This window comes from Conexibacter sp. W3-3-2 (assembly GCF_009707605.1).
GTDB lineage: Bacteria > Actinomycetota > Thermoleophilia > Solirubrobacterales > Solirubrobacteraceae > Paraconexibacter > Paraconexibacter algicola.
In genome coordinates this window covers 1-56468 of record NZ_WLYW01000002.1, presented here as the reverse complement: position 1 = coordinate 56468, position 56468 = coordinate 1, and the positions used below count along the sequence as shown (strand labels likewise).

The window sequence follows — 56468 nt, the reverse complement described above, 5'->3', positions numbered from 1 at the left end:
AACAGCACCTCCAAGAGGACTTCCACGGCTGCATCCCGACCGCCAGCGACTACTGGCGCACGGCCCGCCGACAGACGTGGTGGTTCACCAACACCGCACGCGAAACGCTCGAGGCGCACAGCGATCGCACCCACCGCCGCTACGGCGGCCCCCGCACCGTGCACCAGCGCATCCACCGCCTCCTGGAGTACGGGGCCGTGACGCTGCCCCACGGCCTGCACCGAGCCCTGACCCACCACAGCTTCGGCGTGTGGCTGGTCGAGCAGGCCGTGGGGGAGACGCTGCCCAACGGCACGCCGACCCGCGCGGTGGCCGCAGACCACATCACCACCGACCTGGACCGACCTGACGTTCCGGACGCCGGCGAGTGGCTGGAACACCTGCCCCTGCTCGCCTGGATGAACGGCTCACGTCGGCACCGGCCGCCGTCCAACCGCCACCTGACCCCAACCCGCAAGGAGATCGCACGATGACCACCCCGATCACCACCCTCGCCGACCTGCTGCCGATCGCCGAGGCGGTCCGCCGCACCAGCGACCTCATCACCGCCCACGCCAAGGAGCTGCTCGGCGTGCAGGCCACGGACGCGCTCGCCGCCAGCGGACTCACCCAGGTCCTCATCGGCTGTCGCACCAGCCGATACGACGACGAAGGCCCCGAGTCCACGTCGGTGCTCGGCTACACCACCACCGACGGCCGCCACCACTACGACCGCGAGGACCCGGAGGCCTCCATCGGGCTGCCGCCCGGGCCCATCGCCGAGCTCATCGGGCAGTACCTCGCCGTCTTCGAGACGTTCGTCGACGAGGACACCGACGGGGACGACACGCAGGTGCTGATCCTGCCCGGCACCGTCCTGAGCGGCTGGTGGGACTGGCGCGACAGCGCCGCCGCGCCCGAGGAGATCCTCACGGACGGGCTCATCCCGGACATCCGCAGCGAGCCCGTGCACGCCGGCGAGCGCGCCCCCGCTACCGCCGCCCGGCGCACGGAGGGCCCGGTCACGCTCCAGCTCCTGGGCAGCGAGCAGTCCCGCACGCTCGTGACCACGGTGAACTGCGCGGTCAGCGCCACCAACCACGCCGCCGTCACGCAGCAGGTCCGCGACGCCCGCGTGCGAGCGATGGAGGAGTGGGACCTGCAGCCCGTCCCGGCCCTGACGCCCCAGGTGCTCGCCCCGCTGACCCAGCTGAGCGGGCGCGCGTGAGCGACGAGGCCCTCAACCAGCGCCACCGCGACCAGACGGTCCCGCGCCTCCAGCGGCGGGCGCGGCAGCTGACGCTGCGCGCCCTCTGCGACCCCGACCCGCAGCGCGCGCAGCGGCTGCTCGAGCAGGCCCGCGCGCTGCGCCAGGAGCACCACCTGCGCAACGACACCTACGCCGACCAGCCCCTGACCTTCCGTCACGGCCGGCGGCTGCTGCAGCTGCGCGACGGCGAGCTCTACGCGATCAGCGCCAGCGGACGCCTCGCGCCGCGGCCCGGGGACCATCCGGCGCTCTCGCACCTGCGCACGATGCTCCTGACCGCGCAGCGATGAAGCTGCTGACCACCGCGGCGCTGCCGACCCTGCGCGAACACCGCGCCCGCCACCCGCGCCTGGGCGACCACCTCGGACGGCTCATCACCCCGCGGCACTTCTCGCGCCTGCACGACACGCTGGCCGACGACTTCCCGATGGCCTGCGACAACGACGGATACCACGGCGTCGACCTGCCCCGGTACTTCCGCATGATCCACGCCATCGCCGGCCCGCCGCCGATGAGCACGCGCATCAACAGCGCCTGGCCCGGCCTCAGCACCGATCCGCTGCTGCTGGCCGCGCCCCCATCACCGGTCCTCGACGAACGCCTGCTGTGGATCACCGTCCCCGACGTCGTGCGCTGCGCCTGCGGCGCACCGACCCACTGCCGCAACCGCCCCACCCGCGACTGCGCACCCATCGGGGACGCCCACGCCACCCTGGAGCAGTTCGCGCTCATGCACGTGTTCCTGGCCTGGCTGCCGCTGGCCTTCGTCGCCCAGGACGGCAGCGAGCACGGCCTCATCCCCTGGGACGCGCCCGGCCTGCGCTGCCTGTTCATCGGCGGCTCCGACCGCTGGCGCTACTCGCCCGCCGCCGCCGACTTGGTCGCCCAGGCCAAACGCCGCGGCCTGCTCGTGCACTGGGGCCGCGCAAGCACCCAGCGCCAGCTGCGCTACGTCGCCTCGTTGGGCGTGGACTCCTTCGATTCAAGCCGCTTCAGCCGCTGGCGCGAGCTCCTGCTCCAGGACGGCCTGCGCATGGCCAGCGCCGGCCAGCAGCTGCGCCTCACCGCCTGACCCCGACCGCCACGACAGGAGGGCCGCACCATCGCCGCCCCGAAGCTCACCGTTGCGTCGGGCCTGCCCGACGCAACCCGTCACCTCATCGCCGCCCTGTGGCTGCACGAGCTCGACCAGGACCACACCGCCGCCCAACCACCCGACCCCACGGCCACCTACACGGCGGCCACCAGCAGCCCAGACCCCGCCCGGGGCCTGCAGCACGCCGCCCGCGCCTGCCTGGACACCTGGCCGGACCTCGAGGGACTGCTCGGCGGCCTGCACTTCGAGCAGGCCACCCCGCACACCGTCCGCGAGCTCACCCGGGCGGTCACCACCGCGACCCGGCTCCTGCGCACGGACCTCACCCGGATCCCCGACGCCTACCAAGCCCTGCGCCACCGCCACGACACCGCGCGCGCCGGCGCGTTCTTCACCCCGATCGACCTCGCCGAGCTGCTCGCCGAGATCAACGCCCCACAGCCCGGCGACTGGGTCGCCGACCTCGCCGGCTGCGGCGCCGGCACGCTGCTGCTCGCCGCCCTGCGCCGCACCCGCCGCGTCCACGGCCCCGACCTCGCCGCCTCGCTGACGCTGCTGGGCATCGACCTGGCCCCCACGGCCTGCGCGCTGGCGCGCGCCCAGCTGCTGCTGCACGGCGCCCACCCCGACCAGTTCCACATCGCCTGCGGCGACGGCCTGCACGACCGGCTCATCGGCCGCGACCGCGACAGCGGCCAGCTGCGCGAGATCGTCCCCGACCGCCACCTCGCCAACCCGCCGTTCGGCACCAAGGTCGCGACCCGCCCCGCGCGCGCCCCACAGGGCCTGGAGATCCCCCAACGGGTCCTCTACCGCCCGATCGCCGCGCGCACCCCGCACCCGGCCTGACCGCCCCACACCCACCACACCGACCGCGTCGCACCCCGGCACAGCCGCGGCCGCGACCCGGCCAGCAAGGAGAACCTCGCATGACCACCGACACCACCGACGAGACCCCCCGGGTCCTCTTCGCGGGCGCCAGCGGCTCCCGCGCCCTGAACCCCGGCACCAGCACGCTGCCCGCCCGCGTCAGCTGGAGCATCAGCCCGATCCTCACCGCCGAGTCACGCTACGCGCCGATCGGCCTGCACCAGATCTACCTGGACCTCAGCGACTGCCACGGCACCACCACCGTCCTGCAGGGCGCCCGCGCACTCACCGAGCGTGTGCGGCTGGGACACCTGGCCTTGGACCTCGTCCACACGGCCGAGCTCGACTCCACCGACCTCGCGCTGTGGAACCTGCCGATCTGCCAGCAGTTCGAGCAGCTGCGCCAGACCCGCGCGTCGATCGCCGACGTCACCCGCAACATCCGCGGCATCCGCGTCACCTTCAGCCACCCGCTCACCACCAAGGACGGGGACCGGTTCGTCTGGCACCTGGACGGCAGCGGCCAGCAGCTGCAGGCCAAGGTCGCGCTCGCCGCCGAGCAGCTCAACGCCTTCGCGACCGCCCTGCAGCAGGCCCACCGGGCCGTCACGGGGCACCTCGCCCAGCGCGTCACCGAGCTCGAGCAGGACCAGGCCGCCCGCACGACCGCCATCCAGGACGAGGTCCCGTTCTGATGGGCCGCGTCACCACGCTCATCGAGCAGCAGCAGCGGCTCTTCGGCGCCACGCCCCAGCAGATCGTCCGCGACGCGATCGCCGCCTACCCGACCACCGCTGGGCGCTATGCCCTGTTCAGCGGCGGCGAGGACTCCGTGACCCTCGCGCACTGGCTGTGGACCCACGACCTGCACGGCACCTACCTGCCGCCCGAGGACCCCGCCCACGACCCAGACCGCATCATCGACGGGCTGCTGCACGTCGACACCGGCACCGGCATCCGCAGCACCCGCCAGTTCGTCGTCGACTTCGCCGCCCGCTACCGCATGCCGCTGCACGTCCTGGTCGCGCCCGCCGGCGAGTACGAGCGCCTGCTGCTGCGCCTGGGCGGCTTCCCCGGCCCCGCCAAGCACGGCGAGGCCCAGACCCGCCTGAAGGCCCGCCAGTTCGACGCCTTCGTGCGCGACCGCAAACGCGACCAGCCCCCCGGCACCCGCGTGATGCTCTTCACCGGCAAACGCCGCGCCGAATCCGCCCGCCGCGCCCGCACCACCCAGGAGCTCGACGACAGCACCCCGGGCCGCGTCTTCGTCGCCCCGCTGATCGACTGGACCCGCGCCGACATGCGCGACTGGCGCACCGCCCACGACGTCCCGATCAGCGACAGCTCCGCGCTGCTGCACTCCTCCGGCGAGTGCCTGTGCGGGGCGATGAGCAAGCCCGACGAGCTCACCGACCTCGCCTGGGCCGCCCCCGACCGCCACCGCTGGATCCGCCGTCTGCAGACCTGGGCGGAGTGGCTGGGCCTGGACCGCGACCGCTGGGGCCAGCGGCTGCCCGGCGAACAGCCCGCCGACGCCGGCCCGCTGTGCGACGGCTGCCAGCAGCAAGCGCTCTTCCCGGACGGCCAGGCCGCCACCGGCTGCCCGACCCCACGGATGACCGCGCCGATCACCGTCATCGAGCACCAGGCCCGCCGGCCCAACACCCTCACCGCCCGCCTGCACGACCCCGGCAGCGACCCCGGACCGCTGGCGCTCATCGCCGGCGGGCTGCAGTGGGTGTCGATGACCGACACCCTCACGCTCGACGGCGAACCCGTCAGCGACCTGGGCGACCACAGCACCGAGGTGCTCCTCACCGACGGCCGGATCATGGCCGTCGACTCGGGCTTTGCCTACCTGCGCTCCCACCCCGGCCCCGCCACGACCCCGCTGCAACGGATGCTGGCCGAGCACGGGGGAGAGGAGCACACCAGCTGGGAGATCACCGTCCACGACCCCGACCGCCAGCGCCGCGACCGCCGCGGCCACCACATCGACCCCGACTACCGCCTCTGCGCCTACGCGCTGCAGCACGGCACCAGCCCCCAGACCGCGCGCGGCGTCACCCGCCTGACCAGCACCGACGGCTTCTGGCGCCTGAACCGCGCCTGGCAGGTCCGCGGGCACCTCATGCTCGACGACACCATCGCCGGCATCCGCACCGACGTCGAGCACCACGACGGCACCCCGGCCGGCCGCGCCTGGTGGATCCCCGGCCTGGGCCCCGCCCACGCCATCCTCATCCTCCACGCCACCGCCGCCGCCGCCTTCGAGCGCGACCTCGCCCAGCACGGGCACACCGTCACGCACACCCAGGTCGCCGGACGCGACCACGACCCGCTCGCCTACCTCGAGCACCTGCGCGGCATGCGCACCCCGCACCCCGCGACCACCACCCCCTGACCGAAAGGACCACCCGGTGTCCCTGCTCCCCAACGGACCGCCCGCCTACACCGACCTCGCCGACTTCCTCGCCGAAGGCGGCGCCGTCGTCGGCGGCGCGATGGCGATCGCCGCCGCCGCCGGCCTGGCCGCGGCCGCCATCGCCCGCGACCTCGGCCACACCGACATCGACCAATGGGCCTGGGCCAACAAGTCCGCCGCCTACGGTGCCGTGTTCGGCCTGACCGTCGTGGGCACCCGCCTGCTCGGCGTAGACTGACCCACAGCATGCGCAAGCTCACAGGCACCATCGCCGCCGCCCTCCTGGCCCTCGCCGCGAGCCTGACCCTGCACCTGCTCAACGCCGGTGACACCGTCACCTACCTGGCCCTGGCCCTCGTCGCCGCCCTCGGACTGCCGCTGATCACCGCGCTCACCAGCGACATCAGCACCAGCCCCCGCCGCGACACCCCCGCAGCCACCCGCCACTAACCCCACCGGGCCGGCGCGTCCGGCTCCGGCCAGCGCCCACCAGGCGACCCCGCCAGCCCGGGGACGCGCACCATCACCGGTCGCGCACACCGCCGACCGCCGCGCCCCCGCGCCCGCCACACACACGCGGGCGCGTCGCGCGCCCGCGTCCGCGCCCGCGTCCGGGTTCGCCGACCCGGCGGACCCGGCGCCGGTGCCCCCATCTGCCCAGCTCGACACACCACAGGAGCACGCCCATGCCCGACCACGACGTCACCGTCATCACCCTGCAGCTCGCGGCCGCGCCCGACGGCCCGGCCGACGGCCCCGCCAGCGTCCTTGGCCGCCTGCACCACCATCACCAGCAGATCGGGTCGATCACGCGCGCCGCCGAACTGCTCGTGCGCCGCGGCGCCGCCGTCAGCATCCACCAGCAGACCCTCAACGCCGTCGTCCCCGACGCGGCGACCATCGACCAGGCCATGCAGCTGGCCCAGACCGTCAAGGCGCTGGCCCCCGACACCCCGGTCGAGGTCACCCAGTGGTCGGCCGGCAACGCCGTGCACTCCGTGCAGATCACCGACGTCCCCCCCGCCGCTGCTGAGCCCCGCCACCATCCGGCGCCTGCTGCTGGACCTCGACGACCCCACCGGCACCTGGGCACGCGAGGCCCGCACCGACGACCTCGACCTGCTGGCCCGCCACGCCGCCGAGCAGCCCCAGCTCACCGCCGCCCTGCAGCAGGCCCTCAAGACCGCCCTGCAGCAGCTGCGCCCCTGAGCACCCCCAGGTCGCGGCCGGCCGGTCCGTCACCGCCCGCCGCCACAACACCACCACCTCACCCGACCGCCAGAAAGGCCGCATGACCCTCATCGACCCCATCCCCGCCCAGCGCACCATCGGCGTGCAGCTGGCCGCCAGCAGCAGCGACTTCCCGACCCAGACCCACGGCCTGCTGTGCGAGATCAAGGAGGACGGCTTCCGCGTGCGCGCCGTCCTGGACGACCACCACCGCGTCCAGATCCTGCTCGGCCGCGAGCTCACCGACCGCACCGGCCAGCTGCCCTACCTCGAGCAGACCCTCAAGGCCCTGCTGCCCCCCAACACCGTCCTGGACGGCGAGCTCACCGACCCCGCCTGCGGCTTCGCCGGCGTCAGCGCCGTCATGGGCAGCCGCCTGACGCACATGCCCGACCCCGGCGGCGAGCTGCACCTCGTCGTCTTCGACGTCCTGGCGTGGGCCGCAACCCCGCTGCACGACCACCCCCAGAGCGTCCGCAGCCACCACGTCGACACGCTCCCGCAGGCCCCGACCCTGCGCCGCGTGCGGCGCCTGCCGCCGACCCGCGCCGCCTACGAGCAGGCGATCGCCGCGGGGGAGGAGGGCGTGGTCCTCAAGCACCCCGACCACCCCTACCGCGCCACGCGCAACGCGTGGGTCAAGGTCAAGCCCACCAGCACCCACGACGCCGTCGTCCTGGACATCCTGCACGGCAGCGGCCGCAACACCGGCCGCCCCCAGACCCTCGTGGTCGACCTCCTGGACCCCAGCGGCGCCCCGAGCGGCCGCACGATCCGTGCCAGCGGCCTGAGCGACCAGGAGAAGGACCTCGCCCACAGCTGGATCGGCCAGGTCGTGGAGATCCAGAGCAACGGCACCACCAGCACCGGTCTGCCGCGCCATCCGCGCTTCCTGCGCCTGCGCAGCGACCGCTCCGCCCGGCCGTCCTCGCCGCGCACCAGCACCCCGACCGCACCTGCGGCCACCGGCGCCTGGGTGCGCAACTACGCCGCCTGCGGCACCGCCAAGCTCGCCCGCATCCTCGCCGAGCTCGAGGCGGGGGAGGGGGACGCCGTGGACCGCATCCACAGCAAGGGCGGCGACCTGCAGCTCAACCTCCAGCGCGCCCGCGAGGCCGCCCGCGCCAAGGGCCTGCTCTAGCCCCACACCCACCAGCTGCCCGGGTCCCGACCAGCGGACCCGGGCACACCCCGCGACCCGAAAGGCGACAGCCGCCATGACCCAGACGCACACCATCCGCACGGTGCTGGACCTCAGCACCGGCCACCTCACCGAGCAGACCCGCACCCTGCTGAGGCGCGCGCAGAGCCGCCAGGGGTTCGGCCTGCGAACCGTCCCGCACCAGCACGGCGCGATCGCGTTCCTCAGCGAGGACCTCGCCCAGGATCTCGAGCACGTCCCCGTCGACCTCGCGCGCACCGTCACGCTCGCCCACCAGCACAGCGCCCTGCTGATCAACTTCGACGCCGACGCGCCCACCCACCCGGACCTCCCCGTCCACGACTGACCAAGCGCGCACCAACCCGCCCGCCCGACGCGGCCGGCCGGCCGGCCGCGCCCCGCGCGACAGACCTTCAGCGGCACACCGCCGCACAGCCCCGCCAACCCGCCAAAGGGAGGCTTCACCATGCCCGACCTGCTCATCGCCATCACCGACCCGGCCCTGCAGTCGTTCGCGTGCGACAACCTCACCGCCGACGGCTACCGGGTCACGACCCCGGACCCCGACAGCGACCGCGACACCTTCCAGCAGCACCTCGCCGAGCACGCCGAGACCTTCGCCGGCGTCGTCGCCGACGGCGACCTGCTCGTCGGCCCCGCCCTCGCCCAGCTCGCCCCGCGCGTCCCGATCCTGGGGCTGGCCCCCAGCACCGACGAGCTCGCCATCGTGCGCCTGTTCCAGCAGGGCGCCCAGGACGTGCTGCGCACCCCCTTCGCCTACCAGGAGCTCTACTGGCGCGTGCGCCGCCTCACCGGCCCCAAGACCCGCGTCTCGCGCATCGAGGCCGAAGGCCTGACCGTCGGCCTGGACGAGCGCCGCGCCTACATCAACGACCGCAGCCTCGAGCTCACCGCGATCGAGTTCAAGCTGCTGGCGGTCCTGGCCACCGCCCCGACCCGCTGCTTCCCCAAGGACGAGCTCCTGCGCACCGTCTGGAGCGCCCGCAGCCTCGGCTACAGCCGCACGCTGGACTCCCACGCCTGCCGCCTGCGCCGCAAGCTCACCGACGCCGACCCGTCCCGCATCTGGATGCAGAACGTCTGGGGCGTCGGCTACCGCCTGATGCTCCCGGTCCAGGAGCCCGAGGCCACCAGCGTGCGCGAGGCGATCGCATGACCAGCCCCGCGCTGCGCCCCACGCTGCTGATCTGCTGCCTGGGCGGCTTCCTCGCGCTCGGGCTCCTGGACCTCGCCAACGGCCAGACCCGCACCGGCATGGCCGCCGTGGCGCTCTTCCTGGCCAACCTGCTGCTCCTCACCTGACCCGCCCCCCGGGGCCCGCGGCCGCCACGCGGCGGCCGCGCATCGCAGCACCCAGCATCGACCCCGACCGGGAGACCACTCCATGCCGACCGCCACCGTGCGCAGCGACCGCAACCGGCCGCTGCGCACCGAAGCCGACCTCGTCCGCGAGCTGCAGGAGGGCACCTACACCCTCCAGGAGCTCTACGCCCTGTGCGAACGCCACTGCGACGTGGCCCGCGACGACGGACACGCCCCACCGACCCCCAGCACCCCAGCGACACCCGCTGGAAGCGCCGCGTCCGCGGCGTCCTGCAGCACCTCAAGGCCACCGGCCGCGCCGACCGCCTGGCCCCCGGCGCCTGGGCCCTGCGCGGCAGCCGCCACCGGCCCGAACAGCTGCTGCTGATCTGCCAGCACTCCGGCACCCGCGTCGAGCTGCACCTCGCCGACGCCCACGACCTGCTGGACACCCTCACCGACGTCGACCTCATCTGCGCCGACCCCCCGTACGCGCTGGCCCGCGACACCACCGCCGCCACCAGCGCCTACAACCGCGACGCCAGCCGCGTCGTCGGCGGCTACGTCGAGATCCCGCCCGAGGACTACCTCGCCTTCACCGAGCACTGGATCCAGGCCGCCGCCCGCGCCCTGCGCCCCGGCGGCCAGCTGGCCACGATCACCGGCCCGTCGATCACGCACCGCGTCCACACGGCCGCCGAAGACGCCGGCCTGACGTTCGTCAGCAAGATCGCCGTCTACCGGCCCTTCGCGGTCTACAGCACCAGGCGCCCCGCGTTCGCCCACTACGACCTGCTCATCCTCTGCCGCGGCCCGCAGCAGCAGCCCGCGCGCGTCTGGAACCCGCCGCCGCAGTCCCCCCGCGGCCGCACCGGCCACCTCTACGCGCAGGACTGGTGGCCCGACATCGCGCTCGAGCACCGCCCCGGACAGCTGCGCTACGACAACAGCCTCCCGCTCGGTCTCGTGCGCCGCATCGTGCGGTGCCTCACCCGCGACCCGCAGCCCGACCAGCCCCGCGACACCGTCACCGACCCGTTCCTGGGCGGCGGCACCAGCGCCATCGCCGCGTTCCTGGAAGGCCGCCACTTCATCGGCGCCGACCGCAACCCCAACGCCCTGCGCTTCACCGCCGCGCGCCTGCGCACCGAGCACCTGCTCCCCGCGCTGCGCCAGCCCCGCCTGTTCACCCCCTGACCCACCGCAAAGGGAGCACACCGCATGAGCACCACCGACGCCCACGCCCACGTCCTCGTTCCCGCCCCCGACCCGCACCACCCCGCCACCGCGCACATCCTGCCCGCCAGCGGCCTCATCACCCTCACCGACCCCCACGACAGCCCGATGCTGCTCGTCGACTACGAGGGCGACCGGTACGCCACCACCCCCGGCCGCTGGGCCGACCGCATCGCGCGCGCCCACGGCCGCCAGCGCGAGCGCTACCCCACCGTCGCGCGACAGCTCATCCCCGCCCACCTGCTCCTGCAGGTCGGCCGCTACGACCCGCTGGAGGGCACCGTCACGCTCACCGTCGACCCGCACGACCCCGCCCTGACCCAGTGGCTCGGCCACTCGCCGACCCCCGAGGACCTCCAGGCCACCGGCGCGCGCTTCCAGCAGCGCGCGGAGCTGCGCGCCGCCCTCGCCAACCCCCAGATCCCCCGGCAGGCCGTCCGCGAGATGGCCCGCCGCTGGGGCCACCCGGATCTCGCATGAGCGCCGCGCCACCTGCCGGGCGCTGCCCCGCCTGCCAGCAGCCCATCCGGACGGTCACCGACACCCGCGGCCCGCGCGTCCTGGACGCCACCAGCAGCCGGCACGGCACACGCTGCCCCGCCAACGGCCTGTACCCCGACAGCATCCCCGCCGGACAGGCGCTGCTGCTCGACACGCCACGCGGCCCGCTGCCCGTCCGCGTCCACCACACCCACACCCCCCAACGCCCCCAGATCAGCACCCGCTGCCTGATCACCGGCACCGCCCACACCCTCCCCGGCGGCGGCCGGCACACCGGCGAGCTCCTGGCCCCAGCGCGCCTCACCGCGCGCACCGGCCTGCCCGCCGACCTGGACCCGCTCAGCCGCCACCCCGCCGCGGCCGCGACCACCGTCCTGCTCGCCGCGGGGATCCCGACCCCCGACCGCGCCCTCGGGCAGCTCCTGGCCCGCCAGCGGCTGATGCACCCCGACCTCGTGCGCCCGGACGCCCCGTGGACCTGGCAGCAGCAGATCACCGAGCCCTGGGCCCAGCGCGCCGACCAGCACCCCACCGCCACCGACCCGTTCGAGCTCTTCTGGGCGATCTACCAGGCCCGCCTGCACCAGCTCGCCGACCGCTACACCGGGCCGCGCCGCACCGCCGCCCACAGCCGCACCCCCGACCGGTGGCTCACCGCCCTGGGACTCCGCGACCCGGCGCTGCGCCGCGCCCTGCGCAGCGCCTACGTCCACGCCCACCAGCAGCTCCCGCGCGCCCTGGAGGCCTGGCACCGCCTCGGCATCACCGACCCCGGCCCCGACCCCGAACCCACCCAGCTGGCCCTCGCCTGACCACGGCCCGCTCCGTCAGCGCCCCCACGCACCTTCACCACCACACGGCCACGGTCGCGCCCGCCGACAGCGCGGGCCGGCCCGGGCCCACACCGAAAGGCACCGACCCGATGAACACCACCAGCACCGCGACCGCGCGACTGGACCTCGAGCGCGACCGCCTGGTCGACGACCTGCGCGCCACCCATCACGACTCCATCGCCGACGAGGTCCTGCAGCTCACCGCGCCCGGACCGACCGCCGCGGCAGCCCTGCACGCCCTCCATGCCCGCATCGCCCACCAGCTCAGCGCCCACCACAAGCACCGGCTCGGCCGCCTGGCCCGCTCCTGCGCCCACACTCCCGAGGCCCCGGAGCCCCGGGAGATCGCGCCGCTGGAGTTCTTCGCGGGCAGCGACGCCCAGCGGCGCGCCCTGCACACCCAGCGCGACGCCTACGAGGCGCTCGCGCGTCGCCTGGCCGGCCGCGGCCGCCGCCTGATCGTCGCCTGCGGGGTGGACCCCGAGATGGACCAGCTGCTGCGCGACGGCCTGCTCACCGACCCGCCGCGCGCCGTGCTGCTGCGCGGCGCCGCCCACGGCTGCCACGCCAACGCCGCCTTCCTGGTGCAGGCCGGCCGCGCCCACACGCTCGCGACCGGCTGGGCGCTCAGCGACGACGGCCTCTGGCGCCAGCACAGCTGGGCGCTGGACCGCGACGGGCTGATCATCGAGACCACCGAGCCGCGCCAGCAGTACTTCGGCGTTGAGCTCACCGGCCCGGCGCTGCAGCAGTTCGTCGAGCGCGAGACCGACCTGCGCGACGCCCCCGACTTCCCCGACGTCCCGACCCACGAGACCTACCTGGTGCGCAGCAGCACCGGGACGCGGCTGTGGTGGGCCACCAGCCCCACCGACGCCCGCGAGCAGCACGAGCACGCCGAGCCGGCCGCCGACGTCCTGGACGTCCGCGGCCCCGAGGACCGCGCCACGCGCACCGTCGCGCTCAGCGACGAGACGCTCAACGACGCGCTGGCGTTCCTGGCGACCCGCCACGAGACCTCGCTGCGCGCCCTCGCCGACGCCCTGAGCCCCAGCGCGCGATGAGCGCCCGCACCGCCCACCACCCGCCGCTGGGGCCGCGCACCGCCACCCGCAGGGCGGCGCGCCCGCCGGTCGTCGACGCGAGCCCGCCGCCGTTGCTGCTGGCCACCCCGACCGGCCAGCTGCAGATCCCCGGCATCACCGCGCCCGGCGCCGCCTACCAGGCCGCCAACCACACCGCCCGCAACCCCGGCAGCCAGCCGCTGGTGTCGCTGGAGCTCAGCACCCGCGCGGAGACCAACGCCGCTCTGCAGGCCGGGCACGCGCTCGGTCCCTGCACCCGGCCGTTCGGGGTCCGGTGGCTGCGCCTGAGCGTCATGGGCGCCCCCGTCGGCTACACGGTGCTGGCCTCCACGGTCAGCGCCAGCGTCGACAAGGCCACCGGCCTGCACCGCCGCAACGTCGTCGAGCTCGCGCGCCTCTACAGCACCGACCCGGCATGGACCCGGGTCCTGCTGCGCGCCACGCGCGAGATCGCCCCCGAGATCTGGGCCAACCCCGGATACGGCGGCAACGCCCAGTGGCCGATCCAGGCGCTCATCGCCTACAGCCTGCCGACCCCAGGAGCCGGCGGGCAGATCTACCGCACCGACGGCTTCCAGAAGCTGCGCGACTGCGCGCCCTGGAGCGGCACCGGCACCTGGTCGACCTCCAAGCCGCAGATCAGCGGCCCGTACGCCGCGCACGGCCTCACCAAGGGCCTGTGGGTCCACCGCTACCCGACGCCCTGACCCGCACCCCCCGCCATCGCCCGCCCCCGCCACACGCCGCGGGGGAGGGGCACCCACCCACGCACAACGGAGCACACCGATGATCACCACCACCACCGGCTACGAGGCCCAGGCCGACAACACCATCTACGACCACCGCACCGACGAGGACAGCGCGCCGCTGCCCGCCGGGATGGCCCCGGCGCTCGCGGCCGCGCTCAACGGCGCCCACGCCGCACACCACTCGCTCGCCGCCCTCTCCCCGGACCCGTCGATCGACGCCGCCCGGCAGCTCTGCCGCGACCTCTACCACGCGCTCTGCGCCCGGGCCGCTCTCCCGCCCGACCCGACCAGCCGCGACATCCTCCAGGCCGCCCTGGCCGCCCTCCCCGCAACGGTCAAGCTCGGCCACGTCCACTACGACGACGGTCTCACCGACGAGCAGATCCGGCAGCTGCTCAGGAGCGACCCCGACGTCTGGGACAGCGTCGCCGAGTTCGAGCTCGACACCCGCGAGCACGGCCTGCACACCCTGCTCGAGTCGCTGATCCCCGACGAGCGCCACCGCGACACGCTCCAGGACGACGACGGCGCCCACGAGGACCTGCGCGAGGCGATCTTCGACCGCGACACCTTCGACGTCCTGGGCGAGCTGGCCGCCCAGACCGGCCGGCGGATGTTCCGCTTCGCCCTCCCGCGCGCGCCCGAGCACATCGAGTCGCACCTCAGCGCCACCCCCGCGCAGCTGCGCCGCAGCGCCAACCGGCTCGCCAAGGCCGCCGGCATCAACGCGACCACCAACCACGAGCGCCTGCACGAGCTGCTGACCGAGGCCAGCTACGGCGGCGAGCTCGTCGTGCTCTGCCACGCCGACACCAAGGAGATCGTCGACGCGATCGCCGCCCAGCAGACCGTCACCTTCACCGACCCCTACCTGCTCATCTACGACCGCTACAACGGCAGCGGCCACGACGTCCCGATCACCGGCACCGTGACCGTCGCCCTGACCACCGACACGGTCGAGCTCGACGCCGGGCGCATGTCCTGGTCCGACGACATCGCCGGCGTCGTCCACAGCGCCTACGCCACCCCCTACACGATCACCGACACCCCGTGATCAACATCACCCCGCCGGCAGGCCCCAGCGACCTGCAGCGCTACCTCGTCCAGATCCAGGACGGCGCCCACGCCCACATCCTGGACCGCGCAACCCAGCAGCACAGCCGCCAGCTCGGGATCGCCGACGCCCTGCACGCCATGAACCTCCTCGAGCTCGCCTGGCGCGCCCACGCGGCCAGCGAGGACCTGCACGCCCACACCGACCGCTGCGAGGCCCTCGCCGACCACGCCCGCCGCGAGCACCACCACCAGCGCCACCGCGTGGGCCTTCCCACCTGACCGCCACCACGCGCACCGACAGGCCGCCGTGACCGCCCTGCTGCTGGAGCAGCGCGCCGTGGCGATCAACCCGCGACAGGGCCTCATCGCCGGCCGCCGCCTCCGCACCGCCGCACGCGAGCTGCCCGCCGACGCCCTGCTTGCCTGCTACCAGCAGCGCCTGGAACGAGACCCCTGGGCCCTCTACGAGGTCCGCAGGATCTGGTACCCCGCCCGCGGCGACCGCGCCCGCCCCCTCGTCGCCCGCAGCGTCACCGCCCGCCAGACCGGGCCCCAGAAGGAGCTGAGCGCGGCGCTGGCCACGCACGGCAACGTCGAGCACCAGGACGAGATACCGCGCGTCTGGCTGCAACGCCGCGCCCCGGGCGGCGGGCCCGGCCGCGAGCACTTCCTCACCGTGGCGCTCGCCGGCGCCACCGACAAGGAGCCCGCCCACGTCCAGCAGCTCTGGACCACGAGCACCCCGACCGACTCGCAACTGCCCTTGCCCCCCCACCCTGACCGAAGGAGACCGATGACCGACCCGACCGACCGCACGAACACCTACGACCGCTTCGAGGACTTCGCCGTGCCCCTGGCCGAGCGCGGGCTCGACACCAGCGTCCTGAACCCGGCCGCCCGCGACTGGGTCGTGGCCCAGTGGCCGCACGGCGCCTACAACCCCGCGCAGGACTGCGACAGCCACGGGCGCACCTGGGAGCAAGGGGGAGGCCCGACGATGGACCGCATCGCCTACACGCTCCTGGGCCTCGGCGCCTGCGCCCCCGACGCCGACCTCCCGCCCGCCGCCACACACCTGCTGCTGGCCATCCTCTCCACGCCCGACACCCCCGACTCACCGGTCGCCGAACGCCTGCAGCGCCTGGCGCTCTTGGCCCAGACCGCGCAGGGTCTGGCCGAGAGCACCGAGGACCTCGAGCAGGCCGGCTACATCCCGGTGCTCGCGCGCCTGAGCGACGACCACGGCTACCAGGACCTCCTCCTCGGATGGGCCGCGACCCATCCCGACGACCAGGCGGCCCACACCGCCGCGCACCGCGCCGCGCGACCCGCCCGCAACGCCGGCTGCCAGCTCTCCCTCACCCGCCTGCGCGACGGCGCCTGCTGGGAACTCGACATCCCCCCGCACGAACTCCCGAACGACTGACGCCCGTCGCACCCGTCGTCAGGCCCCTGCGGGCACGCCACCGGGCCCCCGACCCCGCCCACCGCGGCGGGCTCGGGGGCCCCGGGGCGCCCCGGGCCGGACGCGCCCCCGGACCCCTTTTTTGCCCCGGTTGAGGCGGCATCTCGGCTGCACGTGCGGCTGTGTGTCATCGGTGGGCGCCAGCATCGGTCGCATGCCCCACAGCGCCATCCCTGACGACCCGTTCGAGCTCGTCCGTGGCCTCATGCACGGCGACCGCGCAACGCTCAAGCTCGGCTACACCGCCGCCAGCGCCGCCCTCGCCGCGACCTCCCTGCACCACCTCAGCGCCGAGGCCCAAGCACACGTCACCGCCCACGCCCACGGCTACGCCGCCGGGCTGCGCGACGAGCCCGCACCCGACCCCACCAACACCCACAGCGTCGCCGGCCACGCCCACGGTCTCGCCGCCCGCGAGCGCGCCCCGCTCCCCAACCCCAGCCGATGAACGCGCCGTCCCGCAAACGCGCAGCCACCGCACACCCCGTGCCTACCGTGGCGCCCATGGCCCACCGGCACACCCCGCAGCCCCCCGACCACCCGCGCCCGGCGCCCCGCGCCCACGCCACGACCGCCGCTCGCGGCCTCTGGACGCTCGCCACGCTCGCCCTCGGCGTGCTGCTCATCGCCAGCCCCCAGACGCTCACCGGCCCCGTCTCCAAGCTCTGGAACGGCCGCGACGGCGACGGAGGCATCTCCGGCATGCTCGCCCAGCGCAGCCTCCTGGAGCTCGGCCTCACCGCCGTCGGTGTCATCGTCGTCCTCGTCTGCCTGCAGACCCTGCTGCAGCGCCCCCGTCCCCCGCGGTGAACGATCCTCGCCGCCAAGAGATCGCGCGCCTGCGCGCCGCCGGCCTGACCCGCAGCGACGTCGCCCGGCTGCTCGCCGACCGCGACGGCAGCGCCCCGCTGTCCGTCCAACGGATCAGCCAGCTGCACCACGACCCCAGCGGCCGTCGGGACCGCATCGCGCGCGCCCGCAAGCAAGGCGTCTGCGTCGCCTGCGCAGGCCCCACAGACGGCTCCCGCGGACAGGCCCGCTCAAGCCTGCTGTGCGTGTACTGCGAGCGCGGATCGCGGCGCAAGTTCACCCTCGGCGAAACCCTCGCCGCCGCCGCTGCATGGCGCCACGCCCACGGCGACTGGCCACGCCCCGGGGACTTCACCCGACGCGGCACCGACCGCGACCACCGCCTCCACGGCGGCCACTGGCCCCGCCCACAACTCGTCCGCGCACTCCACGGAACCTGGGCCGACTACATCGCCGCCGCCTCCCGCCCCGGCATCGTCCTGCCAACCACCCTCCAGCTCACCGCAGACGACCTCCTCGAGGCCGGCGACCTCTGGATCCGCAGCTTCGCGCGCGCCCCCACACCCGCCGACTGGTACCGCCCCAACCTCGACCTCGCCGGCGAACTCGAACGGATCTGGCCGCCCGCCGCCGCCGTGCGCCGACACTTCACCACCTGGCCCCAGTACACCCAGCAACTCGACCACCACTGAACACCACCGGGCCGTCGCCCCAGACCCGCGGAACCCCGGCAGCCGGGGGAGCCCGGGCCGACCATCGTGGCTGGTGAGGATCCGGCTCGCGTGCTCGCCAACGCCAGGCGGTGAACCGCGGCGAGGGGCAGGCGCGGAGGCGCGTATCGAGCCGACGGCGCGTTCGTGGGGCGAGGCCGACCGATCTGCGCGACAGCGGCTAACGGAAAACGTGAAATTGTGTCGCGGGGCCGGGCATGGTGAATGCACCATGTCTCTGCCCCCCGCTCGCCTCTTTGCCTTCTTCGCCGCCTACCTCGCCGTGCTCCTCTTGTGCGGTGCCGAGCTACCCGCGGAAACTCTCCGCGTGATCGCCGGCGTCCTGGCCTTATCGCTGCTCTCCTTCCCGTTGCTGGAGCGTGTTCGGGAGGACCAGGCGCGCATCACCGAGGCGTCGGCTGACACCTGTACGACGCGTTCGGCGGCGCCCCTGAGGGCCCGGCGGCTCGCGGGCGCGAAGCAGTACAAGTCGCGGGCCGCGGAGGCAAAGCAGATGGCGGGGCTGTGGGCGCTCCTGCCCGTCGTCGTCGGCGCCGCCGCCGTCCTTCCACCAAGCCACGCACACCAGATCGTCACGGCTGTTCTGCTGCTCGTCTTCGCGGCGGTCCTGCGGGTCAGCGCCAACGAGCGTCACCTCGCCGTCGACAGCAACCGCCCCGCGGGATGGTTGAACTTCTTCGCCGCGGTCTTCCTGCTCAGCGGGCTGGCGCTTGTTGGCTCTCTGGTCCTCTAGCGCGGACGAGCACCGCCCGATTCGCCAGGCTCACGGTCGGTGCATCGGGTATCGGCGGCGGGAGCCGCGCGGCCGCGCTCGGGAACCGCGTGGTCGGTGTCCGTGCCGTCGCGTTGTCGCTGGCCGGGTCGGATGCGGCGACCACAAGGCACCCGGCGGCAGGTCGTCCGTTGTCCGCCCACCTGACCTACCGGGTCTCCCCGAACGCGGTTCAGAAGAGCAGGCGTGGGGGGGCCTCTGCGCGCTGCGTCGGCGCTTGGGGCACGAGCCAGTGCTGCGGCAGGCGCGGTCTGCGTGGTGGGGTGGGGGAGAGGCGCGCGGCTTGCCGGTCGTGGGTGGGGAGGTCGGCTTCGGCGCAGAAGCGGCTGATCGGTTCCTGGCGGTCGCAGAGCACGAGCAGCTCGCGGCGCGCGCGGGTGAACGCGACGTAGGCCAGGCGGCGTTCGTCCTCCAGGCCGTAGGGGCCGTCCAGGCCGGGCGTGGCCTCTTGCACGCTGCGGCGGTGGGGCAGCTCGCAGTCCGAGGCGCCGTAGACGATCACCACGGGCCATTCGCGGCCCTTGGCCGCGTGGATCGTGCTGAGCGTCACGCCGCGCTCGTCGTCGCGGTGCTCGGCCAGGAGCCGCTGCTCCTGGTGGAGACGGTCGCGCAGGTCGGTGAGCGTGGCGCCGCGGGCGAGCCGTTCGAGGTGGTCGAGTTCCTCGGGCCCGTCGTGGGCGACGGTGCCGCCGGCGGCCAGGCGCGCCAGCTGCGCGTAGTGGCGGTCCAGGCCGCCGCGGTCGCGCAGCGCGCGGACGACCGCGTGGGCGTCGTGTGAGCGCGCCGCGGGCACGACCGTGTCGAGCTCGCGCATCGCCGCGCGAGCGCGGCGCAGCAGCCAGGCCGGGTAGTCGCTGGCGGCCTCGCTGAGCGCGATCTCCAGCGCCTGGGAGAACGGTGCGGCCTCGTCCCACAGCTGCGGCAGCGCGCGGTGCATCGCGGCCGACCACTCCGGCACCATTCCGCGACCTGGTGTGCGGAACATCCGCTCCAGGTCACCGGTCGAGGCGGCCTGCGGGTCCTCGAGCACTGCGAGATGCGCGAGCATCCCGGCGCGCAGCGGACCGGGCTCGAACAGTGCTCGCGGCCCGCGGATCAGGACCCCGCGACGCGCGAGGTCCACGGCGGCCTGCCGCAGCGTGCGGACGGTGCGGGCCAGCAGCGCGACGTCGGTCTCGCCGTGCTCGCGCACCAGCCGCGCGCACTCCTCGGTCAGCTCGGCGGTGGGGAGGTGCAGCACGCGGGCGGCCGGCGGGTCGTCGCGGTGCTCGAGGTCCAGGTGCTCGGGGACGTCGATCGGCTTGGCGAACTGGTGGGCGTTGCGCGCGATCATCCGCGCGGCCGCGCGGGTGATGTGCGGGTGGCAGCGGTAGTTGAAGCGCAGCAGGTGCCGCTCGATCGCGGGGTAGGTGCGGTCGATCTGCAGCACCCGTCCGACCGACGCGGCGCGCCAGGAGAAGAGGACCTGGGCCTCGTCGGCGACCACGGTGAGCCGATCGTGGGGGGCGCTGAGGATCCGCAGCAGCCGGTCCTGTCCGGGGTCGGTGTCCTGGTGCTCGTCCACGAGCACGGCGTCCCAGCGGTCCTGCCAGCCCGCGCGCAGCTGCGCGTCGGCGGCGAGCAGGTTCGCGGCCTGCAGCACGAGGTCGTCGAAGTCGACGCGGTTCTCGCGCTGCAGCCAGCGCTCGTACAGGGCGTACCCGACCTGCAGGGTGCGGTCGCGCTCGGACAGCTCGGCCGTCCCGTCCAGGCGCGCGAACTCCTGGGCCGGTGAGCGCTGCCAGATCGTCTTGGTCTGGCCGACGTGGTCCGCCAGCACCTCAGGTTCGATCCACGCCCCGCGGTGTCCGGCCGCGGTGACCGCTTCGCGCGCCCGGAACGCCAGCTGGCGCCAGACACCCGCCGGTGCCGTGATCGGCCCGCCGCGCAGTCGGCCGCCGGCGCGCAGCACCTCGCGCCCGAGCGCGTGGAAGCTGCGGACCTGCACCTGCGCGAGCCCGACGGCGGCCAGGCGCTCCTGCAGCTCCTCGGCGGCTGCCCGGGAGAACGTCAGGCACAGCAGCCGCTGCGCGGGCACGCCCGCTGCGGCCAGCAGCCGGCAGCGCTCGATCAGCACTCGCGTCTTGCCCGACCCGGCCGGCGCGATCACCTGCACCGGCCCGTCGACGAGCGCCCGGGCCGCCGCGCGCTGCGCCCGGTCTAGGTCACCCTGCGACGCGGGCAACGGGCCGATCGTCGCTGCGCGCCCGAGCAACTGCTCGGCGCGAAACGCGAGCCGTTGGACCGTCCAGGCGTAGCCGACCTGCGTGTCGACCATCTGTGGATCGCGCGCCCAGACCTCCGGTTCCCACGGCCATGGACACCGCACATGCACCCGGACATCCAGGCTGCATGCCGGCCCGAGCACGAACCCCAGCAGCAGCCGCAACGCGGCGAGGTTGGGGACCGGTGCGAGCACCTCGACGCCGACACGTCCGTGCTCGCGCATCGCCGCCAGGACCGGGGCGGCGCACGGCTCGAGCTCGATCGGCTCGCCCGCGGGGCGCGCCGATCGGTCCAGCAGCGCGTTCAGCTGCGCGGTGGAGAAGCACGGCCACCCGTCCGGGACCGGACGCGCAGACCAGGTCAGCCGCACAGCGGCGTTGGTGCCGGGGGAGAGGAGGACTGCACCCCGCGCAGTCTGAGAGCGACCCCTGACACACGGCAGACGCCTCACCCCGTCGGCCGCGCCCATCGTGGCGCGCACGGTCGCCTGGCCGTTGGCGGACGCGACAGCCAGCCTCGGGTAGCCGCCCGGACGCCGGGCCCGGACGGCCCGTGGCCGATGGCTGCCGGGTTCAGCGGCGCACGACCGTCACCCTGGTCCGCTCGGTCCGGGGTGGCTTGCAGGCTCCGACGGGGTCGGAGGGGACGTCGTAGCTGATGGTCTCTCGCCCGCTGAATCGCGTGGCCACGCCGCCGCGGCTTGCGGTGACGCGCAGCGAGACGCGCTGGGAGGCGAAGATCGTCCACTTCGCTTTCCGTCCGTCGGCGTAGGTCACGCTGCAGAAGCCGGCGCTGACGCGCCGCGTGAGGCGGTAGGTCCCGTCGTCCTGCGGGAAGAAGGTCCCGCGCAGCGTCCCGCTGGAGCGCACGCGCGTCCCGCAACCGAACACGTCGCAGTTCGGACGCATCGTCCACGATTCAGAGCCGCGCGCGTCCGCGACGGTCGCTCGGTACCGGCCCACGAACCGCGTGACACCGGGCCGTCCTGCCTTGAGGTTGGCCCCGATGACGGGGATGCGCGCGTAGGTGTCGCTGCCGCGGCAGGCGTCCTGCTCGCCCGGGTTCTCGGCCCAGTCGAACCGCAGGCCGAGCGTCCCGGACGTCGGCGCGGCCCGGACGATCCGCAGCGACTCGTCCTGGAAGGGCACCACCTCGGTGGTCGACTTGCCCGCGACCGTGTACGTGATCGCCAGCGCCTCGATCCCCTGGCCGAGGTCCTTCTCGGCCCGGATCGTGTAGCCCCGGCCGCTGCGAACGTACTGCGGCGCCTGGATCTCCACCTGCTCTTCGCTGGTCGGGCACGGCGGCAACTCGCCTTGCGCGAGCGCAGGGGAGGGCGGCACGGCGGCGCCGCCCGCAGCGACCACGGCAAGACCAGCGAACCATCGACCCAAGCGCATGCGCTGACCCTAACTCGCCGCGCCAGCGTGTGATGGCGGCGGCCAGCGGCGGCAGCACGAGCGCGTCGATCCCGGCGTAGCGGATCTGGCCGACGCTCATCGGCCGTCGGTTCCACGGGCCCGCTTGCCAGCGCTTGTCCAGATCCCAGCCGAGCAGGTGACGCACGCATGCGGCGAGGTTGGTCCCGTGTTCCTGCGGGTCGATGCCGAGCCGCTCCAGGCGGGCCTGTTGGTAGAGCCGACGGGTGCACACCAGCTGCTGCAGCTCGACGCCGAGCTCGCGCCGGCAGAACGCGAGTTCGAACGGGGCGTGATGGGCCAGCAGGACGCCGGGATGCTCATGCAGCCGCACCAGCACCTCGCTCGCGGGCACGTTCCAGACGTCGACCACGACAGGGGGCCGGCCACGCACCGCCACGGCGATCACCATCGCTCGCGCGCCCTTCTCGGGATCCAGCCCGTCGGTCTCGAAGTCGATCCCGACCGGCTCGCCGCTGCCTCGTGCCAGCGCCAGCACGCGGTCCAGCCGGCCGAGCTCGCCCGGCCGCTGCACCAGCCAGCCGGTCCGACAGACGCCCATCGCGGGCTGGGGTGTGCGCAGCGCGCCCTCCACCGCTCGGACGCTAGGGCCGGTCTCTGACGGACATCCGTGGCGCGCGCGCCGGGTCAGTGCAGATGCGCGTCGAAGGCGCTGGCGTCGCCGTGGTAGAGGCAGGCGTAGGTGAGGTGCTCGCGCGCCTCCGGCGGCATCTGCAGTCCGGGTGCCTCGGCGCCGCAGACCCGCTGGGCGACGAGGTCGCGCAGGCGCCGCTCGGCTGTCTCCCCCGTCGCCGCCGAAGACGACCAGCTCGCCGCCGGGCAGCCCGACGGTGTAGGCCATCATGCGGCCGTCGTCCTGGGCGCGACGACGGACCACGGCATAGCCGTGCTCGGCCACGTGGGCACGAAGGGCGTTCACAGCGCGGCGGCGACGGAATCTCACGGGGCGGCAGTCTCCCATCAGGCTGTGATGCTCCCGCCCGGCCCGCACCCGTTCGCGGCGGTTCACCTCGCGTTCACCCCTTCCCGCGGGGGAGGTGAACGGCGGAGCGCGCCGCCGGCTAGCAGCACGCTCGTAGCGTCATGAGCATGGACTCACGCAACCTGTTGCGCGGAACCGCGCTCCTGGCCGGCGCCGCCTTGGTGGTGCTGGTCGGCCTGGACCGCCCCGGGATCGACCAGGCCGTCCTGGTCGTCGTCGTGCTCCCGCTGGCGTTCATGCTCGTGCTCTCGGCGATCGTCGAGATCCTCGGGGAGCTCGCCGACGAGGACACCCAGGCGCTCACCGCCGCGGAGCGCGCTGCCGCGACCCGCCGCGAGCTCTTCGACGCCCCATGAGCACCAACCCCGTCGCACTGGCCGCCGTGGCTGCGGTGATGGGCCTGGTCTACGGCTCGTTCCTCAACGTGGCGATCCACCGCCTGCCCAATCGGCGCAGCCTGCTCGGGCGGTCCGCGTGCCCGAAGTGCTCGACGCCGATCGCCGCCCACCACAACGTCCCGGTCCTCGGCTGGCTGTGGCTGCGCGGCCGCTCGAGCTGCTGCGCCACACCGATCAGCGCGCGCTACCCGCTGGTCGAGGCCGCCACCAGCGTCCTGTTCGCGATCGCGGCGCTCGTGCACCACGACGACCCCGCGCTGCTGGCGATCGCGATCGCCGCGATCCTGGTGATGGTCCCGGCCGCGCTGGTGGACTGGGAACTGGCGATCCTGCCGCACACCCTCTGGATCGCCGGGGCCCTCACGCTCGCCGGCGCCCTGACGGTCCTGGACCCGGACCTCGCCGCGCGCGCCTGGCCCTACGCGCTGGTCACCCTCGGGGTCCTCGGCGCGGTCGCCCTCCTGCTGCCGATGGGCATCGCCGACGCCTACCTCCTCAGCCTCGCGGCGCTGATGGTCCAGTGGCGCATCGGCTACGTCCTGATCACCGCCGCCCTGATCTCGCTGCTGCTGCTGGCCGTCATCGCGCGCCGTCACCGCAACGTCCACGGGCTCCGCAACACCGGCGTCCCGATGGTCCCCGGCATCGCCGCGAGCACCGTGCTGTGGACGCTGCTGGCCACCACGACCACGGTCTCGACATGAACCTGCGCCAGATCAGCGCCTCCGCCACCGCCGCCCTGGCGATCCCGGCCTGGTGGACGGTCAGCCTCCCCGGACAACGCCAGCACGCTCGCCAACCAGCTGCACCTGCAGGCCACGATCACCCGCAGCACCTCATCGGACTGGATCGCGCTCGCGGTGGTCCTGCTCGGCGCCGCCGTCACCGTGGGCGCCCGCCGCCGCGCGCCCCGCACGCTCGGCGCCGGCGCGATGGCCGCCGCCCTGGCCTGGGCCGCCGCGCGCACCCCCAAGGTCGGCGACCTGCCCGACCAGACGCTCGGCGCCGCCCTGCCCCAACGCGTCACCGACACGCTGCAAGCACAGCTGCAGGCCGCGCTGCAGACCCGGCCCTCCACCACCGTCCTCTTGGGCCTGCTCGCCGCCGCGGTCGCCGTGGTCAGCAGCCTCACCGACGACCCGCACGCCGACCCAACCGCCGCGCCCGAACGGGCGCTGGTCGACCCGCTGGAGGCCGAAAGCCGCCAGGCGCACACCACCACAGCGGCGCCCGGAACCTACTCACAGAGCCCCTGGTAGCCGCCCCCCGCGGGCGGGGTGTCAGCGGTCTGCGAGGACGGCGATGGTGAGCAGCGCGAGGTCGCGACTGGTGGTCGACGGCCCGTCCTCCAGGCGGTCATGGCGCTCGAGCACCAGGGCCGAGGCGAGATCGCGCCAGACCACCCGGTCGCGGTCGGGGATGCCGCGCAGCGCGATCGCCGCGCTCGCTGCGGCGGCCAGGTCGCGTCGATCGACGGCGGTCGGGGTGCTCCGCGCGGCGTAGCGGAATAGGAGATCGACCCAGTCCTGCTCGAACGGCACGGTGCCCGAGAGCCACGCGATCGACTCCAGCAGCAGCTGCTCACCGGTGATCGGGGTCTGCGCGGGGAGCCCTGTGAGAGCCTGCTGGATGGCGGCGCTCAGCGCGTCGACCTGCTCGCGGTCTGCGGCCTGCCGTGACCACAGCCACGGCCACAGCCCGTCGCTGACGCACTCCAGGGCTGCGACGACCAGCGCGTCATCGTCGGCCTGGGCCGGTGCGGGAAGGTCGGTGCAGAGCGCTCGCGCGCGGAGTGGGTCGGCGCAGTGCATCAGGCTCGCGGTCCCGGTGCGAGCGGTGCGCCAGAGCTCCAGCTCCACCCACGACGGCCAGCGTCCTGAGCCCGCGGGCTCATGCCCGTCCACGCGCGCGGCGCCGGCCAGCAGGCCCGCCAGCAGGCCCGCGATCGCTTCGTGTCCCGGGTGACCGTCGCGGGCGGCGTGCAGCTGCTGCTCCAGCGCGACGGGGAACGCCGCCAGGGACTCGGCCAGCCGCTCCCGGCACGCTGCCTGTTGCGTCGGCCACGCTTCCAGCGCACGACCGACCTGCTCATCAAGAGCAGCGCCGAGCTCGCTGGGCCGATTGGGAGGGACGGGCATGGGACTGACGGACTGCGCGCCGGTCTGGCCCGGACGGCAGCCCCCGGGGGGCGGGGAGACGCTCACCCTATAGCGGGCGGGGATTCGGACCCTTTCGCCGCCGGGGGAATGCCGGTCCCCGCGATCGCGCTCGGGGCCGGCGCGGTGTGCCAGCGTCGACGCTCATGGTTCGCTCCGTCATCCGCCCGTGCCTCGCCGCTGTGCTCGTGCTCGTCGCGCTCGCGGCCGCCGCGCTCGGACCCGCCCAGTTCCTCGGGGCCGCGCGTCAGCAGCCGCCCACGATCGCGGTCGTCGGCGACCGGGTCAGCGAGACGGCGGGCCTGCAGCTGTTCACCAACCCCGGGGAGGTGCCCGGCAATATGGTCGACGACGACCGCAACGGCTACGTCGATGATGTGCACGGGATTGCGCCGACCCCGACCACCGACAGCCGCGGCATCGAGCACGAGACGGGGGTCGCCGACCTCGCCCAGCGCCTCTCGGCCGGCAGCCCGGTGCTCTCCGTCCAGGAGCGCGGGCTGGAGTTTCACCGGTTCACCCCCTACCTCGAGGCGATGGACGCCCCGATCATGGTCCTGGCCCGCCAGCGCAGCAACGCCTCCAGCCAGCTCGACCGCGACGCGGTCCAGGCCTACCTGGACCGTGGCGGCGTGGTGGTCGCGTCCGCCGGCAACCGCAGCGAGGACCTCGATCGCGAGCCCGCGACGACACCGCGCGACCTGGCCCTGCATCCCGGGTACCTGCTGGTCGGCGCGACCGACACGACCGGCGACCAGCTGGCCTGGTTCTCCGCGCGCGGCCGCACCCGCGTCGATCTCGCGACTGCGGGCAGCGACGTCCGGACCCGCACGGCGAGCGGCGCCTGGACCAGCAGCAGCGGCACCAGCTTCGCCGCACCGCAGATCGCCGGCCTGATCGCCCGCATCGCCGTGCAGCAGCAGATCAGCGTCCAGCAGGCCGCCCAGCAGCTGCGCGCCAGCGCCCGACCCCACCCCCAGCTGCGGTTCGGGATCATCCCGCCGACCGGCGCACCCGCGGGCCCGCCCCCCGCCGCCCCGGCGGCGCCGGCTGCCCTGCCCGAGCGTTCCAACGAGGCCCTGGAGCAGCTGCCCAGCTACGTGCAGTCGGTCCGGGCCCGGCGCGTCCCCGGCGCGACCGACCTCAGGCTGCGGATGCGCCGCGAACTGGTCGGCCACGGGATCTGGGTCCGCGTCACGACCGCCGACGGCTCCTCGACCCGTCGCTTCGCCGTGTCCGCGACCCGGACGGTCCGGCTGCGGGTCCCGCGCACCCGCCGGACCCTCTCGATCAGCCTGCAGATCGCGCCGCGCGGCAGCGACCAGGACGAGCTCTGGGTCATCAGCCGCGCTGGCCGCGTGCAGCCCCCGTGGTGAACGCCGGCAGCGCCAGGAACGCGCCCACCCCGGCGTAGGCCGCGATCAGGCCGCAGGCCACCAGCACGCGCACGTCGTCCCCGTAGAGCCACCACGCGGGGATCGCCCCCAAGCCGCAGGCCAGCATCACGGGGCGCCCGCGGCCCAGCGCCGCCCGCCCCCGCCGGGCCCGCAGCGCCACACGCCCCCAGCCCCACACCGCGGCGCCGAGCCAGCCGGCGAGCACCAGATGCCCGCCCACCATCAGGGCCACGATGCCCGCGGCGGTGACCGCGCCCGCCATCACGGCGAGCGCCACGGTGCGCCCGGGGGCAAGCCACCAGGCCCGCGACAGGCCTTCAAGCCAGGGCAGCAGGCCCGTCGCCACGAGCACCAGCGCCCCGACCGGCCCCAGCTGCACGACCGGCCACAACAGCAACGCCCCGGGGACCCCGCGCGCCGCCAGCGCCCATCGCGAATCACGCCATCGCTCCATGCCCCCGCACGATGACCTCCGGGCACGCACCGCGGCGAAGATCCCCGGGCGTGCACACCCGTGCGCTTACCTGCCGGGCATGACCGTCCGCCCCGCCCACCTCGCGCTCGCCGGGCTCCTCGCCGCCGCGGCGCTGATCCTCGCGCTCGCGCTCATCGGCGGGGAGGACCAGCCCGCCACCGCCAAGGGCCCCGAGCGCGGCACGCTGTCCCAGCTCGAGCAGGTCAGCCTGCTGCAGGCCGAAGACCGCGACGCCGTCCGGGCCACCCTCACCCGGTTCGCGCAGAGCTTCAGCGACGGGTACGTCGAGGACGCCTGCGCGCTGACGACCGCGCAGCTGCGCACCGAGCTACGAGACGCGGTCCCCGGCGCCGAGGCCGCCAGCTGCGGCGACATCCTGCTGGCGATCCGCGACGGCCTGTCCGCCCGCGAACGGGCCAGCCGCGAGCAGCTCGAGGTGAGCGACGTGCGCTTCTACGGCGTGCGCCGCCGCGCGCGCGCCGAGGTCACCGACCCGATCGCCGGACGACAGACGGTCGCCCTGCGCTACGAGCAGCAGCAGTGGCGCATGGACGCCACCAACGGCCCGGCCGGCAGCGCACTGCTGACCCCGTGACCCTGGCCAGCCGCTGCACCCACGGGCACGTGTCCTTCCACGCCGGCCCGCCCAACAGCGGCAAGACCCACCACGCCCTGACCCGGCTGCTGGAGGTGGGGGGGGGGGTCTACGCCGCACCGCTGCGGATGCTGGCCGAGGAGGCCTACCGCCGACTCAGCCAGGTCGCCGGCGCACACCGGGTCGGCCTGCTGACCGGTGAGCAGCGCATCAACGCGGACGCGCCGCTGCTGGCGTGTACCGCCGAACTGGCCCCCGACCAGGGCACCGTCCTGGTGATCGACGAAGCGCACCATGCCGCCGACCCAGACCGCGGCAGCGCCTACACGCGACTGCTGCTCGCCACCACTTACACCGAAGCGCACCTGATCGGCGGCACCGAGCTGCTCCCGATCATCCGCAGCCTCATCCCACACGCCCAGATCCACACCTACGAGCGGATGGGCCGCCTGGAACTCGTCGGCTACCGCACGCTCGAGCAGCTCCCCGACCGCACCATCCTCGTCACCTTCAGTCGCGCCACCGTCCTGCAGCTGGCCGCGGAGCTGCAGCAGCTGCGCCCCGGGCGCGTCAGCGCGCTCTACGGCGCGCTGCCGATCGGTGCCCGCCGCGACCAGATCGCCCGCTTCGAACTCGGCCGCGCCGACGTCCTGGTCGCCACGAGCGTCATCGCCCACGGCGTCAACCTCACCGCCCAGGAGATCTGCTTCGCGCAGACCAGCCGCTACGACGGGCGCCGCACCCGACCCCTGGAGCCGTGGGAAGCCGCCCAGATCGCAGGCCGCGCAGGTCGCGGCGCCCAGACCGGCCGCATCAGCGTCCTGCACCAGCACCCCGACTTCCGACCGCATCTGCGCGTCGCCCACAGCGCCTTGCAGGCCACGGTCCTCGTCGACCCGGCCACCGGCACCTACGGCTACCGGCGCATCGAGCGCCTGCAGGCCGCGATGCCCCGGCCCGCGGACCTCGCCCAGATCTCCCTCGCGCAGCTGCAGGCCCGCCTGGAGCGCTGGCAGCGCCCGCGCCGGGCGCCGCCGCGCGACTGCCGGGTGGTCCACGGCGGATCGCCCAGCCAGCTCAGCGCCTTGCAGGTCCTCGCGCGGGCGGGGCACGCCCAGCTTCCCGGGCCGATCGCCTGGGCGCTCTCGCACGCCCCGCTGGATCCCCAGGCCCCCGACGGACGCGCCCAGCTGCTCGAGCTCGCCGAGCTCGCGGCAGACCCGGCTGCCGACGCCCCGGACTTCGGGTCCGACCGCGCCCGCCAACGCAACATGCGCCGCCGGGACCTGGACCTCGCCGGCCTGGAGGAGATCGCGCGGCTGGACCAGCTCAGCGCCTGGGCGCGCACGGTCCTCGGCGGGCCGCCGCTGGCCCACGAGGACCTCGCCCCGCTCGTGGTCGCCCGCCTGCGCCACGAGATCAACGCCCGCGCCGCCAGCGCCCACCCACCGGCCCGAGGTGAACCGCGCGTCAGGCCGAAGGTGAACCGTGCGTCGGGCTGGAGGTGAACCGCGCACGGGGGCTGGGTGAACGGGGCCGGTTCACCTTTCCGCCGTTTGTGCCCGGTCCGCTCGTACGGTCCTGCTCACGGACCCCGGAGGGTCGGCCTCGACCGACCGGGGAGCACCGCAGACCGATGACCATCTCCGAGAGAGAGCCGATGAGCGCGTTCGTGAACCCCGCCGAGGACCTGGCAAGGCTCCGCGACCAGCAGCAGCAGGCCGTCGAGGCCGCCCGCACGCACCTGCACCAGGAGCAGGAGCGACTCCTCGCCCTCCAGCGCGAGGTCGCCGAGCTCGCCGACGCCCTGCCCGCCCAGGAGCGCACCCTCGAGCAGCTCGAGTCGTTCCTGCAGATCGTCTCAGCCGCCCCCGCACCGGATGCCGACGGCGACGAGCCCGGCCACACCACCGACCCCGACGGCGAGGACGACGGAACCGCCCCCGCCGGCGAGCAGGAGGCCGACGCCAACGAGCCGCCGCTGGTCACCAACGTCGTCGCTCGCCGACGCAGCACCGAGGCCGCCCGCGACCTCCCGGCCGAGGACCTGACGCTCTACGACGGCACGGTGGTCCGAGCCGCAGGCCGCCGGCGCGAACTGCTCGAGCACCTCGACCAGGGACCGGTCATGCGCTCGACGCTCGGCGTCGTCATGTCCGTCCGCAAGCCCTACCTCAACAAGCTCCTGGACGAGGTCGAGCGCCTCGGCCTCGCCGCCCGCGTCGACAACGGCGCCGTCGTCGTCGCCCCACTGGACGAGCGGCTGCCCGGCGACTACGCCACCAACAACGGCAAGCGCCGCCCCAGCGACCGCCTCCTGGCGATCTGGCAGGCCGCCGGACGCGACTGCTCCCACCTCCTGAAGATCCCCGCCACCACCGCCAGCGACAGCACCCACGCCGCCGCCTAACCCCTGCGCGACCCCGCAGGGCGGCGCCCCTGCTGCGAGGACCTGGGCGACGGCTACGCTCGCACGCATGCCCGCCGATCCAGGAGAGCCGCACCGCGCCCCCCGACCCGCGGGACGCGCGACCACCGGGCCGCTCCCGGGGGTGCGGCTGCCCGAACGCCTGGCCCGCAGCGACGAGCAGGTGCGGCTGCTCGCGCGGGTCCAGACGTTCTTCGCCGACCAAGGGCTGCTCGTGGAGGAGCAGCCGTTGGAGCGCTGCTGCCCGGCCTGCGAGCTCTGCTGGCGGCCGCCTCGGGGCCGCCAACCCGTGCCGCCACCCGACGGCCAGCAGCCGCGCCTGCCGGCGCTCGGCGCCGCCTACCCCCAGACCCGCGTCGCGCTCGTGGGCATGAACTCCCGCGACGACGGACGCCAGGACGCCGAACTGCGGGCGCTGGCGCACAGCCAGCACGACTTCCGTCACGGTCACGCCTCACACAACGACGAGAAGCGCAGCTACTTCCACTACCGCGCCGCGAGCACGCTCGCCGCCGTGCTTGCGCTGCGCGACCGCCAGCCCGCCCACGAGCGCCCCGCCCCCCACACGCTGATCCCAGTCCTGGACCGCTGCGCCCGGCTGCAGGCCGTCCAATGCTCGCCCTGGGACGGCGGCCGGCGCAGCCCGATGGAGCGGATGGGCCGCAACTGCCAGCCCTACCTGGCAGGACAGCTCGAGATCCTGCGCCCCGACGCCCTGGTGCTCCTGGGCGTGCCGCCGCGCCGGTCGATCGAGCGGCTCACCCAGCCGCAGTGGACGACCGTCGACGGGCTGCGCACCGCCAGCACCGACCGCTTCGCCTGGAACCGGTCCGTCGCGCTGTACGCGCTGCCGCACCCCGCAGCCGGCAGCTGGCACCGCGCACACCGCGCCCTCGTACGCCTCGCCAACGCCAACGCCAACGCCAACGCCAACGCCTCCGCTGGCGCGCGTTCCGCCCAGCACTGACCCGGGCGCGGCGCGCGCGCCCGTTCAGGGCATGGGCAGCAGGTCGTCTGCCCGGTCTGGCACCGGCGGCCGGTGCCCGGCCGCCGCCGGCGCGCCTCGGCACGTCGACGACGGGCGCGCCGCACCTCCAGCCGCCGCGCGCGTTCGGCCGCCGACACCGTGCCGAACGTGCGGCAGGTCAACGCCCGCATCCCTGCGCAGTCCGCGCCCATCACGAACGCGATGCCGTCACCGAGCATCAGCAACGGGAGCTCCCGGTCCGGGGTCAGCCACGCAAGCGGCCCGTCGTGCCAGCTCAACGACCCCGCCAGCGCCTGCAGATGGCGCAGCGCATGCGCGCGCACCGCGGGCTTCCGTGCCTCGGTGGTCGGGTAGCCCAGCACCTGCACGGCGAACGTCCCGAGCGCCTCGCAGGAGAACGTCACGCGGGTCGCGCCGACGCGCATCGTGGGGGAGGGGAACTGCGCGTGTGCGTACATGAGCGGGCAGGATGGCACCGCGCTGTGACACGCCCGCGCGGTTGCGATCGCGCCGCTCGAGCACACCCCGCTGGGAGCCTGAGCGCCATGACCACCGCCAACCTGCGCCCCGGAGATCTCGTCGAGATCGACCGCAAGGGCCGCCGCTTCCTGGCCATCATCGACACGATCGACACCGGCCATCTCACCCTCACGCCGCTGCAGCGCGGCATCTCCTACCGCGAGGCCACCAGCCGCGAGGTCGTCCGCGCCTACAAGCGTGTCAGCCGCTCCGCGCCCGGCAACCCGACCCCCTCCAGCAACCTCGTGCTGGCCTGACCGGCCACGGACCGCGAGAGGCTCCGGTATGCGCCCGCTCACGCGCCTGGCCCTGACGCTCGCCGTCTCCGCGGCCGCCAGCACCGCCACGATCAGCCCCGCCGGCCAGATCACCATCACCGTGCCCGCCCAGACCCCGGTCCTGCAAGCCCACCTCACCACCCGCGAGCAGCACATCACCGTCCGTTGCACCGGCCCGCTGAGCGCGACCAACGCCGCCTGCCGCGAATGGAACGCGATGCTGCGCCCGTTCACCACCCAGCCCGCCCAGACCGCGCGCTGCCCGATCCCGCTCACCGCCGTCGGCCCCGATCCACGCCTGGGCCCCCTGGGCGCCCTCTCCCAACGCCGCGTGCGGCTCTGCGCAGGACCGCTGCACCGCACCGCCCTCACCAACGCCACACGACCCGACACCACCACCGAAGGCATCAACTACGGCTGACCGCGCACACCAAACCGACGCCAACGCGCGACGCCGCCGCACCAAGATCCGCGCAGCGGATTTGCCGCCGCACCATCGCGCATACTCGACGTATGGCCCTGGACACCGAGAAGATGGTTCGGCAGCTGTCGCTGATCGCGCTGCTGCACACCAGCCAGCGAGAGCTCACCACCCGGCAGGTCCGCCAGCACATCGACGCCTACGCGCAGATGACCGACGACGCCTTCGGCCGCCGGTTCTACGAAGACCGCCAGGAACTCGCGCACGCCGGCATCACCATCGAGCAGCTCACCACCGACCCCAACGAGACCGAGCCCGAGGTCGCCTACCGCTTCGCCCACCACGGCCCCGGCCCCCTGGACTTCACCGGCCCCGAGCGCCAAGCCCTCAGCGACCTCCGCGACGGACTGGGCACCAGCGAGGACTTCCCCCACGCCGAGGCGCTACGGGTCGGCGTCACCACCCTCCTGGGCGACGCGCTCGCGACCACCCCGGCCCCCGGCGCCATCACCATTGCCCAGAGCACCGGGCCGCAAGCCCGCCGCCGCGCGGCCCTCACCGCCCGCCTGCTGCTCGCCTGCCAGCAGGGCAAGCGCGTGCGGTTCACCTACCACGACCAGCAGCGCACCGTCGACCCCTACGACGTCATCGAGGTCGACGACCACCGCTACCTCATCGCCGCCCTGAGCGACGCCCCCCAACAGATCCGCAGCTTCCGGCTCTCCCGCATCACCAGCGACATCAGCTTCGCCAGCCGCCTCTACCGCGACTTCACCCCCCGCACCGACACCCAGTCGCTGCCCATGAGCCGCTGGCAGATGGGCCCCACCCACGGCACCGCGACCATCACCGTCGCCCCCGACACCGTCGACTACGTCCTGCAGACCGCCCGCGGCGCCGCACGCCGCGGCACCGCACCCGGCGAGATCACCACGCGCGTCAGCGACCCCGCCACCTTCGCCGGCTGGATCCTCACCCTCAAGGACCTCGTCCACGACGTCCGCCCCGGCTGGGCAGCCCAGAGCGTCCGCGACGCCCGCCGCCGCATCCAGGCCGCCCACGACCCCGCCCGCGCCCACGCCCCCCAGCACGTGCACCCCGCGCCGGCCGCCGCGACCGCCCCGGTCACCCGCAAGGGCATCGGCGCCACCGGCACCCGCCCCTCGCACATCGGCCGCATCCTCGCGATCGCCAACACGCTCTTCCACGCCGCCCGCACCACCACCCCGGTCACCTGCGACGACCTCAAGGACGCGTTCGCCGTCAACGACCGCGAGCTCCGCGACGACCTGCAGATCATCAACCTCGCCTGCTGGCGCCACGCCGAGTACCTCATGTGCGTCACCCCCAAGCCCGACGGCCGCCTGGAGATCGACCTCGACGCCTACGCCGACACCGTCCAGCAGCCCCTCCTGACCATCGAGCAGCGCGACGCCGTCCTGGCCGGCGCACGCCTCCTGGCCAACCTCGACCCCCACCTCCAGAGCGCCGCCCACAAGATCATCGCCGCCCACGGCACCCGCGGCCCCCTCGCCGTCGAGGACCCGCGCGCCGCCCAGATCACCCACGCGCTGACCCACCGCAGCCAGCTGCGCGTGCGCTACCTGACCGCCACCGGCACGATCACCGACCGCACCCTGCACCCCGCCGCCCGCCAGCACCGAGGCGGCCGCAGCTACCTGCTGGCCAGCGAACACCCCGACGGCCCCGCCAAGACCTTCCGCCTGGACCGCATGCTCCTGGCCCAGGCCACCGACGATCCCGCCACACCCCCGCCGGTCACCGAACCCGCATGGTGGGAGACCCTCGCCGCCCGCACCCGCAGCACCCGCGCAACGATCGACAGCGACGCCCCCTGGCTGGCCGAGGACTACACGATCATCGGCCGCGACCAGTACGACGACTACATCGTCGAGATCCCCTACGCCTCCACCGACTGGCTCTGCGGACAGATCCTCGCCGCCGGCGGCCGCCTGCGCGTCCACGACACCGCGGTGCACCAGGCGATCAGCGACCTCACCGCCACCCCGCCCGCCCCGCCCGCGATCGCGCGGGCGGCCTAGCCCTCCCGGCCCGGCCCGGCCACCCGGCCGCCTGGCCGCTTCGGGCCCTGCGCAAGGTCTGCAGCGCGACGCGGCGGCGCCTGGGCGCCTTCCCCGGCCGCTGCCCAGGCCCGCGCTCGTGCACGCGCTGCCCGCAGATCCTCCCGGACAGCAGCGCGCTGCCGCGCGAGCTCCACACGATCCCCAAACGGCACCCCCGAAACCTACCTCCACACCCGCACCCAGACCAGTCCGCGAGCCGCGCACACCTCGCCGCTACCGTGACCCCGTGCCGCCACGAACCGACAGGCTCCCGCTGCTGCTCGAGGTCAGCATCGACCCGGAACCGGCCCTGGCGCTGCTGGACTGGCGCGCGCGCCGCTACCTGAACCCCCAGGACTTCCTGCACCCGCAGGCCACCGTCCTGCTGGCCCTGGTCGCCAGCACCCGCTACCCGGTCGGCGCGGCGAGCATCGTGCCGCTGCCCTCACGCACCGCGAGCCTGGCGTTCCTCATCGCTCGCCGCTTCCGCCGCCGCGGCCTGGGCCAACAGCTCGCCCAGCTGACCACCGACCACGCACACGCACACGGCTACCGCACCGTCCTGGCCGACGTGCACCACAGCAACACCGCCAGCCTGCGCGCGCTCACCGCCTGCCACTACCAGCCCTACGGCCGCACCGGCCCCTACCAGCGCCTCTCCCACACCCACAGCCCAACCCCCACCGACCCCCGAGCCGCGCAGCCCGCGACCGCCCGCCCGTCGCACGGTTAGCGGCCGCGCCTGGCCTCCCGGACCCGCGCCTGCGCCGGCACCATGCAGCCGCGGCCGCGCTGCACCCCGTAGACGAGCTTCGCGCTCGAGCTCTCGCGACGATCGACCCGAATCACCACGCGGCAATCGCGCTCGGTCAGCAGACCGGAGTAGGCCTGCGACCCCGCCGCCAACGTGTACGTCAGGAAGAACGCCTCGTCGCTGACCGTCAACGTGGGGGAGGGGGCCGGCGCGCCGATCACGCGGCTGGCGCGCGCGTCGACCGGTCCCTGCAGCCGCTCGAGGTCCGCCTGCGCCAACGGCGCCTGCAGCACGCCACGCAGCCCGACCGCAGCGGCCGCGACCACCACCACGACCACCACCACCAGCAGAGCCCGACCGACCGCTCCCGTCGCGACCGGGGTACGGGTCCGCGCCCGCGGCCCACGCCGCGCTGATCGGATCACCCTCACCGGCCGCTCCCGCCACTGGACCGCGACGGGCCCGCCCCCGGGGCCTCAACGCCCCCGGCGCCGCGCTCGCGACGATCACGCCGCCGCTCGTCCGCGGCCGCCTTGCGCTTGCCGCTGGACTCCTGACGGGCCCGCTCGGGCGAGCGCTGCGGCCGCCCGGGCAGCAACGGACTGCTGCGCGCCGGCGCCGCGGCCGAGTCCTCGTACTCCCGCGCGGCGCCAGCGGCCCGCCGCCGGGCCTCGCGCGCCCGCGCCGCCGCGCGACTGGCACGGTCACGCTCATCGGCCAGCGAGAACCGCGACACGGCAAGATCCGCACGGTCGGCGACCGCCGCATCACGCCCGACCGTGCGCCGGTCACGCTCCAGCGCCGCCGCGCTGGCATCGGCCGACAGCTCACGCGCCAGCCGCACCCGACGCTGCACCAGCGACCCCGCGACCGCATAGACCAAGGTCGCCTGCCCCAGGTCCACGCCCGACACCAGCTCCAACGCCAACGTGTCCGGATCCCCGTGCACCTGCTGATCGGCCGACAGGGTCGCCGTGAGCTCCTGCAACTCCTGGGTCAGCGCGTCGACGCGCTGCTGCAGGCCGCGCGCCCGCCGCGCCGCGCGACCGGCCGAACGCCGCAGCCCCTGAACGCCGCGATCGGCGCGCCGCAGCCGACGGTCCAGCCGCGCCACCCGCCGCTGTGCCACCCGCAGATCGCGGACCGCGCGCCGCAGATCGCGCTCCGCCCGCGCAAACGCCAACGCCGACCTGGCCGCGTCCTCGAAGTTGGTGACCGGGATGTCCTCGATCTGCTCGGCCGTCGCCAGCACCTTGCGCACGTACCAGTCCGCGTGGTTGTACGCGAACAGCGCCTTGCGCACGTCCCCGGGCGCCCCGGTGACCCGCAGGTACCGCGCGGTGCTGAAGATCGCATCCACGCTGTTGGCCGGGTCGGCGGATCCGTCACCGTCACCGTCCATCCCCCAGCGCTCCCAGGTCGACGGCAAGAACTGCGTCCAGCCGATCGCCCCCGCCGAGGAGGGCCCCATGTTGCACCCGTACCCCGACTCCACCTTGGTGATCGCCGCCAGCAGCCGCCACTCCAACTCGAACAGTCGCGCCGCGCGAACCCACGCCGGCCGCAGCTGCGCGATGTCCCCGCACGGCGTCGCCGGCTGCAACCGCGACACGTACGCGGCCAGCCGCGGCCCGTTGGGCACCGACAGACGCCGCACGGTCTCCTCGCGCGACTCACCGCGCGGCGCCTCGAGCGCCGGGTAGGTCGGGCCCGCAACCGGCGCACGCGACTGCTGCGCCCGGGCAAGCACCGCGAACCCCGCGCTCAGCAGCAGCGGAAGGACGATCAGGCACAGCAGGCGAACGAGCACCATCCCCCGGGACGGTACGAGTCGCCCGCGGATCGACGGCCGACCCGCGCGTTCACCTGCACCCGTTCACCCCTCACGCGGCGGTTCACCTCACCGGGTCGGCAGCGACCGAGGCGCTGGCGCGCACGCCGCACGTACGGTCATCGGGGTGCCACCGCTACGACTCCTCGCCTCCACGGCCGCCGTCGTCTCGATCCTCACGCTGGCCGCCTGCGGCTCCGGCTCCGCGGAGCTGCCCGCCGACGTCGCCGTGCGCGTCGCCGACGTCGAAGTCGCCACCGCCGACATGGACGCCACGATCGCCGCGGCACAGCGCCAGATCACCGCCGGCCAACGCAACGGGACGCGGCAGCTGCCGGCCAAGGCCCGCGACGCGCTCGCCGACGGCCTGCGCATCCAAGTCGCCCATCTCGCCGTGCTCCTGGCCGACGCCAAGAAGCGCGGGATCAGCGCCGACACCAAGGGGCACAGCGTCATCTACCCCTACCCCAAGGGCACCCCGAAGGCCATCACCGACCTGGCCCTCAAGGCCGAGGCGATCGCCGAACCGCTGCTCGACGCGATCGCCCCGCAACGCCCCGTGACCGGCGAGCGCATCGAGCAGTTCTACGACCAGAACCTCGACATCCGCTACCGCCGCCCCGCCGCGGCCACCCTCGCCGTCCTCACCGTCCGCGACCGCGCCACCGCCGAGCGCCTGACGACCCAGCTCCCCGATCAGCCCGGCCCAGAGCTGCGCGACCTGGTCTGCCGCAACACGATGCTGCCCCAGGAGTGCATGGAGGCCGGCGGCCTGCGCCTGACCGTCCCGCTGGAGAAGCTCGAGGACGACCTCGCCCGCGCCGTGAAGCGCACCCGGCAGAGCAGGGAGGCGTTCGGGCCGCTGCAGGTCCAGACCAGCCCGCCCGACCAGCCGCCGATGGTCGGCTGGCGCATCGGCCGGGTCATGGAGTACCTGCCCGAGCAGACCACACCGCTGGCGCGCGTCCGCGCGCAGCTGAAGGGCGAGCTCGAGGGCGCGGAAGCCGAGCGCCGCCAGACCGTCCTGCGCGACTACCTCAAGCGCACCTACGGCGACCAGCTCGCCTGCCACGCCACCTGCACGTCCCCGACCGAGACCGCGACGCCATGACCTGCCGAATCGCCGCCCCGATCCTCGCCGCCGCGGTCGCGCTGCTGGGCCTCACCGCCAGCCCCGCCCAGGCCGTCTACGGCAACCACTCCTACATCGTCCAGGACTGCGACTTCGACGACCGGCCGCTCTACAAGCAGAACAACATGCTGCAGCCCTACCGCGGCTGGGAGCTGCGCTGGACCCAGGGCAACAACATCGCCTCCGGCGGCGGCGGCCAGAACAGCAACAACAGCGCCGCGCCGCACGCCTACATGGGCGTGCGCTGCGAGGTCCCGACCCCGGGAGCAGCCCCCAACGACGCGTTCGGCCTCCAGGACACCACCCCGGACACCGCGGACGGCGAAGGCGACCCGACCCCGCCGGCCGGCCGCTACCGGCCCCGCGGGCTGCAGCTGCGCACCGAGCTCTGCGACCGTCGCACCGACGCGATCTGCGTCGACTCCTTCCGGGACACCAACGGGACGCAGATCCAGACGACCCTGACGCCGCCGGCGGGCACCGCGTTCGGACGCTGGACCTACCAGTTCGGCAGCCGCGCCGACCTCTACTCGCCGCTGGAGGACAACCGAAGCGGCCACCCCGACGGCGGGAACTACGGCACCCGCTACCAGTGGGCGACGAAGCTGCTGTGGGGCAACGGCAACGTGGGATCGGGACGCACCGTGTGCCCGATCCGCTCGAGCAACGACAACGGCACCCCGTGCGGCGGGTTCCCGAACTCGTCGACCCCGACCTCGGGGACCGAGACCGCGTCGTTCGCCGCGTTCGGGAACGCCACGTTCATCGGCGCGCAGCTCGCGTGCACGCCGATCACCGTCAGCGCCAGCTGCGCCTGGGGGCCCTCGCGGGGCGTGCCCTACGGGGCCCGCATGTCGATCTACGTCAGCAACGCCGAGGTCATCGACAACGCCGACCCGGTCCTCTCCCTGCAGAGCACCTCCTCCGACAGCGCGCGGCTGCCTCTCTGGGCGTCCAGCACCGAGCGCGCCAACCGGGTGATGCTGCGCCAGTCCGCGACCGACAACGTCGGGATCGGTCAGTGGGTCGAGCACGTCGACATCCTCCAGGAAGGCGGACCGGGCAGCACCGAGTTCACCAACTTCGTGCAGCCGAACTTCAGCGGCAGCGGCGCCCCCAGCGGCAGCCCCGCCTGCACCGACTCCTACACCTACAACGACATCGGCAACGCCGCCTACGGCAGCACCGGCGACTTCACCGGCACCGGCATCGTCGGTGGCCTGCGGTTCCACAACACGCTGCGCCCGTGCTCGCAGTTCAACGGGCAGACCACCGAGTTCCCCGTCGATCTCTGCGGCGTCTCCGGCGCGCAGACCGGCCGCACCGCGCGCGTCAGCGTCTGGGCCTACGACCCCGCCTGGCGGATCGCGGCCCACAGCAAAGAGGTCGGCCTCGACTGCGACACGCGACCGCGGGAGCCCGGCTGCCCCCGCGAGCACGGTGTCGACGATCCGCTGCCCGGCCCGCAAGCCGAAAGCGGCCTCGGCCCGGGACAGGTCTGGTTCCGCGGCGCGAAGGCCGTGCGCGGCTTCATGTGCGCCTACAGCGGCGTGAAAGCCGGACGAATCCAGTACCGCCTCGACGCAGGCCAGTGGCGGGACCTTCCGGGCTGCAGCGGCACCTGGGACCCCAACACCAACCGGCCGCAGGGCACTGACGTCGACCCCAACGCCGGCGTCTACCTGGACTGCACCTTCAACTCGACGCTGGGTACCACCGGTCAGACCATCGACTTCCGCGTCACGTATGAGGACGGAGCGATGAATGCCGCGAGTGTCAGTGAGCGATCGCCTAACGCGGATTCGATTGACAACGAGCCGCCCTCAGTCGGGGCGATCCAGATCGAGGGGCAGGCTCCCGCGGCCGCGAACCTGTCGGTGAACGGCTGGACCAACGCCCGGCAGGTCATCGCGCGCTGGCCCACGGTCAACCGCGGCAGCGGCGCGCCCATCACCAGCGTCCAGCATCAGCTCACCAGCGACTGCGGCACCACCACGAGCACCGACCCACCCGGCACCACCAGCCGCACCATCAACCACTCCGCTCAGGCCTGCGAAGAAGGCCAGCACACCGTCCGCGTCCGCGCCAGCGACCTCGCCGACCCCAACGACTACGGCGCCTGGACCAGCCGCACCTACGGCTACGACAGCATCCCCCAGCCACCCCCGGAGGCCTCGTCCCAACCCCCGACGAGATCCGCGACATCAACGACTTCACCGTCACCTACCGCAACGACACCTGGGACGGCATCAAGCAATCCCCGATCGTCATGCGCCGCTTCCGCATCGCCGAAAGCCCCGTCAGCCAGAGCCCCAGCACCTGCGCCAGCGGCGCCCAGTGCACCCTCAGCGGCCTGACCATCCCCAACCCCGACGGCAGCAACGACCCCCCGCCCTCCGGCGACTACCCACTCAAGCTCTGGCTCACCGACGAAGCCGGCAACCAGACCGAATCCAACGCCGCCATCACCGTACTCCGCTTCATCAACCTCCTATGCCAACGCGACTAGGCGCGAGGTAGGTCCGAAACTCCTCCGGAAACTCTTGAGGCCCGGATCCCCGATGAACACTGGGATTCCGGGCCTTCTTCGTTGTTGTCACGAAACTAGGGGTCCGAGATTGCGAGCTTTGCCCCGCTGGGACCCGCCGATTTTCCCGAAACTCGGGGTGGATCTGGGCGCGTCGCCGCTAGCTGTCGTCGGAGGCGATGTGGCGGGGGGCGCGGGCGCCGCCGAAGGTCTCGCGCAGGTCGTCGGTGATCTTCTTGACGAGGGTCTGGTCGATCGGGAATCCGGGGGCGTCGCGCGTGGCGATCCGGTGGAGGTCGAGCTGCTGCGCCGCGCGGTGGGTGGGCTCGTAGAGGCCGAGCTCGTGGATGAGGCGCTTGCCGGAGTGGGCGATGGTGGCCCAGGCCACGAGCCACTCGAGCTTGGCCTCATCGTGGCTCTTGAACTTGTCGTTGCCCTGCTGGCTGGCGAGCGAGTTCTTGAGGTTGGAGAAGGTGCTCTCGACGAGGTTGCGGCGGAGCATGAGCGCGACGCGGAGCGCGGCCGCGTTGCTGTCACCGGCGTAAGGCAGGTACGTGTTGGCGCGGACGTCCTGCCAGAAGTAGGTGTCGGTCGGCTCGCAGATGTCGCGGGGGCACCTCCAGCGCATGCGGGTGTCCTTGATGTCCATCGGGACACCGCGCTCCAGGCCCTGCCGGCGGCGGGCTTCCCGCGTGGGCCACTTCTCGCGATTGCGCAGGTTCATGTGGCCGTGCGCGCAGCTCGGGACGCCGAGGCTACGGTCGCGGCGGGCCTGGAAGACGGGCATCACCGAAAAGCAGGAGACGAGCATCTCCGCGACGCGCGAGTCCCGGTCGTAGTCAGCGTCGCCGACGAGGTACTCCAGAGGGCTATCGGGCCAGCGGCGGAAGTGCTGCTCGACGAGCAGGACGGCCGCGGCGCCCTCGCTGATGCTGGCGGGGAGCAGCGCCTGCTCGATCGTCATGCCGGTGGCGAGGCAGACCAGGCGCACGAGCTTGTAACCCATCCACTTCTTCGAGGTCGACCCGTCCTCGTAGACGTACCGCAAGAAGCTGGCGTTGTCGGCCATGCCCCGGGTGCGGAGCTTCTTGACGTGCTCGTCAACCGGGTTGGTCTGCAAGAAGTTGCCGGGAAGCGCGCTTCCGTCGACCAGGGCGTAGACGCCGGCGGTGGGATGGACCGGGCCTCCGTCGCGGTCGCGGATGTCGGCGACCTCACGGAGCATCTCGACGAGGACGTCGTTGGCGATGTCCACGTCGACGCGGCGACACATCGCGGAGAGCCCGTCGTAGAGGGACTTGAGGCTGGTCTCGGCCGGGTACTCCATGACCCACGACGCCTTCGGGTTGCCGCGGAGGTACGGGATCACCTCGCAGGTGCGGGGCTTGATGCGGCCGCTGGCCATCAGCAGGAGCGCCGCAACCCAGAGCGAGCGATCGGCGGGCCGGCCGGTCTTCGTGCGCTGCATGTGCTGCGAGAGCCAGCGGATCACAGGCAGTCGCATGACGGCCGCGACCTCGATGTTCGGGTCCAGGCCGAGCCGGGCCGGGGCCTGCGAGGTCTGCGCCACCTGGTGCAGGGCGCGGACGATCTTCGGGCTGAGGTCGGTGTACCGGCGGACCCTGGCCCAGACGAGCTCGCTGATCTCCGCGGCCGTCTTGTGCTCGCCCGCGGCGATGAGCTCGCCGATGACCTCGAGTTCGATGAGGTGGCGAAACTCCTCCTGCCGGGCAGGCCTGTTGTCGCGGCCGGGGCCGCGCTTGGGGCCGTGGTTGCGATTGATGCTGGTCACTGTGGGTTCCTCTTGGTCGGGGGAGGCGCCGGGGAAGGGCCGGCGAGAGTATGTGTGGAATTGCCACACATGGGTGCAACGTTTCGTGCGGTGCGTCATGACGCAGCGGGAAGATGACGCGATCGACGAGCTCCTCGAGATCGCCAGAAAGGCTCGGACCGCGTTCCCGCGTACCGCCGCAGGACAGCCGTCGGCCCTGACGATGCAAGTGCTCCTGGCCGTCGTCCGCCGCGGGCCTGTCACCGCCACCGATCTCGTCGACACGCTCGCGATCGACCGCACCAGCGTGGTCCACTGCGTGCGCGATCTCCGAGCAGGAGAGCTCATCGCCGACGCAGAAACCGCCGGAGGGCGCGAGCGTCCGGTCCTGGCCACCGCGCGCGGTCGCGCGGTGGCGAAGGACTACGCGCGCGCAGCGAAGCGGCGCCTGGCGGAGGACGTCGCCTAGGGGATCTCGGACGGCAGCCAGCGCCATCGCGCGCTCTGCGCGGCGACGACGTAGCTGGATCCGTCAAGGATCCCTGCTACGTTCAGCCGCGCCTCGGGTGTTCTTGCAACGTTCGCCATGGGGCTCCGGCCCCCGAGCGCTCCAACGCTCGGGGGCCGACTTCGTGGGTTCGCTGTTCTACTGCGCCTCTCGGGAGAACTTCGGTGGCCCGTAGCCACCGTCCGGGCTCCGCTCGACGCGGCCTGCCTTCATCATCCGTGTCAACAGCTTGCCGGCCTTGATCGGGTCAGTCCTGTCGATGCCGCGAGACTGCAGTGCGCGCGCGACTTCGCGTGGCGCCATGGGCGTCTTGCTGGCGTACAAGATCTCGAGCACGGCGCGCTTGATCCCGGTCGGGTCCTCAGACGAGGACAGGACCGGCGGCGTCCGGGCGGCAGAAGGGACGTGCAGGGTCCCGGCGCCAGCGACAGGCTCAGACGGACGGGGCTCGCCGGCAGTGTCATCAGAACGGTCGCGAAGGCCCGCCAGCGTGCTTGTCAGAAACTGGATCTGCCCGAGCTCGACGGTGACCTCGCGGAGCTCTTCTTTGGCATGGGCGAAGGCCGCCTCTGCATCGCGGAGCGCGTCCTGGGCGTCGATCATCGCCTCCTGCGCTCTCTCCTGGCGGGCGGCCAGCCCGGCAGCCCGCCGGTCGAGCTCGCGGCGCATGCGGTCTGGGTCCTCGACGGCCGCGGCCACGCTGGAGCGTGCGACGTCGATGAGGGCTTTGAGCTCGGGGGATGTACCAGACAAGAAGGCCAACGTCCTTGGGTGGGTGGTGGCGCACCGTACCCGACACCCAGGACGTAACCCACCCAGGGTGCACAGCGGCATGGCTCGTGGTCCGACCGCCGCCTCAAAAGCTTTGAACTCGTAGGGCCAGTTGGGGGTGGGTGGGCCAGGCGGGACGGTCCCAGGGTTCGGACAATCTGTCGGATCGTCATGGGTCAGAAGCTGCCGGCGCTCGAAGCTCCCGCTAGATCAGCGACGCGCGCCTGACCCATTCACTTTCCACCGCGCCACACCAACGTCTCGCACCAGCCCGCAACCGCATCAACACGCAGCCAGACCGGGAGGCGACCACGCCAAGAGGCGGCGCCATCTACGGCCGCGGGAGTTCCGTCGCGGCAGGTGTCACAATGTCCCGGTGCTCGAGGGGGACCACCGAAGACGACGCGCTGTACATCGAAGGTGCTCTGCTCTGCTCGGTCGTCGAGGCGCTCGATGTCCACGCGCAGCAAGGACTGGACACGCCTTACCTTGTGCTCCTGAACCCCGCGAACCACGCTCTTCTCGCGTGGGATGAGATCTTCGGGATGCCTGTTCTCGCTGACGACCGAGTTCCCCCCGATGCGCTGTCGCCTCGTCACCGGCGCCGAAGGGTGGGCCGGCGAGTACGAGGGAGAGCCAGTTTGGTGGATCGACGGTACGCCGTACCGAGTGCTCCGGGACGTCGATGAGGGCCAGGCGGCTGCCTAGTCGGCAAAGGCTTCGTGCTTGAACAGGCTGCCCCCGTAGTGGCGGGCGAGCTGCCGCTTGAGGTGCACGGCGGCGGTCACCGAGAGTTGAGCGATGCGTTGCTTCTCGAGGTAGCCATGGTCAAGGGTCGTCGGGGCGTACAGCAGCGCCAGGCTCTCCGGCATCTGCGCTGAAGCGATCGCCGGCAGATACAGATAGTTCGCCAGGTGGTCGTACTTGCGCAGTTGACCCAGGGAGGCTTCCTTGATCGCGCCCTGGACGACCAGGTCTTCGAGCGGCCAGACGGGGACCACGGTGCGAAATGGGTGCGCGTAGCGGCCGGGCTCGCCCTGAGCTGCCATTGAGCACGATGGAGTGATCAACATGGCGAATCCGACCTCGAACGGTCCGGAGACGAACTTGCGGTTGCCGTGGTTGAAGACCTCGGCCGGTAGCTGCAGACCCAAGGGGACCCCTGTGAAGAGGTCCCCTTGGCGCAGGTGGGTCGTGCGGTCCTCGTAGTAGAGGTGGTCGTCGGGTCGGGGCTGACTGCTCACCTGGCCAGTGTGAAGCCCCGACCCGCTGGAACTACGACTGGTGGTAGTCCTCGGGAGTGCTGAGGATGCGCTCGGGCATGTCGTCGCGTTCCTCGCCGATCTCTGTCTCGGGCGCGAATCGCTTGAACATCTCGTCGCGAACGCGATCGACGTCTTCCTTCTTGAACCGGCGGAAGCCTGATCCGGGGAGCCGGATCGCGGTCAGCTGGCCACGCTGTTCGAGGTTGCGAACGGTGTTCTCGTGGACGCCGAGCTCGCGGGCGGTCTCCCGGACGTTCAAGACGTCCTTCTGCGGGGGTGCTCCCGCGTCGGCGTTCACCGCGGTGAACTCCTGGGTCTTGCTCACGATGGCTCCTTCATCTCGGTGGACGGGTCCGACGAAACGACGTGGTGCGTCGCTTCTTCTCTTTGTCGTACCCGGTGCATGGTGACCTTAGCGCCTTTGTCAACGTTAAAGACTTGCAGGACTTTGTGGACCTTGTAGACTTTAGCCGGTATGGGGCGTTTTGAACCGCCTGAAATCACGAGTAGGGAGGTAGCCGAGTGGCCACCAATACCCCGAAGGGGCCTGGCAGGAAGGGCGCTGTGAAGCAGCGCTCGCAGTTCAAGACGCCCAGCGGCAACTGGGCCAAGCGCGACTCGAACACGGGTCGCATCCTGGACCAGAAGGCCGACGGGACGCCCTTCAAGGGCGTCCGGCGCGAGAAGTAGCCAGTCAACGGACGGGGCGGGAGCTGCAACTTCCGCCCCGTCACTGAACTACGGCGGGAGAACTCTATCGCTCGCCGGGAAAGGAAAGACCCAATGAGATTTGAATTGGAGTACGCGCTCAACGGTCGTCGCGTTTCGCAGCGCCAGTTCCTCGACGGCATGCAGCAGGAGGCTCGCAACATGGCTGTCAGGGCCGCAACGGAACGCATCGAGTCGGTCCGGTGCCGGCAGCACGGCCAGCGAGCGCGGGCCACTCTCAAGAGCCAGCGCGGAGATCGGCTCGAATTCAGCATCACCGGATGCTGCGACCACCTGGTCGCAGCCGCGCAGCGGGCGATCTAGCCGGACCGTGGGCAGGCGCGGCATCCCGCCGATCCTGCACACGGCAAGCAGCGTAAGCGCCATACCGACCTTGAAGATCTGAGCGACGCGGCGGTAGAGGCCATGCAGAAGAACAAGAGTCTGCCTGCAGCGGAGCGAAACAAAGCCAAGGCGGAGCTGAAGGCACGAAGGCTTGCAAACAAGCAAAAGCGAAGGAAGTAAGCCATGGAGTCCGAGCTACACGGCCGCTGGTACGCCGTCCGATGCGTGCTGCGGGTGCCAAAAGGATCGGACACCTATGAGGAACGCATAACTCTCTGGCAAGCAGAAACCATCGACCACGCGATAGAGCTAGCGGACAGGGAAGCCGGCGAGTATGCAGCAGGAGTCGATGCCGACCACCTCGGGCTGATGCAGGCGTTCCAGCTCTTCGACGAGATTTGCTCGGGCGCCGAAGTCTTTTCACTAATGAGAGAGCGACCTAGACCCAGAGAGCTATATCGCGCGGTACTTTGCTTCGGGCACAGAGCTCCAACGCGAGGCATAGAGCCGGACGCACGCCGCGGCTTATCCCGGTTAGTCGCGGCTGGACCTCCGTCGACCGCGACTAACCGAGTCCGGCAGATCGAGTTCGGGGCTTCCGCCGCCGCGACTAATAGCGTCACCGGCACGAGCGGTGTTGCTCCGGCGTTCGATGAGGCGGTTGCGACGTACGCGGCGTGGCTTACGCGGCAGCCGCTGGCGGATCGCACCAAGCAGGAGTACGCGCGGTGGGTGCGTTCCTTCGCCGCCTGGGCGAGGGACGCGCCCGAGTCCGGCGAGTGGGGTTGCGACCCGTTGACCGACCCGCTCGCGCGTGATTACGCGGTGCGGGACTTCAAGCGGTGGTTGCAGGTCGAGCGGCGGCTGGCGCCGAGTTCGATCAACCTTGGTCTGGCGTCGCTGGACAGCTTCTTCGTCGTGCTCGGGCTGGGGCAGCCGCATGTTCGGCGCGAGCTGCTGCCGCAGGCCGCGCCGCGGGCGCTGGACCCGCCAGCCGCAAGTACCTCGACCCAGCCGCCTTCCTGCTCCCCGCACCGCAGTGGGCCCGTGCACGCGAGGAACTCGCGATCACCTTCGACCGGCCGCTTGACCCGGCCGAGCGGCTCTCGCACCTGGAGCGCGAGCAGAGCAAGCTTCTTGAACAGGCCCAAGCTGCCGTCGACGCCGGCCAGGGAGTTGGCCTGGACGAGCGCGGCCGCCTCACCAGCGCCCCGGCGCGCCCGGAGACCGAGGCCCCGGCGATCGCCGAGCTCAAGGGCGAGGTGCTGGGCCGGATCCCGGAGATCGAGCTGGCCGACCTGCTCATCGAGGTCGACGCCTGGACCAGCTTCACCGACGAGCTCCGCCACGTCGCAGGTGCCACACCGCGCGCCGGCCAGCTCCCCGAACGCCCCTACGCCGCGGTGGTCGCATCGGGCACGCTGCTGGGGCCGGTCGCGATGGCCCGCATCTGCGAGCTCTCCTACCGCCAGATCGCCTGGGCCCAAGAGTGGTACCTCGACGTCGAGAACGTCCGGGCGGCCAGCCGCCGGATCACCGATTACCACCATCGCCTCGAGCTGACCCAGCATCTCGGCAGCGGCCTCTTCTCCAGCAGCGACGGCCATCGCGTCGGACAGCGCGGTAAGCCCCCGACCGCGGCGATGCTCGCCCGCGAGTTCGGCCACCACCACGGCGGACTGACCGTGATGAGCTGGACGCTGGACGACTACAGCACCTACGGTGCGAAGATCGTCTCGGTCTCCGACCGCGAAGCGACCCACAGCCTCGACGCGATCGTCCACGCCCACGCACCAGATATCCGCGAGCACACCACCGACACCCACGGCTACACCGACATCGTCTTTGCGCTCTTAGCTAAAGGGTCTTGGATCGTCGGTCGATGTGCGTTTCATGGGTCTTCGTTCGTCTCGTGCTGTGGCTGCTGCGGCAGCAACGGCATTCCTCTCAAGCTTTGCGGTTGTCGCGAGCGCGGCCGAAGATCCGGTACCTCGGATCGACGGCGCTGCGTCGAGAGAGCTGCTGCAGGCGTCGCAAGAGCTCGATGCGCAGATGAAGGCGCGCGAGCGGTTCCCGGCTGCGCCGGCGCAGGCCGCGGAGCGCGAGCGATCGGAGTCCGAGCATCGAGCTGAGTCTCGTTCTGAGGCGGTCCAGACCACCCAGGAGAGCTTCGCGAGCCTGCTCGATGGCCTCGATTGGCAGGGCTCTCAGCTGGCCCGCGACGACGCGTTCGAGGCGTTCTCCTCGGACTATGTTGCCCGGGTCGAGATCGACGGGGATTCGCGGCTGATCGAGTCCAGCGTTCCCGCTGCGCGCACGCAACGACGACGGCAAGCTTGAGGCGGTCGATCTGACGCTTGAGCGTCAGGCCGACGGGACGATCGAGCCCGTCAACCCCGCCGTCCCGCTCGAGCTCCCGCGCGCGCTTGAGGACGGGATCGACGTTGGCAAGGGTACCGGCGAGATCACCATCACCCCCGCTGACGCGGCCGGCGCGACCACAGCTGCGACCGTCGATGGCGTCGCCGCGCTGTGGGCCTCGACCAGCACCGACACGGACTTCCTTGCGGCCCCGGTCCCGCAGGGCGGTCTTGAGACCTTCACGCAGCTGCGCTCCCCGGCCGCTCCGGAGATCTCCAAGCTGCACGTGACCTCCGAGCATGGCGACATCGCGCTGGTCCCCTCGCCCCAAGGAGAGGTGTTCGTCAACCGCGACGGCGTGCGGATCGGCCGTTTCGCTCCGGCGTGGGCGGTGGACGCGCAGGGAACCCCGGTGGAGGTCCGCACGACGGTCCAGGACGACTCGATCGTCCTCGAGGTCAAGCACCGCGACGCCGACCTGGCCTACCCGATCCTCGTGGACCCGATCTACGAGGACTGGTTCAACGGCGGCCGCCGCTGGGATCAGGGCAGCACCGCCGGCCTGCGCGACGGCACCTGGCAGTACACGGAGAACCCGGCCGGCTGGTACCCCCCACGACACCCGCTGCGTCAGCGGCGTCAACTGCGGCGGCACCGGTGACGGCTTCTACATCTACACCTACGCGAACGTCGGCTACAACCCCGCTGCCGGGCACATCGCCGAGTACTACTACACCGTCCACGAGTGGAACTCGCGCACCACCTACATCCCGCGCGTGGACTACTGGCAGAAGAACTTCTGGTGGGGCGCCGGCGCGAACTTCTGGACCATCAACGGCATCTTCGCCCCCAGCTACGGCAACTGGACCGGCTACCAGCTCAACGGCCAGCACCAAGACAGCAACAACAGCCAGTACGTCGCGGTCCAGAGCGGCAACAACATCAACACCGTGCCCGCCGCAGCTGGCAAGCAGGCCGTCTGGGGCGCCTTCCCCAACGGCACCAGCCACCCCGCCGCCGCCGCGCTCTCCCTCGGCGCCTCGATCGTCTACCTCGACGACCCCGAAGACCCAACCATCAACGTCAGCCACAGCGCCCCCCGCGCCCTCCGGCTGGGTCCGCGACTACACCGACCGCATCAGCTTCAACGCCTCCGACCCCGGCCTTGGGATCAAGGCCTTCAACGTCTTCTACGGCAACAAGGTCTGGACCAGCAACCAGCCCACCACCGACGGCGGAGCCTGCGCCGGCGGCAAGGGACGCCCTGCTACACCTACCGCGACGGCTACTTCGACCTCAACGCGCAAGCCCTTGGGTCGGGCACCCACGCGATTGGTGTCTGCGCCTACGACGCCCTCGGCAAGAGCGGGGCGACAGGCTGCAAGAGCACCCGAACCGTGAAGATCGATCGCACCCCACCGGTCGTCGAACTGAGCGGAGACCTCTATGACGCTCAGGACACCGGCTCGATGGTTGACCCCTTCGACCTCAAAGTCCTGGCAACGGACGCTCACTCTGGGGTGACCTCTGAGGAGATCCGCATCGGTGGGCAAGTCCAGACGCCGGTGTTCGATTCGGGCTGCTCATGCTGGAGCTTCCGCTACAAGGGCGGAGTGGGGCCGACTACCGTCAGCGTGGTCGTCCGCGACGCGGTCGGTAACGAATGGTCCAGTTCCTGGAACGTCGACGTCCTCGACCCGAAGGACGAGGGTGAGGACGAGCAGCAGTTCAACACAGACCGCTCTGCCCCAGCACCGGAGACCCCGTCGGCCATCACGGAGTCGGACTATTGCCAGGACACGGGCGGCGTCTGTACAGAAGCACCGCCCGCGCTCCCCGAAGGCCGCTCAGGGAGCGGAACACAGGGCTTCGGCTGGGGAATGTCCGACCCCTCCGTCGAGTTCATGGATCGTCCCGAGTTCACGTCGCTCGGCCTCAAGAAGGTCCGGATCATCGTTCCCTGGGACCTGCTTGCACTGGCCAAGCCCCAGGACCTGGTCGCGCTTGGTCTCACCCGCCCATCGCTCCCGAGCCGTTCCCGCAGCTGCCCGAAGATCAACGGCAACGGTGCCACTCGGACCTTCAACCTTCCCTTCTACGGCCAGTACGACGGGGATGGGGAGTACGGCAAGCCCTCCTACAACCACTCTCTACGTGGCTACGCCGCCTGGCTCAACAAGGCCCGAGCAGCCGGCTACGAAGTGATGGTCGCGTTCAACCGAACCGAGTTCAGGAGCGCCTACTGCTACCTGCCGACGACAGCCGAGTACCGGACAGCGGTCGGGGCGTTCGTGGACGCGTTCCCGTGGATCAAGGACTACGCGGCCTGGAACGAGCCAGACCACAAGTTCGAACCAACCAGCCCGTTCTACTCAAAGATCCGCGGCACCTCAAGCACGGCGGGCCTTTATCGGGCCGGGCAGTTCTGGCGCATCCTCAAGAGCGAGCTCTGCACGACGTGCCGCGTGACCGCGGGTGAGTTCTCCGGCAAGATTGACACGCGCGGCGGTGCCGGTTCAGGTCTGCAGCGATACATCGACGGGACCCGATCGAGCGGAAAGCTGCCGCCCCTGCGCTGGTCCTACCACGCGTATGCCCAGGCCGACGCTCGTCCATCGGTCGCGAACGAGGTCGGCAATACGCGGACCAAGATCGCAAACTTCATTGCGAGCACGACCTACGTCAAGCAGGGAAGTCCGACGATCGTCCCGGAGTTGTGGCTGACCGAGCAGGGGAGGCCGTGTCCACGTCTACCGCGAGAAGCAGGGCAACTCGATGTCCGACGCGATCGCGCGCACGGGGCAGGCGGCGACAAATCTGTTCGACCTAATCAGCATCTTTCCGTCGATCACGCGGTTGTACTGGTACGACCTCGAGAGCGTCCCCGAAGGTGCCGTTCGCTTCAATGGCGCGGCTCCGACCCCGTACCCGTTTGATTCCGCTCTCCTCAACCCGGATGGCACCGCTCGTCCGGCCTACACAAAGTTCAAGGCATGCGTCGTCTCCAACATTTGCTAGCGGCTCTCATCGCTCTTCCGGCCTTCGCGGTCGCTACCGCGAGCGCCAGTGACGGGGTCAGGATCCCGAACAACCTGGGGCCGACTCCCAAGCTGGCCGGCAGTGGCGACCAGTTGCTCTGGAGCATGCCGTCGGGGGACGAACCGCTATCGGCTCGTTCGGGTCGTCAATGGCGCCGTCCAAGTCTTGCCGGGCGTCCGCTCTGCTGAGTTCCCATTCGATCTTGATGTCGGTACGGACCGCAACGGCCGAGCTGTCGCGGTCTTCTCTAGGTGCTCCTCGCCCGAAGCCTGCGCAATTCCGCACGCTCCGAACGCTTAAAGAGAGGCCGGCCGGTATCGACCGACCAGCAAACGCGACGGACGCTACGCCTGCGATCTGGAAGGGGCGCATTGCCTTCTCCCGTCGGTACCCCGGTATCTCCGAGGAAGGGCACCGAAGTTCGGGTTACGGAAGGTAATCGGGGCGCATCCCGCCTTGTCCACCGAGAGATCGCGAGTCGTCAAGACGGCAACTACTTGACGGGGATCGACCTACGCGGAACCTGGCTGGCCTGGATCTCCCACCGAGACCCCGTCGACGCCTGTCCGCTCTCGGCGGAAGGACAGTTCAGCGACGAGCAAACCATCAGGAGAACCCGTCTAGAGACGGGGCGACGCCCGAGCACGCTCGTCGTCGCATGCACGTCGCGAACGACCACACGGGTCGAGGGCCCGCTCTTGACCAACAGTGGTCTCCTCGCGAGCCACATGACAGACGCTGACAACGGCCAGATCGTCCGCTACGGCACCGACAACCGTCCGCGGGTCGTTCTCGGACAGCGATCGAGCTGGCTCCTTACGGGCCAGGCGGGATCTGGGCCGCAGCTCCCACAGCAATGCCCAAGACCGCGCCTTCCTAGCCATCCCGTCGACCCCCTTCTCCCGCTGGCTAACGGCCGGCTGGACACTCCGAGATTGTCCTTCTCGGCGTCGACGTAATCGCGGCGCGCGACTCGCGTTTCAGCCTCGATCCACCGCGAGGCTAGACCGGTGTCGTCCGGTTGCTAGCGAAGAATGACCTCCTGAGCAGGGCTTTTCACGGATGTAGCGGCATCCGGGGTCCTGCAGCAGGAGGTCACCTTCGTGGTGCAGCATGGCGGGCCGTCCGGACTGGACGCGATCGACGTCTGTTTTGACGATGAGCGGGCGGTCGCCAGCGCCGGGATCGCGCTGGTCGCGACGCTTGCCCAACGCCTTGGGGCCGAGCAGCTCATCGACGAGACCGTCGATCTCGGTGATCGTCCCGGCGCCGGCCTGGAGGGCGCGAAGGCGATGACGTTGGTCTCGGCGATGGCGCTCGGCGCCGACTGCATCGACGACTGCGACCTGTTGCGCTCGGGGCGCACCGCCGAACTGGTCGGCCACCGCGTGCTTGCCCCGTCGACGCTCGGCACGTTCTTGCGGGCGTTCACGTTCGGGCACGTCCGCCAGCTCGACCGTGTCCTCGGTGAGCTCGTCGCGCGCGCCTGGGCCGCTGGCGCGGGGCCGGGCGACGGGCGGCTGGTGATCGACCTCGACTCGTTCGTTGGTGAGGTCTACGGATCCAAGAAGCAGGGCGCGGCGTTCGGCTACACCCGCGTGCGCGGATGCATCCGATCCTCGCCACGCGCGCCGACACCGGCGAGGTCCTGCACATCCGCCTCAGGAAGGGTTCGGCGAACACCTCCAGGGGCGCCGGCCGGTTCCTCGACGAGCTCATCGCCCGCATCGCCCGCACGAACGCGACCGGCCCCAGGTTGCTGCGCGCCGACAGCGGCTTCTGGAACAACAAGACCTTCGACAAGCTCGAGGCCGCGGGCTGGGACTTCTCGATCGGCGTTCGCCAGAACCCCAAGATCCGAGCAGCGATCGAAGCGATCGACGAGACCGCATGGACCACGCTCGAGGACTACCCGAAGACCTCGATCGCCCAGATCGCCGAAACCGAATGGGCCACAAGCCGCCGGCTCGTGATTCGCCGCGTTCGCACCCTCGACCGCCAAGGCCAGCTGCTGCCGACCTGGGAGCACTACGCGTTCATCACCAACCGCACCGACGACCTCGCGCTCGTCGAGGCCGAGCACCGCCAGCACGCACAGATCGAGCTGGCCATCCGCGACCAAAGACCAGGCCCTCGCGCACTTCCTCCGGCCGCTTTTGCGCCAACAGCGCCTGGACGGTCCTCGCCGCGATCGCGCACAACCTGCTGCGCTGGACCCAGCTGCTTGGCGCCCCCAACCAGACCATCCGCACCGCCCGCACCCTGCGCCGCCGCTGGCTGACGTTGCCCGGCCGACTGACCCGCACCGCCCGGCGCTGGACCCTGCACCTGCCAGCCCGCTGGCCCTGGCGCAACGCCTTCACCCAAGCCCTCGAACGCATCCGCGCCCTGCAGCCGGCCTGACCGCCGGCCACTCGTTCGACGACGATCGCACCGCAGGACCTCCGCGACGGCCCCTGCACGCACACCCTGCTCAACCGCCGCCTCAACAGCTTCCGAAGGCGACCGCTAGCTCAGTTGGCGGACCATCGGCTTCCCGAGCCACCGCTCACGCGCTCGACCCCCGGACCGAGCGCGCTCACCGTTTACGCGGTGGATCGAGGTTTAGACGTTGAGCAGTGGTAGCAGCCGCTAGGGGAATTTGAGCAGCGCACGAACTGCCCGGTGATAAACCGGGGAGCAGCGTGGCCGCGAGTCGTGCGACGGCGGGATCCCGCTCCGGATTTGACCCCTGATAAAGGCGCCTATCAGGGGCATCCGCCCGGGCCGGCAGTCACGATCCGGCGTATGGCTGATCTGCGTCTCCTCCCGGCCGCGGTCCCCGGCGTGTGGCCGGTCGACCCGCAGTTGCAGGTCAACGTCGGCGACCTCGTCGACGCCGAGCTGCGCCTGCTGGCCGCGCCACCGGCGACACCTCCCCGCGGAGCTCGCGGCGCAGGTCCTCGAACGCGCGCCCGCCGGGCGCGCGCAGGCCATGACGCTGCTCGGCGACTGCCGCGCTACTCGGGTTGACGCGGGCGCGCGCGAACACACCATCGCGCCGCGGTGTCGGTTCGCGGTTCGGGGTGGGTTCGTGAGTGGGCTGGTCCGGCGCGAGCTCGTGGAGGTCCTCGACGGGCCGGGGGAGGGGGCCGACCTGCGCAGGCCGCCCCGAACACCCGCCGCGCCTACGCCGCAGCCTATCGCCAGCTCGCCGACTTCGCCGTGGTCCGCGCCGGCGGCATTTCGTCACCGCGGCCGCGATCGACCGCGACCTCGTCGTGGCGTTCCGGGATGACCTCGCACGCCGCGGCCTGTCGTCGTCGACGCTGTCTTCGAGGATGGCCGCAGTTCGCCGGCTCGCCGACGCGCTCGAGCTCGACCCGCGCATCCAGCGCGTCAAGACGATCAAGGCCGCCTACGAGAACCCCGTCCGCGCGCTCTCGCTCGCCGAGTACGACGGGCTGCTGCGGATCCCCGACCGCCGCACCACCGCCGGGCTGCGCGACCGGCGGCCGCGTCGGCCGTCGGTAGATCGCCTGCCGGCTGATCCCCGCCACGCGGGCGACCAAGGCGGCGGGACGGCCCTGCGCGACGAGCTCGCGGGAACGGGCGACGCGCATGCTCACTCCCATCCCCGCAAGAGTTCCCCGCCTGTGCCCCCGAACGGGGTGCGACCTCCACCTCCATCGTCTTGCGGCCCGAGCGCACGCTCGAGCTTGCTCACCTGCTGGCGCAGTTCGTCCAGCTCGGTGCGCTCAGCCTTTGGCCGACAGACGCTGGGCGCCGGCGGCGCGAGAACTGCTCACGCCAACGCCTGAGCAGGGTCCTCGGAGATGTCGTGCTCGCGGCACAGCTCCGCGATCGTCTTCGTGGCCCCGCAGCGACGCAGGCACCAACTCGGTCTTCTGCTGCACGGTGAACTCCCGGTACTTGCGGGTCTCGCCCATCCAGGTCCCCCTCGGAGGATGTTGGGCGGCCATGCTGCAGGTGCGCCGGACGGGATCGCCACTCGGCTCGGCCTACGGCCTCGCCTTCGTGACGACCCCGTCCGGGTCCACATTCCTCACAGCCAGCTGTCAACACGATCCCGGTCCACACCAGCTCTAGGCGGACGAGGGCCAATGAGGATCCGGTACGACACGGTCGTCAGATGCGCGGACGGGTAGACGAGGCGTCACGCCAGAGATGTCCTCCGGCCCGGTGACCTGGTGTGAGGCCGTGACGGCACACGCTCGGAAAGCGCCGCTACTCGCGCGCTGGAATGAAGACGGAGAGTGGGTCGGGGAGCCATGGTGCGCTCGCCCGGATACGGATGCGGTCGGCCTCAAGATTGGCAGGTACCGTGCCAGGCGCTGTCGGCGAGTTGTCGCCTGGTGTCGCGGAGCTTTCACACTCAGGGGTCGTGGGAAGAGGAGCGTTGGTCGTTTTGGACGCGTCCGCCTGGCCACTCGCGCGC

60 protein-coding genes and 3 pseudogenes (1 of these 63 running past the window's edge) are annotated in these 56468 nt (G+C 72.4%); 49 read left to right on the top strand and 14 right to left on the bottom strand.

The genetic code is table 11. The features are described from left to right. The 26 genes from GKE82_RS23520 to GKE82_RS23395 all read left to right on the top strand — a co-directional run. Window positions 1-473 carry the 3' portion of a DUF6915 family protein gene (locus GKE82_RS23520; RefSeq protein ID WP_154735379.1) on the top strand. Its footprint begins 262 nt before the window's first position, so the window shows 473 of its 735 coding nt (coding positions 263-735); the start codon falls outside the window, past its left edge; the stop codon is at window positions 471-473. Continuing rightward, entirely contained in the window at window positions 470-1207 is a 738-nt protein-coding gene (locus GKE82_RS23515) for a hypothetical protein (protein ID WP_154735378.1), read from the top strand. Before GKE82_RS23520 ends, GKE82_RS23515 begins: the two co-directional genes overlap by 4 nt. After that, window positions 1204-1539: a hypothetical protein gene (locus tag GKE82_RS23510; protein ID WP_154735377.1), complete on the top strand. Its 336-nt coding sequence runs from the start codon at window positions 1204-1206 to the stop codon at window positions 1537-1539. Before GKE82_RS23515 ends, GKE82_RS23510 begins: the two co-directional genes overlap by 4 nt. Further along, window positions 1536-2321, top strand: a complete 786-nt coding sequence (locus GKE82_RS23505; RefSeq protein ID WP_154735376.1) for a hypothetical protein — start codon at window positions 1536-1538, stop codon at window positions 2319-2321. Before GKE82_RS23510 ends, GKE82_RS23505 begins: the two co-directional genes overlap by 4 nt. Window positions 2322-2351: 30 nt before the next feature. Continuing rightward, the gene (locus GKE82_RS31705) at window positions 2352-3194 is read left to right on the top strand and encodes a class I SAM-dependent DNA methyltransferase (RefSeq protein WP_375337059.1); all 843 of its coding nucleotides are present in this window, start codon (window positions 2352-2354) and stop codon (window positions 3192-3194) included. Window positions 3195-3274: 80 nt separating this feature from the next. Then, complete coding sequence (locus tag GKE82_RS23495; RefSeq protein WP_154735375.1) at window positions 3275-3910, top strand: hypothetical protein; 636 nt, start codon at window positions 3275-3277, stop codon at window positions 3908-3910. Continuing rightward, window positions 3910-5619 carry a phosphoadenosine phosphosulfate reductase family protein gene (locus GKE82_RS23490; RefSeq protein ID WP_154735374.1) on the top strand — a complete coding sequence of 570 codons (1710 nt, stop codon included), beginning with the start codon at window positions 3910-3912 and terminating at the stop codon, window positions 5617-5619. Before GKE82_RS23495 ends, GKE82_RS23490 begins: the two co-directional genes overlap by 1 nt. A 16-nt stretch (window positions 5620-5635) precedes the next feature. Continuing rightward, window positions 5636-5878, top strand: coding sequence for a hypothetical protein (locus tag GKE82_RS23485; RefSeq protein ID WP_154735373.1), 243 nt, complete (start codon window positions 5636-5638; stop codon window positions 5876-5878). 8 nt (window positions 5879-5886) lie between these two features. Beyond that, on the top strand, window positions 5887-6090 hold the full coding sequence (locus tag GKE82_RS23480; RefSeq protein ID WP_154735372.1) for a hypothetical protein: 204 nt from the start codon (window positions 5887-5889) through the stop codon (window positions 6088-6090). A 236-nt stretch (window positions 6091-6326) separates the two neighbouring features. Further along, entirely contained in the window at window positions 6327-6935 is a 609-nt protein-coding gene (locus tag GKE82_RS23475; RefSeq protein ID WP_154735371.1) for a hypothetical protein, read from the top strand. Then, a complete protein-coding gene (locus GKE82_RS23470; protein WP_154735370.1) occupies window positions 6932-8011 on the top strand; it encodes an ATP-dependent DNA ligase in 1080 nt (359 codons plus the stop codon). The genes GKE82_RS23475 and GKE82_RS23470 overlap by 4 nt, the downstream gene beginning before the upstream one ends. A 76-nt stretch (window positions 8012-8087) precedes the next feature. Beyond that, a complete protein-coding gene (locus tag GKE82_RS23465) occupies window positions 8088-8378 on the top strand; it encodes a hypothetical protein (protein WP_154735369.1) in 291 nt (96 codons plus the stop codon). 120 nt (window positions 8379-8498) lie between these two features. Next, window positions 8499-9209, top strand: a complete 711-nt coding sequence (locus GKE82_RS23460; RefSeq protein ID WP_154735368.1) for a response regulator transcription factor — start codon at window positions 8499-8501, stop codon at window positions 9207-9209. Further along, entirely contained in the window at window positions 9206-9355 is a 150-nt protein-coding gene (locus GKE82_RS23455) for a hypothetical protein (protein ID WP_154735367.1), read from the top strand. Before GKE82_RS23460 ends, GKE82_RS23455 begins: the two co-directional genes overlap by 4 nt. Before the next feature lie 192 nt (window positions 9356-9547). Then, on the top strand, window positions 9548-10552 hold the full coding sequence (locus GKE82_RS23450) for a site-specific DNA-methyltransferase (RefSeq protein ID WP_154735366.1): 1005 nt from the start codon (window positions 9548-9550) through the stop codon (window positions 10550-10552). Between the two features lie 24 nt (window positions 10553-10576). Continuing rightward, window positions 10577-11071: a hypothetical protein gene (locus GKE82_RS23445; protein ID WP_154735365.1), complete on the top strand. Its 495-nt coding sequence runs from the start codon at window positions 10577-10579 to the stop codon at window positions 11069-11071. Continuing rightward, a complete protein-coding gene (locus GKE82_RS23440; protein WP_154735364.1) occupies window positions 11068-11904 on the top strand; it encodes a hypothetical protein in 837 nt (278 codons plus the stop codon). Before GKE82_RS23445 ends, GKE82_RS23440 begins: the two co-directional genes overlap by 4 nt. A 110-nt stretch (window positions 11905-12014) precedes the next feature. Beyond that, a complete protein-coding gene (locus tag GKE82_RS23435) occupies window positions 12015-12989 on the top strand; it encodes a hypothetical protein (RefSeq protein WP_154735363.1) in 975 nt (324 codons plus the stop codon). Next, window positions 12986-13717, top strand: a complete 732-nt coding sequence (locus GKE82_RS23430) for a hypothetical protein (protein ID WP_154735362.1) — start codon at window positions 12986-12988, stop codon at window positions 13715-13717. The genes GKE82_RS23435 and GKE82_RS23430 overlap by 4 nt, the downstream gene beginning before the upstream one ends. Window positions 13718-13796: 79 nt before the next feature. Continuing rightward, complete coding sequence (locus tag GKE82_RS23425) at window positions 13797-14813, top strand: hypothetical protein (protein ID WP_154735361.1); 1017 nt, start codon at window positions 13797-13799, stop codon at window positions 14811-14813. Next, window positions 14810-15094 (top strand): hypothetical protein, encoded by a 285-nt coding sequence (locus GKE82_RS23420; RefSeq protein ID WP_154735360.1) that lies wholly within the window; start codon window positions 14810-14812, stop codon window positions 15092-15094. Before GKE82_RS23425 ends, GKE82_RS23420 begins: the two co-directional genes overlap by 4 nt. Before the next feature lie 28 nt (window positions 15095-15122). Beyond that, window positions 15123-16241, top strand: coding sequence for a hypothetical protein (locus GKE82_RS23415; protein WP_154735359.1), 1119 nt, complete (start codon window positions 15123-15125; stop codon window positions 16239-16241). A gap of 193 nt (window positions 16242-16434) precedes the next feature. Beyond that, window positions 16435-16728 carry a hypothetical protein gene (locus GKE82_RS23410; RefSeq protein WP_154735358.1) on the top strand — a complete coding sequence of 98 codons (294 nt, stop codon included), beginning with the start codon at window positions 16435-16437 and terminating at the stop codon, window positions 16726-16728. A gap of 56 nt (window positions 16729-16784) precedes the next feature. Then, window positions 16785-17090 (top strand): hypothetical protein, encoded by a 306-nt coding sequence (locus tag GKE82_RS23405; RefSeq protein WP_154735357.1) that lies wholly within the window; start codon window positions 16785-16787, stop codon window positions 17088-17090. Continuing rightward, window positions 17087-17782, top strand: a complete 696-nt coding sequence (locus GKE82_RS23400) for a hypothetical protein (protein WP_154735356.1) — start codon at window positions 17087-17089, stop codon at window positions 17780-17782. The genes GKE82_RS23405 and GKE82_RS23400 overlap by 4 nt, the downstream gene beginning before the upstream one ends. Before the next feature lie 250 nt (window positions 17783-18032). Then, window positions 18033-18554, top strand: a complete 522-nt coding sequence (locus tag GKE82_RS23395) for a hypothetical protein (protein WP_154735355.1) — start codon at window positions 18033-18035, stop codon at window positions 18552-18554. Between the two features lie 211 nt (window positions 18555-18765). Here the strand turns inward: GKE82_RS23395 and GKE82_RS23390 are convergent, their stop codons facing one another. The 3 genes and pseudogenes from GKE82_RS23390 to GKE82_RS31700 form a co-directional block, all read right to left on the bottom strand. Further along, on the bottom strand, window positions 18766-21228 hold the full coding sequence (locus tag GKE82_RS23390) for an ATP-dependent helicase (RefSeq protein ID WP_196189436.1): 2463 nt from the start codon (window positions 21226-21228) through the stop codon (window positions 18766-18768). A 202-nt stretch (window positions 21229-21430) separates the two neighbouring features. Next, a complete protein-coding gene (locus GKE82_RS29340; protein ID WP_230317226.1) occupies window positions 21431-22258 on the bottom strand; it encodes a hypothetical protein in 828 nt (275 codons plus the stop codon). Window positions 22259-22346: 88 nt separating this feature from the next. Next, window positions 22347-22838 (bottom strand): annotated as a pseudogene (locus GKE82_RS31700) (hypothetical protein); the annotation flags it as partial. Window positions 22839-23386: 548 nt separating this feature from the next. On the opposite strand from GKE82_RS31700, the gene GKE82_RS23375 reads away from it, so the two are divergent. The 3 genes from GKE82_RS23375 (at window position 23387) to GKE82_RS23365 (ending at window position 24936) form a co-directional block, all read left to right on the top strand. Next, window positions 23387-23635 (top strand): hypothetical protein, encoded by a 249-nt coding sequence (locus GKE82_RS23375; protein ID WP_154735351.1) that lies wholly within the window; start codon window positions 23387-23389, stop codon window positions 23633-23635. Next, window positions 23632-24381 carry an A24 family peptidase gene (locus GKE82_RS30215; RefSeq protein ID WP_154735350.1) on the top strand — a complete coding sequence of 250 codons (750 nt, stop codon included), beginning with the start codon at window positions 23632-23634 and terminating at the stop codon, window positions 24379-24381. The genes GKE82_RS23375 and GKE82_RS30215 overlap by 4 nt, the downstream gene beginning before the upstream one ends. Before the next feature lie 156 nt (window positions 24382-24537). After that, window positions 24538-24936, top strand: coding sequence for a hypothetical protein (locus GKE82_RS23365; protein WP_154735349.1), 399 nt, complete (start codon window positions 24538-24540; stop codon window positions 24934-24936). 21 nt (window positions 24937-24957) lie between these two features. On the opposite strand, the gene GKE82_RS23360 is transcribed toward GKE82_RS23365, so the two are convergent. Continuing rightward, a complete protein-coding gene (locus tag GKE82_RS23360) occupies window positions 24958-25815 on the bottom strand; it encodes a hypothetical protein (RefSeq protein ID WP_154735348.1) in 858 nt (285 codons plus the stop codon). A 164-nt stretch (window positions 25816-25979) separates the two neighbouring features. Between GKE82_RS23360 and GKE82_RS23355 the strand changes: the two genes are divergently transcribed. Continuing rightward, entirely contained in the window at window positions 25980-27209 is a 1230-nt protein-coding gene (locus GKE82_RS23355; protein WP_154735347.1) for a S8 family serine peptidase, read from the top strand. On the opposite strand, the gene GKE82_RS23350 is transcribed toward GKE82_RS23355, so the two are convergent. Further along, the gene (locus GKE82_RS23350) at window positions 27175-27684 is read right to left on the bottom strand and encodes a hypothetical protein (RefSeq protein WP_154735346.1); all 510 of its coding nucleotides are present in this window, start codon (window positions 27682-27684) and stop codon (window positions 27175-27177) included. The genes GKE82_RS23355 and GKE82_RS23350 overlap by 35 nt on opposite strands. A 79-nt stretch (window positions 27685-27763) precedes the next feature. Between GKE82_RS23350 and GKE82_RS23345 the strand changes: the two genes are divergently transcribed. From GKE82_RS23345 to GKE82_RS23315, 8 genes are all read left to right on the top strand, one after another. Further along, window positions 27764-28300, top strand: a complete 537-nt coding sequence (locus tag GKE82_RS23345) for a hypothetical protein (protein ID WP_154735345.1) — start codon at window positions 27764-27766, stop codon at window positions 28298-28300. Further along, window positions 28297-29808 carry a helicase-related protein gene (locus GKE82_RS23340; RefSeq protein WP_154735344.1) on the top strand — a complete coding sequence of 504 codons (1512 nt, stop codon included), beginning with the start codon at window positions 28297-28299 and terminating at the stop codon, window positions 29806-29808. The genes GKE82_RS23345 and GKE82_RS23340 overlap by 4 nt, the downstream gene beginning before the upstream one ends. Before the next feature lie 152 nt (window positions 29809-29960). Then, window positions 29961-30710, top strand: a complete 750-nt coding sequence (locus tag GKE82_RS23335; RefSeq protein WP_154735343.1) for a hypothetical protein — start codon at window positions 29961-29963, stop codon at window positions 30708-30710. A 67-nt stretch (window positions 30711-30777) separates the two neighbouring features. Next, window positions 30778-31695 (top strand): uracil-DNA glycosylase family protein, encoded by a 918-nt coding sequence (locus tag GKE82_RS23330; protein ID WP_154735342.1) that lies wholly within the window; start codon window positions 30778-30780, stop codon window positions 31693-31695. A 566-nt stretch (window positions 31696-32261) separates the two neighbouring features. Beyond that, on the top strand, window positions 32262-32492 hold the full coding sequence (locus GKE82_RS23325) for a hypothetical protein (RefSeq protein ID WP_154735341.1): 231 nt from the start codon (window positions 32262-32264) through the stop codon (window positions 32490-32492). A 28-nt stretch (window positions 32493-32520) separates the two neighbouring features. After that, window positions 32521-32934, top strand: coding sequence for a hypothetical protein (locus GKE82_RS27430; RefSeq protein ID WP_154735582.1), 414 nt, complete (start codon window positions 32521-32523; stop codon window positions 32932-32934). 92 nt (window positions 32935-33026) lie between these two features. Beyond that, window positions 33027-34997 carry a YafY family protein gene (locus GKE82_RS23320; protein ID WP_196189435.1) on the top strand — a complete coding sequence of 657 codons (1971 nt, stop codon included), beginning with the start codon at window positions 33027-33029 and terminating at the stop codon, window positions 34995-34997. Between the two features lie 268 nt (window positions 34998-35265). Continuing rightward, window positions 35266-35751 (top strand): GNAT family N-acetyltransferase, encoded by a 486-nt coding sequence (locus tag GKE82_RS23315; RefSeq protein ID WP_196189434.1) that lies wholly within the window; start codon window positions 35266-35268, stop codon window positions 35749-35751. Here the strand turns inward: GKE82_RS23315 and GKE82_RS23310 are convergent. Then, complete coding sequence (locus GKE82_RS23310) at window positions 35748-36110, bottom strand: hypothetical protein (protein WP_154735338.1); 363 nt, start codon at window positions 36108-36110, stop codon at window positions 35748-35750. The two genes, GKE82_RS23315 and GKE82_RS23310, sit on opposite strands and share 4 nt — an antisense overlap. Window positions 36111-36199: 89 nt before the next feature. Next, the gene (locus tag GKE82_RS27425; protein ID WP_309233835.1) at window positions 36200-37582 is read right to left on the bottom strand and encodes a lytic transglycosylase domain-containing protein; all 1383 of its coding nucleotides are present in this window, start codon (window positions 37580-37582) and stop codon (window positions 36200-36202) included. 148 nt (window positions 37583-37730) lie between these two features. Here GKE82_RS27425 and GKE82_RS23300 point away from each other — a divergent pair, with 148 nt between their 5' ends. Beyond that, on the top strand, window positions 37731-38714 hold the full coding sequence (locus GKE82_RS23300) for a peptidylprolyl isomerase (RefSeq protein WP_154735337.1): 984 nt from the start codon (window positions 37731-37733) through the stop codon (window positions 38712-38714). Then, the gene (locus GKE82_RS23295; protein WP_154735336.1) at window positions 38711-41092 is read left to right on the top strand and encodes a hypothetical protein; all 2382 of its coding nucleotides are present in this window, start codon (window positions 38711-38713) and stop codon (window positions 41090-41092) included. Before GKE82_RS23300 ends, GKE82_RS23295 begins: the two co-directional genes overlap by 4 nt. Window positions 41093-41422: 330 nt before the next feature. Here the strand turns inward: GKE82_RS23295 and GKE82_RS23285 are convergent, their stop codons facing one another. Continuing rightward, on the bottom strand, window positions 41423-43054 hold the full coding sequence (locus GKE82_RS23285; protein ID WP_196189248.1) for a transposase: 1632 nt from the start codon (window positions 43052-43054) through the stop codon (window positions 41423-41425). A gap of 97 nt (window positions 43055-43151) precedes the next feature. Here GKE82_RS23285 and GKE82_RS27420 point away from each other — a divergent pair, with 97 nt between their 5' ends. Next, window positions 43152-43502, top strand: coding sequence for a MarR family transcriptional regulator (locus GKE82_RS27420; RefSeq protein ID WP_196189249.1), 351 nt, complete (start codon window positions 43152-43154; stop codon window positions 43500-43502). A 177-nt stretch (window positions 43503-43679) separates the two neighbouring features. Here the strand turns inward: GKE82_RS27420 and GKE82_RS23275 are convergent, their stop codons facing one another. The 3 genes from GKE82_RS23275 to GKE82_RS23265 form a co-directional block, all read right to left on the bottom strand. Then, entirely contained in the window at window positions 43680-44210 is a 531-nt protein-coding gene (locus GKE82_RS23275) for a hypothetical protein (protein ID WP_154733859.1), read from the bottom strand. Between the two features lie 806 nt (window positions 44211-45016). Continuing rightward, window positions 45017-45556, bottom strand: a complete 540-nt coding sequence (locus GKE82_RS23270) for a hypothetical protein (RefSeq protein ID WP_154733861.1) — start codon at window positions 45554-45556, stop codon at window positions 45017-45019. A gap of 31 nt (window positions 45557-45587) precedes the next feature. Continuing rightward, window positions 45588-45902 (bottom strand): helix-turn-helix domain-containing protein, encoded by a 315-nt coding sequence (locus GKE82_RS23265; protein WP_154733862.1) that lies wholly within the window; start codon window positions 45900-45902, stop codon window positions 45588-45590. A 239-nt stretch (window positions 45903-46141) separates the two neighbouring features. Here GKE82_RS23265 and GKE82_RS30210 point away from each other — a divergent pair, with 239 nt between their 5' ends. Then, window positions 46142-46267, top strand: coding sequence for a hypothetical protein (locus tag GKE82_RS30210; RefSeq protein ID WP_255450691.1), 126 nt, complete (start codon window positions 46142-46144; stop codon window positions 46265-46267). A 48-nt stretch (window positions 46268-46315) separates the two neighbouring features. Here GKE82_RS30210 and GKE82_RS23260 read toward each other — a convergent pair whose 3' ends face one another. Beyond that, entirely contained in the window at window positions 46316-46633 is a 318-nt protein-coding gene (locus GKE82_RS23260; protein WP_154733863.1) for a hypothetical protein, read from the bottom strand. A 180-nt stretch (window positions 46634-46813) separates the two neighbouring features. Between GKE82_RS23260 and GKE82_RS31695 the strand changes: the two are divergent. From GKE82_RS31695 to GKE82_RS23235, 4 genes and pseudogenes are all read left to right on the top strand, one after another. Then, a pseudogene (locus GKE82_RS31695) lies at window positions 46814-47485 on the top strand (hypothetical protein); the annotation flags it as partial. After that, window positions 47473-48762, top strand: a complete 1290-nt coding sequence (locus GKE82_RS31040; RefSeq protein ID WP_154733864.1) for a Tn3 family transposase — start codon at window positions 47473-47475, stop codon at window positions 48760-48762. The pseudogene GKE82_RS31695 and the gene GKE82_RS31040, both read left to right, overlap by 13 nt. Before the next feature lie 515 nt (window positions 48763-49277). Continuing rightward, on the top strand, window positions 49278-49652 hold the full coding sequence (locus GKE82_RS23240) for a hypothetical protein (protein WP_154735332.1): 375 nt from the start codon (window positions 49278-49280) through the stop codon (window positions 49650-49652). 115 nt (window positions 49653-49767) lie between these two features. Next, a complete protein-coding gene (locus tag GKE82_RS23235) occupies window positions 49768-51927 on the top strand; it encodes a hypothetical protein (RefSeq protein ID WP_154735331.1) in 2160 nt (719 codons plus the stop codon). 1083 nt (window positions 51928-53010) lie between these two features. On the opposite strand, the gene GKE82_RS29325 is transcribed toward GKE82_RS23235, so the two are convergent. Then, entirely contained in the window at window positions 53011-53472 is a 462-nt protein-coding gene (locus GKE82_RS29325) for a hypothetical protein (RefSeq protein WP_230317224.1), read from the bottom strand. A gap of 164 nt (window positions 53473-53636) precedes the next feature. Here GKE82_RS29325 and GKE82_RS29320 point away from each other — a divergent pair. The 3 genes and pseudogenes from GKE82_RS29320 to GKE82_RS23215 form a co-directional block, all read left to right on the top strand. After that, window positions 53637-54143: pseudogene (locus tag GKE82_RS29320) on the top strand (transposase); the annotation flags it as partial. Continuing rightward, window positions 54050-54433, top strand: a complete 384-nt coding sequence (locus GKE82_RS31690; RefSeq protein WP_375337058.1) for a transposase — start codon at window positions 54050-54052, stop codon at window positions 54431-54433. The pseudogene GKE82_RS29320 and the gene GKE82_RS31690, both read left to right, overlap by 94 nt. Before the next feature lie 384 nt (window positions 54434-54817). Beyond that, window positions 54818-55042: a hypothetical protein gene (locus GKE82_RS23215; RefSeq protein WP_154735328.1), complete on the top strand. Its 225-nt coding sequence runs from the start codon at window positions 54818-54820 to the stop codon at window positions 55040-55042. A 167-nt stretch (window positions 55043-55209) separates the two neighbouring features. Here GKE82_RS23215 and GKE82_RS23210 read toward each other — a convergent pair whose 3' ends face one another. Continuing rightward, window positions 55210-55632: a hypothetical protein gene (locus tag GKE82_RS23210; protein WP_154735327.1), complete on the bottom strand. Its 423-nt coding sequence runs from the start codon at window positions 55630-55632 to the stop codon at window positions 55210-55212. Window positions 55633-56468 lie beyond the last annotated feature (836 nt).

Coding starts and splice junctions, on each gene's coding strand:
- GKE82_RS23295 (WP_154735336.1), top strand. CDS start 38,711: ATGACCTGCCGAATCGCCGCCCCGATCCTCGCCGCCGCGGTCGCGCTG.
- GKE82_RS23455 (WP_154735367.1), top strand. CDS start 9,206: ATGACCAGCCCCGCGCTGCGCCCCACGCTGCTGATCTGCTGCCTGGGC.
- GKE82_RS23445 (WP_154735365.1), top strand. CDS start 10,577: ATGAGCACCACCGACGCCCACGCCCACGTCCTCGTTCCCGCCCCCGAC.
- GKE82_RS23430 (WP_154735362.1), top strand. CDS start 12,986: ATGAGCGCCCGCACCGCCCACCACCCGCCGCTGGGGCCGCGCACCGCC.
- GKE82_RS23395 (WP_154735355.1), top strand. CDS start 18,033: ATGTCTCTGCCCCCCGCTCGCCTCTTTGCCTTCTTCGCCGCCTACCTC.
- GKE82_RS23425 (WP_154735361.1), top strand. CDS start 13,797: ATGATCACCACCACCACCGGCTACGAGGCCCAGGCCGACAACACCATC.
- GKE82_RS23435 (WP_154735363.1), top strand. CDS start 12,015: ATGAACACCACCAGCACCGCGACCGCGCGACTGGACCTCGAGCGCGAC.
- GKE82_RS23405 (WP_154735357.1), top strand. CDS start 16,785: ATGGCCCACCGGCACACCCCGCAGCCCCCCGACCACCCGCGCCCGGCG.
- GKE82_RS23320 (WP_196189435.1), top strand. CDS start 33,027: ATGGCCCTGGACACCGAGAAGATGGTTCGGCAGCTGTCGCTGATCGCG.
- GKE82_RS23335 (WP_154735343.1), top strand. CDS start 29,961: ATGAGCGCGTTCGTGAACCCCGCCGAGGACCTGGCAAGGCTCCGCGAC.
- GKE82_RS23275 (WP_154733859.1), bottom strand. CDS start 44,210: ATGCGCCGCGAGCTCGACCGGCGGGCTGCCGGGCTGGCCGCCCGCCAG.
- GKE82_RS23470 (WP_154735370.1), top strand. CDS start 6,932: ATGACCCTCATCGACCCCATCCCCGCCCAGCGCACCATCGGCGTGCAG.
- GKE82_RS23410 (WP_154735358.1), top strand. CDS start 16,435: ATGCCCCACAGCGCCATCCCTGACGACCCGTTCGAGCTCGTCCGTGGC.
- GKE82_RS23465 (WP_154735369.1), top strand. CDS start 8,088: ATGACCCAGACGCACACCATCCGCACGGTGCTGGACCTCAGCACCGGC.
- GKE82_RS23515 (WP_154735378.1), top strand. CDS start 470: ATGACCACCCCGATCACCACCCTCGCCGACCTGCTGCCGATCGCCGAG.
- GKE82_RS23260 (WP_154733863.1), bottom strand. CDS start 46,633: ATGCCGCGCCTGCCCACGGTCCGGCTAGATCGCCCGCTGCGCGGCTGC.
- GKE82_RS23355 (WP_154735347.1), top strand. CDS start 25,980: ATGGTTCGCTCCGTCATCCGCCCGTGCCTCGCCGCTGTGCTCGTGCTC.
- GKE82_RS30215 (WP_154735350.1), top strand. CDS start 23,632: ATGAGCACCAACCCCGTCGCACTGGCCGCCGTGGCTGCGGTGATGGGC.
- GKE82_RS23490 (WP_154735374.1), top strand. CDS start 3,910: ATGGGCCGCGTCACCACGCTCATCGAGCAGCAGCAGCGGCTCTTCGGC.
- GKE82_RS23460 (WP_154735368.1), top strand. CDS start 8,499: ATGCCCGACCTGCTCATCGCCATCACCGACCCGGCCCTGCAGTCGTTC.
- GKE82_RS27420 (WP_196189249.1), top strand. CDS start 43,152: ATGACGCAGCGGGAAGATGACGCGATCGACGAGCTCCTCGAGATCGCC.
- GKE82_RS23330 (WP_154735342.1), top strand. CDS start 30,778: ATGCCCGCCGATCCAGGAGAGCCGCACCGCGCCCCCCGACCCGCGGGA.
- GKE82_RS23350 (WP_154735346.1), bottom strand. CDS start 27,684: ATGGAGCGATGGCGTGATTCGCGATGGGCGCTGGCGGCGCGCGGGGTC.
- GKE82_RS23505 (WP_154735376.1), top strand. CDS start 1,536: ATGAAGCTGCTGACCACCGCGGCGCTGCCGACCCTGCGCGAACACCGC.
- GKE82_RS23215 (WP_154735328.1), top strand. CDS start 54,818: ATGGCTGATCTGCGTCTCCTCCCGGCCGCGGTCCCCGGCGTGTGGCCG.
- GKE82_RS23375 (WP_154735351.1), top strand. CDS start 23,387: ATGGACTCACGCAACCTGTTGCGCGGAACCGCGCTCCTGGCCGGCGCC.
- GKE82_RS23210 (WP_154735327.1), bottom strand. CDS start 55,632: ATGCGCGTCGCCCGTTCCCGCGAGCTCGTCGCGCAGGGCCGTCCCGCC.
- GKE82_RS23475 (WP_154735371.1), top strand. CDS start 6,327: ATGCCCGACCACGACGTCACCGTCATCACCCTGCAGCTCGCGGCCGCG.
- GKE82_RS23440 (WP_154735364.1), top strand. CDS start 11,068: ATGAGCGCCGCGCCACCTGCCGGGCGCTGCCCCGCCTGCCAGCAGCCC.
- GKE82_RS23495 (WP_154735375.1), top strand. CDS start 3,275: ATGACCACCGACACCACCGACGAGACCCCCCGGGTCCTCTTCGCGGGC.
- GKE82_RS27430 (WP_154735582.1), top strand. CDS start 32,521: ATGCGCCCGCTCACGCGCCTGGCCCTGACGCTCGCCGTCTCCGCGGCC.
- GKE82_RS23360 (WP_154735348.1), bottom strand. CDS start 25,815: ATGCCCGTCCCTCCCAATCGGCCCAGCGAGCTCGGCGCTGCTCTTGAT.
- GKE82_RS23325 (WP_154735341.1), top strand. CDS start 32,262: ATGACCACCGCCAACCTGCGCCCCGGAGATCTCGTCGAGATCGACCGC.
- GKE82_RS23480 (WP_154735372.1), top strand. CDS start 5,887: ATGCGCAAGCTCACAGGCACCATCGCCGCCGCCCTCCTGGCCCTCGCC.
- GKE82_RS29340 (WP_230317226.1), bottom strand. CDS start 22,258: ATGCGCTTGGGTCGATGGTTCGCTGGTCTTGCCGTGGTCGCTGCGGGC.
- GKE82_RS23345 (WP_154735345.1), top strand. CDS start 27,764: ATGACCGTCCGCCCCGCCCACCTCGCGCTCGCCGGGCTCCTCGCCGCC.